Annotated in this window: 51 protein-coding genes and 2 tRNA genes (1 of these 53 running past the window's edge); 28 read left to right on the top strand and 25 right to left on the bottom strand. The window is 36.5% G+C overall.

All coding sequences use genetic code 11. From position 1 onward, the window contains the following. Positions 1 to 474 carry the 3' portion of a DUF4126 domain-containing protein gene (locus tag FW781_RS19255; protein WP_149388908.1) on the top strand. Its footprint begins 132 nt before the window's first position, so the window shows 474 of its 606 coding nt (coding positions 133-606); its start codon lies beyond the left edge, outside the window; the stop codon is at positions 472 to 474. Positions 475 to 513: 39 nt separating this feature from the next. Here the strand turns inward: FW781_RS19255 and FW781_RS19250 are convergent, their stop codons facing one another. From FW781_RS19250 to FW781_RS19195, 13 genes are all read right to left on the bottom strand, one after another. Beyond that, positions 514 to 2652, bottom strand: coding sequence for a hypothetical protein (locus tag FW781_RS19250; protein WP_149388907.1), 2139 nt, complete (start codon positions 2650 to 2652; stop codon positions 514 to 516). A 1-nt stretch (position 2653) separates the two neighbouring features. Continuing rightward, entirely contained in the window at positions 2654 to 3205 is a 552-nt protein-coding gene (locus FW781_RS19245) for an LptE family protein (protein WP_149388906.1), read from the bottom strand. Then, entirely contained in the window at positions 3195 to 3899 is a 705-nt protein-coding gene (locus FW781_RS19240) for a hypothetical protein (protein WP_149388905.1), read from the bottom strand. Before FW781_RS19240 ends, FW781_RS19245 begins: the two co-directional genes overlap by 11 nt. A 13-nt stretch (positions 3900 to 3912) precedes the next feature. Further along, positions 3913 to 5202: a sigma-54 interaction domain-containing protein gene (locus tag FW781_RS19235; RefSeq protein WP_149388904.1), complete on the bottom strand. Its 1290-nt coding sequence runs from the start codon at positions 5200 to 5202 to the stop codon at positions 3913 to 3915. A gap of 36 nt (positions 5203 to 5238) precedes the next feature. Beyond that, positions 5239 to 6036, bottom strand: coding sequence for a tetratricopeptide repeat protein (locus FW781_RS19230; RefSeq protein ID WP_149388903.1), 798 nt, complete (start codon positions 6034 to 6036; stop codon positions 5239 to 5241). Beyond that, entirely contained in the window at positions 6008 to 6184 is a 177-nt protein-coding gene (locus FW781_RS22545) for a hypothetical protein (RefSeq protein WP_172625767.1), read from the bottom strand. Before FW781_RS22545 ends, FW781_RS19230 begins: the two co-directional genes overlap by 29 nt. A gap of 97 nt (positions 6185 to 6281) precedes the next feature. Next, the gene (gene miaB, locus FW781_RS19225) at positions 6282 to 7718 is read right to left on the bottom strand and encodes a tRNA (N6-isopentenyl adenosine(37)-C2)-methylthiotransferase MiaB (protein WP_149388902.1); all 1437 of its coding nucleotides are present in this window, start codon (positions 7716 to 7718) and stop codon (positions 6282 to 6284) included. Positions 7719 to 7818: 100 nt separating this feature from the next. After that, positions 7819 to 8514: a hypothetical protein gene (locus tag FW781_RS19220; protein WP_149388901.1), complete on the bottom strand. Its 696-nt coding sequence runs from the start codon at positions 8512 to 8514 to the stop codon at positions 7819 to 7821. Between the two features lie 70 nt (positions 8515 to 8584). Continuing rightward, positions 8585 to 9067 (bottom strand): hypothetical protein, encoded by a 483-nt coding sequence (locus FW781_RS19215; protein WP_149388900.1) that lies wholly within the window; start codon positions 9065 to 9067, stop codon positions 8585 to 8587. Positions 9068 to 9189: 122 nt separating this feature from the next. After that, a complete protein-coding gene (locus FW781_RS19210; RefSeq protein ID WP_149388899.1) occupies positions 9190 to 10923 on the bottom strand; it encodes a thiamine pyrophosphate-dependent enzyme in 1734 nt (577 codons plus the stop codon). 277 nt (positions 10924 to 11200) lie between these two features. Beyond that, positions 11201 to 12403 (bottom strand): diaminopimelate decarboxylase, encoded by a 1203-nt coding sequence (gene lysA / locus FW781_RS19205; protein ID WP_172625766.1) that lies wholly within the window; start codon positions 12401 to 12403, stop codon positions 11201 to 11203. 260 nt (positions 12404 to 12663) lie between these two features. Then, the gene (locus FW781_RS19200) at positions 12664 to 13887 is read right to left on the bottom strand and encodes a 3'-5' exonuclease (RefSeq protein WP_047381861.1); all 1224 of its coding nucleotides are present in this window, start codon (positions 13885 to 13887) and stop codon (positions 12664 to 12666) included. Positions 13888 to 14036: 149 nt separating this feature from the next. After that, positions 14037 to 15563 carry a helicase HerA-like domain-containing protein gene (locus FW781_RS19195; protein ID WP_149388897.1) on the bottom strand — a complete coding sequence of 509 codons (1527 nt, stop codon included), beginning with the start codon at positions 15561 to 15563 and terminating at the stop codon, positions 14037 to 14039. Positions 15564 to 15905: 342 nt separating this feature from the next. On the opposite strand from FW781_RS19195, the gene FW781_RS19190 reads away from it, so the two are divergent. The 3 genes from FW781_RS19190 to FW781_RS19180 are packed head-to-tail and all read left to right on the top strand — an operon-like array spanning position 15906 to position 18010. Continuing rightward, the gene (locus FW781_RS19190; RefSeq protein ID WP_149388896.1) at positions 15906 to 17315 is read left to right on the top strand and encodes an MBL fold metallo-hydrolase; all 1410 of its coding nucleotides are present in this window, start codon (positions 15906 to 15908) and stop codon (positions 17313 to 17315) included. Positions 17316 to 17319: 4 nt separating this feature from the next. Then, entirely contained in the window at positions 17320 to 17697 is a 378-nt protein-coding gene (locus FW781_RS19185) for a rhodanese-like domain-containing protein (RefSeq protein WP_149388895.1), read from the top strand. Positions 17698 to 17710: 13 nt separating this feature from the next. After that, positions 17711 to 18010: a thioredoxin family protein gene (locus FW781_RS19180; protein ID WP_034692844.1), complete on the top strand. Its 300-nt coding sequence runs from the start codon at positions 17711 to 17713 to the stop codon at positions 18008 to 18010. Positions 18011 to 18144: 134 nt separating this feature from the next. On the opposite strand, the gene FW781_RS19175 is transcribed toward FW781_RS19180, so the two are convergent. Beyond that, complete coding sequence (locus FW781_RS19175) at positions 18145 to 18897, bottom strand: nitrilase family protein (protein WP_149388894.1); 753 nt, start codon at positions 18895 to 18897, stop codon at positions 18145 to 18147. 219 nt (positions 18898 to 19116) lie between these two features. On the opposite strand from FW781_RS19175, the gene FW781_RS19170 reads away from it, so the two are divergent. The 9 genes from FW781_RS19170 to FW781_RS19130 all read left to right on the top strand — a co-directional run bounded on the left by FW781_RS19170 (position 19117) and on the right by FW781_RS19130 (position 31499). Further along, positions 19117 to 19557 carry a DUF6646 family protein gene (locus FW781_RS19170; RefSeq protein WP_149388893.1) on the top strand — a complete coding sequence of 147 codons (441 nt, stop codon included), beginning with the start codon at positions 19117 to 19119 and terminating at the stop codon, positions 19555 to 19557. Between the two features lie 106 nt (positions 19558 to 19663). After that, on the top strand, positions 19664 to 21154 hold the full coding sequence (rseP, locus tag FW781_RS19165; protein WP_149388892.1) for an RIP metalloprotease RseP: 1491 nt from the start codon (positions 19664 to 19666) through the stop codon (positions 21152 to 21154). 80 nt (positions 21155 to 21234) lie between these two features. Continuing rightward, positions 21235 to 21308: transfer RNA gene (locus tag FW781_RS19160), tRNA-Asn, on the top strand. A gap of 307 nt (positions 21309 to 21615) precedes the next feature. Further along, positions 21616 to 24792, top strand: coding sequence for a S41 family peptidase (locus FW781_RS19155; RefSeq protein ID WP_149388891.1), 3177 nt, complete (start codon positions 21616 to 21618; stop codon positions 24790 to 24792). A gap of 70 nt (positions 24793 to 24862) precedes the next feature. Then, on the top strand, positions 24863 to 25582 hold the full coding sequence (locus tag FW781_RS19150; RefSeq protein WP_149388890.1) for an AAA family ATPase: 720 nt from the start codon (positions 24863 to 24865) through the stop codon (positions 25580 to 25582). Between the two features lie 136 nt (positions 25583 to 25718). After that, positions 25719 to 25792 (top strand) — tRNA-Asn (locus FW781_RS19145). Positions 25793 to 25934: 142 nt separating this feature from the next. Beyond that, a complete protein-coding gene (locus tag FW781_RS19140; protein WP_149388889.1) occupies positions 25935 to 27512 on the top strand; it encodes an AraC family transcriptional regulator in 1578 nt (525 codons plus the stop codon). A gap of 381 nt (positions 27513 to 27893) precedes the next feature. Beyond that, positions 27894 to 28667 (top strand): hypothetical protein, encoded by a 774-nt coding sequence (locus tag FW781_RS22585; protein WP_185151031.1) that lies wholly within the window; start codon positions 27894 to 27896, stop codon positions 28665 to 28667. 300 nt (positions 28668 to 28967) lie between these two features. Next, positions 28968 to 31499, top strand: coding sequence for a DUF5686 family protein (locus FW781_RS19130; RefSeq protein ID WP_228720243.1), 2532 nt, complete (start codon positions 28968 to 28970; stop codon positions 31497 to 31499). Positions 31500 to 31572: 73 nt separating this feature from the next. Here FW781_RS19130 and FW781_RS22540 read toward each other — a convergent pair whose 3' ends face one another. The 4 genes from FW781_RS22540 to rplU form a co-directional block, all read right to left on the bottom strand. Beyond that, positions 31573 to 31740, bottom strand: a complete 168-nt coding sequence (locus FW781_RS22540) for a bacteriocin-like protein (RefSeq protein ID WP_172625765.1) — start codon at positions 31738 to 31740, stop codon at positions 31573 to 31575. A gap of 196 nt (positions 31741 to 31936) precedes the next feature. Beyond that, a complete protein-coding gene (locus tag FW781_RS22535) occupies positions 31937 to 32104 on the bottom strand; it encodes a bacteriocin-like protein (protein WP_172625764.1) in 168 nt (55 codons plus the stop codon). Between the two features lie 175 nt (positions 32105 to 32279). Beyond that, positions 32280 to 32537: a 50S ribosomal protein L27 gene (gene rpmA, locus FW781_RS19125; RefSeq protein WP_027372929.1), complete on the bottom strand. Its 258-nt coding sequence runs from the start codon at positions 32535 to 32537 to the stop codon at positions 32280 to 32282. A 12-nt stretch (positions 32538 to 32549) separates the two neighbouring features. After that, positions 32550 to 33125, bottom strand: coding sequence for a 50S ribosomal protein L21 (gene rplU, locus FW781_RS19120; protein WP_149388888.1), 576 nt, complete (start codon positions 33123 to 33125; stop codon positions 32550 to 32552). A gap of 184 nt (positions 33126 to 33309) precedes the next feature. On the opposite strand from rplU, the gene FW781_RS19115 reads away from it, so the two are divergent. The 8 genes from FW781_RS19115 (at position 33310) to FW781_RS19080 (ending at position 43296) form a co-directional block, all read left to right on the top strand. Further along, entirely contained in the window at positions 33310 to 34197 is an 888-nt protein-coding gene (locus FW781_RS19115) for a neutral zinc metallopeptidase (RefSeq protein ID WP_149388887.1), read from the top strand. Between the two features lie 147 nt (positions 34198 to 34344). Then, a complete protein-coding gene (locus FW781_RS19110; protein WP_149388886.1) occupies positions 34345 to 35433 on the top strand; it encodes an acyltransferase family protein in 1089 nt (362 codons plus the stop codon). A 74-nt stretch (positions 35434 to 35507) separates the two neighbouring features. Further along, on the top strand, positions 35508 to 36086 hold the full coding sequence (miaE, locus tag FW781_RS19105; RefSeq protein ID WP_149388885.1) for a tRNA-(ms[2]io[6]A)-hydroxylase: 579 nt from the start codon (positions 35508 to 35510) through the stop codon (positions 36084 to 36086). A 29-nt stretch (positions 36087 to 36115) separates the two neighbouring features. Continuing rightward, positions 36116 to 36733, top strand: a complete 618-nt coding sequence (locus tag FW781_RS19100; RefSeq protein WP_047377240.1) for a DUF502 domain-containing protein — start codon at positions 36116 to 36118, stop codon at positions 36731 to 36733. A gap of 94 nt (positions 36734 to 36827) precedes the next feature. Then, positions 36828 to 38204, top strand: a complete 1377-nt coding sequence (locus tag FW781_RS19095) for a tryptophanase (RefSeq protein ID WP_149388884.1) — start codon at positions 36828 to 36830, stop codon at positions 38202 to 38204. A gap of 266 nt (positions 38205 to 38470) precedes the next feature. Further along, positions 38471 to 39547: an FAD-dependent monooxygenase gene (locus FW781_RS19090; protein WP_149388883.1), complete on the top strand. Its 1077-nt coding sequence runs from the start codon at positions 38471 to 38473 to the stop codon at positions 39545 to 39547. Positions 39548 to 39549: 2 nt separating this feature from the next. Further along, positions 39550 to 40707: a pyridoxal phosphate-dependent aminotransferase gene (locus tag FW781_RS19085; RefSeq protein WP_149388882.1), complete on the top strand. Its 1158-nt coding sequence runs from the start codon at positions 39550 to 39552 to the stop codon at positions 40705 to 40707. A 162-nt stretch (positions 40708 to 40869) separates the two neighbouring features. Next, positions 40870 to 43296 carry a TonB-dependent receptor plug domain-containing protein gene (locus tag FW781_RS19080; protein WP_149388881.1) on the top strand — a complete coding sequence of 809 codons (2427 nt, stop codon included), beginning with the start codon at positions 40870 to 40872 and terminating at the stop codon, positions 43294 to 43296. Positions 43297 to 43343: 47 nt separating this feature from the next. Here the strand turns inward: FW781_RS19080 and FW781_RS19075 are convergent, their stop codons facing one another. Next, a complete protein-coding gene (locus FW781_RS19075) occupies positions 43344 to 44561 on the bottom strand; it encodes a PQQ-dependent sugar dehydrogenase (RefSeq protein ID WP_149388880.1) in 1218 nt (405 codons plus the stop codon). 105 nt (positions 44562 to 44666) lie between these two features. On the opposite strand from FW781_RS19075, the gene FW781_RS19070 reads away from it, so the two are divergent. The 3 genes from FW781_RS19070 to uvrB all read left to right on the top strand — a co-directional run bounded on the left by FW781_RS19070 (position 44667) and on the right by uvrB (position 48964). Further along, complete coding sequence (locus FW781_RS19070) at positions 44667 to 45038, top strand: BlaI/MecI/CopY family transcriptional regulator (RefSeq protein WP_149388879.1); 372 nt, start codon at positions 44667 to 44669, stop codon at positions 45036 to 45038. A gap of 2 nt (positions 45039 to 45040) precedes the next feature. Next, on the top strand, positions 45041 to 46825 hold the full coding sequence (locus FW781_RS19065; RefSeq protein WP_149388878.1) for a M56 family metallopeptidase: 1785 nt from the start codon (positions 45041 to 45043) through the stop codon (positions 46823 to 46825). A gap of 147 nt (positions 46826 to 46972) precedes the next feature. After that, positions 46973 to 48964: an excinuclease ABC subunit UvrB gene (gene uvrB / locus FW781_RS19060; protein WP_149388877.1), complete on the top strand. Its 1992-nt coding sequence runs from the start codon at positions 46973 to 46975 to the stop codon at positions 48962 to 48964. 77 nt (positions 48965 to 49041) lie between these two features. Here uvrB and FW781_RS19055 read toward each other — a convergent pair whose 3' ends face one another. From FW781_RS19055 to FW781_RS19040, 4 genes are all read right to left on the bottom strand, one after another. Beyond that, positions 49042 to 49269, bottom strand: a complete 228-nt coding sequence (locus FW781_RS19055) for a DUF3820 family protein (RefSeq protein ID WP_149389071.1) — start codon at positions 49267 to 49269, stop codon at positions 49042 to 49044. 21 nt (positions 49270 to 49290) lie between these two features. Further along, entirely contained in the window at positions 49291 to 50370 is a 1080-nt protein-coding gene (locus FW781_RS19050) for an AI-2E family transporter (RefSeq protein ID WP_149388876.1), read from the bottom strand. Positions 50371 to 50381: 11 nt separating this feature from the next. Continuing rightward, complete coding sequence (locus tag FW781_RS19045) at positions 50382 to 51110, bottom strand: beta-carotene 15,15'-monooxygenase (protein WP_149388875.1); 729 nt, start codon at positions 51108 to 51110, stop codon at positions 50382 to 50384. A gap of 73 nt (positions 51111 to 51183) precedes the next feature. Next, positions 51184 to 51909, bottom strand: a complete 726-nt coding sequence (locus FW781_RS19040) for a hypothetical protein (RefSeq protein ID WP_149388874.1) — start codon at positions 51907 to 51909, stop codon at positions 51184 to 51186. A gap of 44 nt (positions 51910 to 51953) precedes the next feature. Between FW781_RS19040 and FW781_RS19035 the strand changes: the two genes are divergently transcribed. Both FW781_RS19035 and FW781_RS19030 read left to right on the top strand, forming a co-directional pair. After that, complete coding sequence (locus FW781_RS19035) at positions 51954 to 52931, top strand: aminodeoxychorismate synthase component I (RefSeq protein ID WP_149388873.1); 978 nt, start codon at positions 51954 to 51956, stop codon at positions 52929 to 52931. After that, positions 52915 to 53541 (top strand): aminotransferase class IV, encoded by a 627-nt coding sequence (locus tag FW781_RS19030; protein ID WP_149388872.1) that lies wholly within the window; start codon positions 52915 to 52917, stop codon positions 53539 to 53541. Before FW781_RS19035 ends, FW781_RS19030 begins: the two co-directional genes overlap by 17 nt. 2 nt (positions 53542 to 53543) lie before the next feature. Here FW781_RS19030 and menD read toward each other — a convergent pair whose 3' ends face one another. Continuing rightward, complete coding sequence (gene menD, locus FW781_RS19025; protein WP_149388871.1) at positions 53544 to 55214, bottom strand: 2-succinyl-5-enolpyruvyl-6-hydroxy-3-cyclohexene-1-carboxylic-acid synthase; 1671 nt, start codon at positions 55212 to 55214, stop codon at positions 53544 to 53546. Positions 55215 to 55298: 84 nt separating this feature from the next. Here menD and FW781_RS19020 point away from each other — a divergent pair, with 84 nt between their 5' ends. Then, positions 55299 to 56249, top strand: coding sequence for an isopenicillin N synthase family dioxygenase (locus FW781_RS19020; RefSeq protein ID WP_149388870.1), 951 nt, complete (start codon positions 55299 to 55301; stop codon positions 56247 to 56249). Between the two features lie 143 nt (positions 56250 to 56392). Here the strand turns inward: FW781_RS19020 and FW781_RS19015 are convergent, their stop codons facing one another. Then, a complete protein-coding gene (locus tag FW781_RS19015; RefSeq protein WP_149388869.1) occupies positions 56393 to 56665 on the bottom strand; it encodes a bacteriocin-like protein in 273 nt (90 codons plus the stop codon). Positions 56666 to 56891: 226 nt separating this feature from the next. Between FW781_RS19015 and FW781_RS22530 the strand changes: the two genes are divergently transcribed. Continuing rightward, entirely contained in the window at positions 56892 to 57053 is a 162-nt protein-coding gene (locus FW781_RS22530; protein ID WP_172625763.1) for a bacteriocin-like protein, read from the top strand. Positions 57054 to 57671 lie beyond the last annotated feature (618 nt).

The raw sequence follows: 57671 nt of genomic DNA, 5'->3' as shown, positions 1-57671 counted from the left end.
CCTATGAATGAGCATTTTGAGTGGCTTTCAGGCCTTCCTGCGCTCATTACAACAGGAATTGCCACAGTGGCCGAAATCCTGGCCTATTACATCCCTTTTATTGATCATCTGCTGGATACGGGTTCTATTCCGATGGCAACGGTAGCGGGTTCTGTATTATTTGCCAGTCAGTTTGCTGAACTGGGAACATTTCCACAATGGGCGCTGGCGTTAATTGCCGGTGGCGGTACAGCAGCTACCATCAGCTCCGGGTTTGCAGGAATACGGGCCGCTTCTACGGCAACAACAGGAGGATTGGGAAATTCTGTGGTGGGAACTACGGAAACTGCCGGAGCAGGTCTTATGTCTGTTCTTGCTATGGCTGCACCGGTTATTGCAGCCATTCTTGCAATAATTATATTAATTCTTGTTATAGTTTTTGGGCGGAAGGTCTGGAAAAAATTACGAGGAAAAAATAATCCACAAAACTTATAAATCAAAAAAGGTACTGTTTAGAACAGTACCTTTTTTGATTTAATTTTTACTTCTGAAATCCTTGATATCCTGAATCTTAGATTCAAAATATTCTTTTTTCTCAGGACTCTTTTTGATTAGTATTTCAAACGCTTTTATTGCTTTTGTGTATAGTTTCTGTTCAAAATAAAGATTCGCCAATGTCTCTGTCATCAAATGCGAAATATCGTCATTCTTTTCTTTAACAACATAGGAACTTTCTTCTTTTAACTGGCTGATTCTAGGATTATTTTCAATGAAGGTTTCAATAGCCTTTTCTTTGATTTCTGATTTCTCCTTTTCGACCTTTTCAGTTCTGTCAATCTTTAGCCAGCTTTGCCAGGTATTGATAAAACCGGGAACATTACTGTCTAATTGCGGCTGCGTTGTATTCTTCATAGTAACTTCCTGTATTTGTTCTACAGGTTCTTCTTTAGCTTCCTTCTGCTTTTCTTCAACCTTGAGGGTAGAAATATCGGTTCCAAAGAAAGAAACATTCATCACAGGAACTTCTTCTTTCACCACAGCTTTATCGGTATTTTCTTCGGTTGTTTCAGTAGATGCAGAAAGCTTTCCGGCATCTTCCGAAGTTTCTTTTATTGTAGGCAGAGTTTCTTCCTGAACAGTTTCTGTAATGGCCTCAACTGTTTCTGATGGGGCTTGAATTTCAATTACTGATTTCTGTTCTTCTGCAGGAGGTATATCTGCCACCGGAGCTTTTGCTTCAGGAACTGACGCTTCTGCTGATTTGCTGATTAATGAATCGGGCATATTGGATTCCACATTCATAGGTTTCCAGGTTGGCTGAGCTTCAGGAATATCTTCTTCTTTTTCTTCTGGAATTTCAACTTTAACCTCTTCTTCAGGCAATTGATTTTCAACAATTTTTTCCTTTACAGGTTCTTCTTCCTTTATTTCCGCAGGCTTGTCCTCATTTGTTGACCAGAAATGGAAATTTTGGGTTTCTGCGAAGCTAATTTCGTGATCCGCAGTTGTTTCAGTTTCTAATTTTTCTTCTTGAACAACTGGTTTAGCCTCCTTCATCTTTTTCTCAACTTCTTCAATCAGGCGTCTCATTTCCTCCTCATGCTTATTGACATGGGACTGGGAAACTACAGCTGTTTCAGAAACTTCTTCGTTGTTGGCCTGGATTTTAACATCCGGCATGAATGAATCTGTTCCGTGGAAGCTTACTTCAGCTTCAGATACTTCTTCTACCGGCAAAAGCTCTTCATTCGCAGTTTCTTCTTTTTCAGCAGAAATCTGATCTTCATCGATAATGGTTTCTGCCGTAAAGTTTTCTCCGGCATTCTCTTCTACTTCAGCTTGTATTTCTTGTTGGGCAGGCTCTTCTTCAGAAACAGATATAGCTTCATTATTGTCTGATTCTATATTTAAAGGCTCTTCTGCAACTTCCTCAATATTTTCCTCTGATAGTAAAGGAGATACTTCATGGAAACTGACATTTTCCTCTTCGTCGATCTTTTCTTCTTCTTTTTCTGAAGAAATCTGATCTTCATGAATAATTGTTTCCGATGTAAAGTTTTCTTCTGATTTCTCTGTTTCAGATGGAATCTCTTCTTTTTGTTCCGTGACAGGTTCTGCTACAGATTCAGTCTTTTGGGTTACCAAAGTTCCTGATTCCAAAGTAGATTCAATATCTATTGTCTCAGAATTTTGTTCATCAAGGAAGTTTTCTTCTCCTTCAAATAAAATTCTGTTTCGTTCACCATTTACATAAATGTGTTTAACCTCATGTACAGTTGGTAAAACACATGCTGCCTCCTGTTCTTCTACTGATTTTTCCACAGAACCCTCCTCTTCTCTTTTAATAGGGAAAGACTTGGTTTTCTGGATCAATTGAGAAGGCTTTTCAATTGTCTTAGAAGGCTTTTTCTCTTCAACAATCTCTGATTGGGTCTCTTGCTTGATCTTTCCGTTGATCAACTGATACAAAATCTTTTTATCAGTAGTATAGGCCGCCGTTGTAGAAAGCTCTTTCTGATAATTTTCTTTTTCGTACAGATGTACTCCATACAGGTGAAGTGCCCTGATATTTTGAATATAAGGAAAAGTATGAATCTCTTCTTTCAAAAGACCAAGGTCCTCAGACTGAATATTTTTCGGATTTTTTATTAATTCTAAAACTCTCGGATTCATCTTACCAATTCGCTACAATGTCGTTAAATATCTTATTAATAATTCTATCTGTTACCAGCTTTACCTGCTGGTCTTCGATTTGACTTAGTGATACATCACTGTTGAAAGCTGCTTCATCGGAATAAGTTCTGTCGAAACTTGCATCCGGATGAATTTTGTTTTCATAATGCACTTTTACGGTAATCGTAAGTTTATTCTGGGCCTGCTGAATCACTCCACCAGAAGGGTTTGTCTGGGTATTGGAACTGATTGTGGTAGGAGTAATGGAATAGTCCGTAATTTCTCCTTCTATCAGGATATCTGGATTTTCTTTAGTTCCCTTCAGGGTTGTTCTCTGAAGGAATCTGTTTTGTATGGCTGTAGAAAACTGTTGGGATAATGCAGGATTTACAAGGGGTGCATTATTCGGAAATTCATTGATCTGAACGGTCTTTTCATCTGTAAGAGATGATCCCGTAAAGCTGTAGCATGAATGTAAAACCCCCAGCAATGCAAAAAGCATTACGGAAAGCAGTGACTGTTTCAGGCTGATATTTTTAATTTTAAAATTCATTTTTAGATCCAATTTCAATAATTTCATCATACTCAATTTGTTGAATAGCATCTTCATAAGCAAAATAGTTTGCCGTATATAAAAATGGAAGGGTAAGAAAAATTCCTATCCCACAGGCAACAATACCAATCTGTGCTAAAATACTTACTACTAATGAGAAAAGAAAAATTGACAACAGATTTCCTTTGGTCATTACTTTTGAAATATTCCAGGCTTCTTTTACTTCTATGATCCCTTTAAGACTGATTAATGGAATGATATAAAACCCCTTCAATACGAAGTAGTATATCGCCACCATCAATAAAAAAACGTAAGGAACCATAAAAAGAGCTACCATTGGGCTGGATTCATTATTCCCAGACATCGCTCCTGATATACTCAGCACAGCAAATAAAGGAATGTAAAGTAATAAAACACTTCCAAAAACAATTAACTGCAGCATAAAGTAAGGCATGAAGTCTTTAAAATCAAAGATATCTCCGGGACTTGCCGGCTGATTTCTGCTCAGCCTTTGAAGGTATTTATATAAATTACCCATGGCTAATAACCCACAGAACGGAATAATCGACATGATAAAGCACACTAAAAATGCTACAAAAATATTCCCGAAATCTTTCTTTAAAAGTTCTACCCCCTTATTAATATATTCTCCGAGCTTAAAATTGATTGGCTTAGGTTTTAAATTTACTTTCATTATTTATGTTGTGCTAATCTTCCAGGTTATATTGTTTTATTTTTCTGTATAAAGTTCTTTGTGAGATTCCCAACTCATCTGCAGCTCTGTTTCTACGTCCTTTATGCTTCTCCAGCGCTTTGATAATCAAATCTTTCTCGTTATTCTGCAGAGAAAGTGACTCTGGTCTGTTTTCTTCTACCTCAATATCTTCTATATCTTCATAGCTGTCATCAGGAGTCGAGATAATTGTAGGAGTCTGCACTACAGGTGCATCATTATTATTTTCAAAATAGACTAAAGACCCGGAATTCACCTGCGGCTGAGTTTCAGGGGTATAAATCCTGTTGATCAGGCTTTTCTCATGGCTGCTCAGATCTGCAGTTCCTCTGTTCTTAATCAATTCCGAAGTTAAGGATTTTAAATCATTAATATCATTCCTCATATCGAACAGAATTTTATACATGATTTCTCTTTCACTTCCAAAATCGTTCTGCTTAGGAGTATTCTGAGTGTTCACTACCATTGGAAGATGCGTTTCCATCGGAATGTACTCTGCAAGTTTCTCAGCAGTGATATTTCTGTTTCTTTCCACAACGGTCATCTGCTCCACCAGGTTTCTTAATTGACGGACGTTACCCGGGAAAGAATAGCTTTCTATATAATGAACTGCACTTTGTTCAAGTTCCAGCTCCGGCATTCTGTACTTTTCTGCAAAGTCTATGGCAAACTTCCGGAACAGCAGATGAATATCACCTTTTCTTTCTCTCAAAGGCGGCATATCAATCTGAACGGTATTCAAACGGTAATATAAATCTTCACGGAATCTTCCGTCATGAATTGCTTTCATCATATTAACGTTGGTAGCCGCTACAATTCTCACATTGGTTTTCTGTACCTGTGAAGACCCTACTTTCATAAATTCACCACTTTCCAGCACTCTCAAAAGACGAACCTGCGTCTGTAATGGCAGTTCTCCTACCTCATCCAAAAAGATCGTTCCTCCGTCAGCTACTTCAAAGTACCCTTTTCTTGTAGCCGTAGCTCCTGTAAAAGCTCCTTTTTCGTGCCCGAACAGCTCAGAATCTATGGTTCCTTCCGGAATTGCTCCACAGTTTACCACGATATAAGGCTGATGTTTTCTTTTGGATTCTGAATGGATAATTTTCGGAATAAATTCTTTTCCCACACCACTTTCCCCTATCACCAGGACAGAAATGTCTGTAGGTGCTACCTGAATAGATTTTTCCAGGGCCCGGTTGAGTGCCGGAAAGTTTCCGATAATTCCGAAACGGTTTTTTATGTTTTGTAACTCGTTGCTCATAAGTAAATTTTTGATTATTGATTTAATGTTACTCTTCTACAGCGTTTCAATCTCTTTTCTGTAGACTTTGTTGAAATGATGAGTGTAGACATCTTTCATCGTCTTCCCTTCATCATACGTTTGCAGGGCTAACATCTTTAAATCTAAATAATCTTTGTTTCTGATCTTAGAAACTTTACTCTTAAAGTATATGTTCTCGGCAAAGTTGTATTCTTTGCTTTGTTTTTCAAAATTTTCCAGGGCTTTGTCATACCTTCCCAGCTCAGAATAAGTAATCCCCAGCTGGTAATGATCAAACATTCCCTTCACATAACCTCTGGTTGCCAGAAGTCTTTCTATAATCCCCGTTGTTTTTTCTTTCTGTCCTAGCACACTGTAGGACATAACTCTTACTACATCAAGATTATAATCTCCGTTTTGAGACCTTCCTAAGTCTCCGGGATAATATTTTTTTAATGCATCTAAACCCTGAATAGCGCCTTTATAATCTCTTAAAAACTGAAACTTCGTCCAGCCTCTATAGCCAAGGTGTATTTGTGGATCTAAAGCAACTGCTTTATCAATTAAAATTTTCCAGGTAACGAAATCTCCGTTTTTAAGATATGGAACTGCTTTTTCCATATAAGCACGGGAGAAATCAGGGCACAATTCAATAGCTTTATCGAAGCCCTCCTGCGATTTTGCATATCCAGGTAAATCTGAAGCCCAGTTGTATAACTCACACGCTTTTTTGCAGTTCTCACCCTCTACTGCATTACAGTTGACCTGCGCAATAGTATTGGTGTAAACGATAAGTAACAAAAAGCTAAGGTAATACCTCTGAAACTTTTCCATTTTCAATTTTATAGGTTAAATACTGATAATAATCTACTTTTAAACCTTGTATCTCTTTCTGCATCCAGCCATCGAGTGATTTTGTAAACTGCAGCAATTTATTTTCCAATTCTTCATCCATAACAGTATCTTTCAGATCCGGGCTCATATGCTGTAATCTGAACAGGCCTGTCTTTCCTTCACAATTTACTAAAAATTTTACGGTAATATAACCGTTGATTTTCTTTTCAGAAGATATATTTATATTATTCCGCTGTTCTCCCTAAAAGCGTGCCTTGTGTATTATCATAGACAAAAACGTTCACAATGTCACCTATTTTCTGACCTTCAAGCTGATCGAAGACACATACTGCATTCTGAGAGTTTCTTCCTTTCCATTGGTTTTTGTTTTTCTTGGAAATTCCTTCAATCAAAATTTGGTGTGTTCTTCCCACATAAGATTTCATTCTTTGTTTTGAAAGTTCACCCTGAAGAGCAATAACCTCAGCAAGACGTCTCTGCTTCACATCGGCAGGAATATTATCTTCCATTTTCTTATGAGCCGGAGTTCCTGGTCTTTCTGAGTACGCAAACATATAACCATAATCATATTCCACTTCTCTCATCAGGCTTAAGGTATCCTGGTGATCTTCTTCTGATTCATTACAGAATCCAACGATCATATCCTGAGAAAAGGACACATCAGGAACAATTTCTTTCGCTTTTTTAATCAGCTCCAGATATTCCTCACGGGTATGCTGTCTGTTCATTGCTTCAAGCATGTTATTGCTTCCGCTTTGTACAGGAAGGTGTACGTATTTACAGATGTTGTCATGCTTTGCCATCATTTTGAACACATCCAGACTCATATCCTGTGGATTTGAAGTAGAGAATCTGATTCTCAGTTCAGGAACGGCTTTAGCTACCAAATCAAGAAGCTGAGCAAAGTCAACTGCTGTTGCTTTCTGCATTTCAGAAGCTTTGGCAAAATCTTTTTTCGGACCTCCTCCATACCAAAGGTAAGAGTCTACATTTTGTCCTAAAAGGGTAATTTCTTTATATCCGTTGTTAGCAAGGTCTTTACATTCATCTATAATTGAGTGTGGATCACGGCTTCGTTCTCTTCCTCTGGTAAAAGGAACTACACAGAATGTACACATGTTATCACAACCTCTGGTAATGGTAACAAAAGCGGTAACTCCGTTCCCTCCTAAACGAACGGGATTGATATCTGCATAGGTTTCTTCTTTGGAAAGGATTACGTTGATTGCATCTCTTCCATCATCAGTTTCTTTTAAAAGATTAGGTAAATCTCTATACGCATCCGGGCCTACAACTAGGTCAACCAGCTGTTCTTCTTCTAAGAATTTGGTTTTCAATCTTTCCGCCATACAACCCAAAACACCCACCGTCATATTCGGTTTTTCTTTTTTCAGGTTTTTGAACTGGGAAAGACGCATTCTCACGGTCTGTTCTGCTTTTTCTCGAATGGAACATGTATTTAAAAGAATCAGGTCTGCTTCTTCTACTTTCATTGTTGTATTATATCCCTGTTCATTAAGGATAGATGCAACAATTTCAGAGTCAGAGAAATTCATCTGACAGCCATAGCTTTCTAAAAACAGTTTTTTAGAATTTTCCGGTCTTTCAGCAATGGCAAAAGCTTCGCCCTGTTTCGTTTCGTCTATATATTTTTCCTGCACGATAATCAATTTAAGGCCCGCAATTTTAAATTACGAACAAATAAGTTTGCAAAGATACAAAATATTGTGACAGATTGTCAGCGCTATTATTTTAACAAAATCATAAAGTTACACGCATAGTGTAAGTGGATGTTATCGGAACACTGCGAAAAGATTCCGGCTGCCATTTTTCGGTAATCTGTCCTACAGCTTTCATTATCTTGTTTTTAATATCATCCTGTAAATCCTCAGGTTGTATTATAATATCTTGTAAAACACCTTCCTGATTAACTTTAAATCGTATTTCAGCTGTTACTCCATCAGCATTTCTGATATTCTGGTTTTTCAGATTAATGAGCAGACGGTTTCTGAATTCTCCCATTCCTCCTGGAAATTCAGCAGATTTTTTTAATCCCTTTGTAGTATAATTTTCTTTAAAGTTGTCAAAATAATCGATCGGATAGAATATGATGGAAACATATTTCTGTACATCCGCACCTTTTTTCCATTTTTTAAGTTTATTTATTTCATTGAGAGCCTTTACAAATACAGCGGTAGGGCAATTATCAGAAAGAGTTTTATTAATAATTTTAGCCTGTCCCTTTTCGATTTCAAGTTCAGCCAGAAACATTTCAGACCTCCTGTTATTGCAATGCTCTGAATGACTTTCAATCAGAACTGTATTCAAATCTTTATAAAACTGGACAGCACCTCCTTTATAAGGGTTCATATCTCCCTGAAGCAGATCAAATGTCTGCGCTTTTCCTAAAGCACAAACCAAAATCAGACCCAGTACCTGTAGAATTTTTCTAATCATAATCATAGACATTATTATCAAATTTGATTTTCAGTATTGTTTTTGTAATCAAAAGTTACTTTCTCATCTGTTAATCAATATCTGCTGACATTGAAGAGAAGTTCATTTTAATTTTAATCTGTGAAGCTACAGACTGTCCGTTACAAGACGCCGGAGTCCAGTTTTTCTTTATTCTTCTTACGACATACTGCATATCGTCAAAAAAAACTTCACTATTCTGAACTTTAGGCATTCCCTTTACATCAACAACTTTTCCTTTTTCATCAAGAACCAGGGTAAATGTAAAGTCACCGGTAAGCGCATAGAAATCCGAATTGAGATAAGCATACATATATTTGTTCAGAATATCTTTATAGGCAGCAACGCCTCCTTCATAGGCTGCAGATTTAAAATCATTGCATTTTACAGCAACCTGCATAAAAGGTTCTTGGATATCTATTTTTAAAAGGGTTTTATTACTATCTCTTATGAAGGAATCATCCCGTTCTTCCTGATCCTGTGCAAATGAAAAAGTCCCTGCACACAAAGCCAAAAATAAAAGTACTGTTCTCATGATCTTGTTTCCTAATAATAAGCAAAGGTAGATATTTAGCTCATTTATAAAAAAGAAAAACTTCACACAAAGTATGAAGTTTAAAATACGAATGTGGTAAATACAAGATTTACTTTGAAGCTTTACAGGAGACCTTTAATGTGTTTATAATTGCTTTTCACTGTTTCAAAAACCTCGTCCATTTTACCTCCAAGCATCAATTGAGCCATAGATTTGGTCATTCCCATGATCTGATCAAATTCAATTTTAGGAGGAATAGCCAATGCATTGGGATTGGTAAAGATGTTCAGAAGATAAGGCCCGCTGTGATCTAAACATTCTTTGACCGCGCTTTCCACTTCCTCGGGAAGGTGTACATTTTTCCCTGGATATCCCATTGCATGAGCTACCATGGCAAAATCAGGATTGATCATATCTGTTTCGTTATCGGGCATTCCGCCGACTTCCATTTCCAGTTTTACCATTCCAAGGGTCCTGTTGTTGAAAACGATTAGTTTTACGGGTAGTTTATACTGAAAAATAGTTGCCATATCTCCTAATAGCATCGATAGGCCTCCATCTCCACACATTGCTATAACCTGCTTTTCCGGATGGGCTAAAGCTGCTCCGATTGCCATTGGCATTGCATTAGCCATTGATCCATGATTAAATGAGCCAAGCATTTTTCTTTCCCCGGTTCCTGTAATAAACCGGGCGCCCCAAACACAGCACATTCCGGTGTCTACGGTAAAAATAGCATCATTTTTAGCCAGTTTATCTAAAGTATGGGCCACATATTCCGGCTGGATAGCATTCTCTTTTCCAAAATCTTTTACATATTCTAACTGACCTTCTTTTACTTTGTCATAAAATGCCAGCTGCTCATTCAGAAAGTGAACATCCGATTTTTCTTCCAGCAAAGGAAGTAATGCTTTAATCGTTTCTTTGATATCTCCTGCAAGCCCCAGCTCCAGTTTCGCTCTTCTTCCTAATCTTTCGGGACTTTCATCGATCTGTACTATTTTATTTTTTACAGGCATGAATTTCTGGTATGGAAAATCGGTTCCTAAAAGAAGAACCAGATCTGCTTCGTGCATTGCATGGTATGCTGAAGGAAATCCCAACAGTCCGGTAAGCCCTACTTCATTAGGATTATTTGGCTGAATGGCCATTTTCCCCCGGAACGAGTATCCTACAGGCGCTTTTAAAAGTTTAGATAATTCTATAACTTCCGCACTTGCTTCACCTGCTCCTACTCCGCAGTACAGGGTTATTTTTTTACTGTTATTTACCAATGCTGCCAGCTGTTTCAATTCATCATCAGAAGGCCTCACAACAGGATTGGTTTTAAAGATTTGAGTAGAAGTAGAGCCTTCTTCTGCATCCAGCTCAGAAACATCTCCCGGAAGGCCTATTACAGCAACTCCTTTTTTGGAAATGGCATGCTGAATAGCCGTCTGCACAGTTCTCTGCACCTGCTCCGGACGGGTAATCATCTGATTGTAGTAACTGCAATCATCAAAAAGTTTTATAGTATTGGTTTCCTGAAAGTAATCCATTCCCATTTCATCACTGGGAATCGTGGAAGCAATGACCAGCATAGGGACATGAGAGCGGTGTGCTTCGTACACTCCATTGATCAGGTGAACGTGTCCCGGACCGCAACTTCCTGCACATACCGCCAGGCCATCCAGTTCGGCCTCTGCAGCCGCTGCATAAGCTCCTACTTCTTCGTGCCTTACATGAATCCATTGGATACTGCTTTTTTTAACAGCAATATTCAAATGATTGAGGCTGTCACCGGTTACTGCATAAATTCTTTTCACATTGGCATTTTCGAGCATTTCAACAATCTGCTCTGCTATATTTTTGGCCATAATTACTCTGTTTTGGTGGTTATTTTTGGTGAAAAATAGTATTAGACAGGAATAATAATACCCTATCTCTATCAAATTTAGCCAATAAAATTGGAACTCTCACCCGGTTTCAATGTTAAAACTTTGTAATTTTTATAGTAAAAATTTATTCTTCTAATATTTTTTTAAACCCCATAAGTTTAAAAACCTATGAGGTTTAGTAACCATGGCCAGGCATATAACTTTAAAACAAAACAGCCACCCAAAAAGGCGGCTGTTTATATCGTATAACTTAAATTTACATTACTATTTCGATCTGATTTCTCAATAGGTCTTCAAACTCATCTCTTTTACGGATAAGGTGGGCCTTTCCATCCAGAAATAACACCTCTGCAGGCTTTAATCTTGAGTTGAAGTTTGAACTCATTTCAAATCCATAAGCTCCTGCATTATGGAAAGCAAGGATATCCCCTTCTCTCACTTCGTTCAACTTTCTATCCCAGGCAAAAGTATCGGTTTCACAAATGTTTCCTACTACAGTATAAATTCTTTCTGCACCTTTTGGATTAGATAAGTTCTCTATCATGTGGTAAGAATCATAGAACATTGGACGGATAAGGTGGTTGAATCCGGAATTCACCCCCACAAAAACAGTAGCTGTCGTCTGCTTGATCACATTAGCTTTTACCAATAAATATCCGCTTTTCCCAACTAAGAATTTTCCAGGTTCAAACCATAATTCAAATTTTTTCCCTGTAGATTTTGAAAACTCAGAAATTACTTTTTCTACTTTTTTACCTAACGTTTTCACATCAGTTTCTTCTTCACTATCCTGATAAGGAATTTTGAAACCACTTCCCATATCCAGATATTTCAGATTCGGGAAATGTTCAGAAAGCTCCAGCATAATCTCCAAAGCCTGCAGGAATACATCCGGATCTTTAATCTCACTTCCTGTATGCATGTGAAGACCTTCCACATTCAGGTTTGTGCTTTTCATCACTCTTTCGATGTGACGAACCTGGTGAATAGAAATACCGAATTTACTGTCGATATGCCCCGTTGAAATTTTGTAGTTTCCTCCGGCAAAAATATGCGGGTTGATTCTTACCAGAATAGGATATGAATTTCCGTATTTATTACCGAACTGCTCAAGAATAGAAATGTTATCAATGTTTATATGAACTCCGAAAGTCATTGCTTCCTCTATTTCAGCAAGATCAACACAGTTGGGCGTAAACAATATCTTTTCTTTTGAAAATCCTGCCTTTAACCCAAGTTTTACTTCATTAATGGATACACAGTCCAAGGAAGCACCCAGATTCTTGACATACTTAAGGATATTGATGTTTGTCAATGCCTTTGCTGCATAGAAGAACTTTGTGTGTTTTAAAAAAGAAGATGTAAGTTTTTCGTATTGAACTTTGATGGATTCTGCATCATAAACATACACCGGGGTGCCAAACTCATTGGCAATCTTTAATAATTCTTTTGAATTCATAATTTCATTTTAACATAAAAAAAGGCAGATTCTTATAAAAAGAGCCTGCCGCATTGATTATTTTTTATGCAAGACAACTCTTTTAAATATTCCAAACCTTAGAGAACCTTACAGCTCCCTTTTTTCCAGTTTTAATTTGTTTAAAATTTTGCATTGCTTCTATTTATTTTTTGCAAAAATACTATTTATTTTTTACTTTCCGAAAATTGATTTTAAAAGCGCCCTCCTTCAGATCAACTTATAAAGTGCTAATTCCTATATCATTTCGGCAAAGGCAGTGTTTCAAAATCGCTGCGAAGGAGCGCCAGCTGCAGTTCATTATTCAGATCCGTGGAAGATAGCGGAAGGTCAATTTTTAATTTAGCCAGCTTACTTAAAGTCTGAATTTGTGTAAACAGTTCATAGAAACCAAAGGAAATCACTTTTCCATTTTCTATGATTAAAAATAATTTTTCACCCAGTTTTCTTCCTTGCCCCAGCCATAATTCGTTTCTTTTTCTGAATTCAATTTTCTGTTTCAGTACTGAAAAATCTTTAAATTCTTCCTGAGAACCAATAAACTGAACGGCTTTTGTCCCTTGCGTAAATGATCTGAATTTTAAAACCGGTTTTTCGGTTTTATTGAGTGTATTTTTCTCAACTATATATTTATTGTTCCTGAAATACAGTCCGAAAGGCAGTACTTCTTTCTTTTTAATATTCTTGGAGTTCAGGATCAGCTTGGCAATAATGTCTGTTCCGGTAAGCTCAAAATTAATCTGCTCAACATCTTTCTGAATCTGTTCCCATTTTTTTGATTTGGAATTGAAAACTTTTTTCGAAAACTTGTTGATGTCCTGAACATAATCTGAGAACATAATCCTTCCCGCTTCATCCTGAAAATAGACAAAGCCTTTATCATTGGGAAGATCCTGAGTAAGCTCTTTGATCTTGTTGATATAGGTTTTTGCATTAGATTCATCATGCTGTTTCTGGATGATCTCATTTTCAGTGTCTTTTGAAATCAGAAGTTTGAAAAGTTCTAATGTAGCTCTTGCATCACCTTCAGCCCTGTGATGATTGGTCAAAGGAATTCCCAGAGATTTCACCAGTTTTCCCAGCGAATAACTTACCTCATCAGGAATCAGTTTCTTAGCCAATGGAATAGTATCTAAAGTATTGGTTTTAAAGTCATATCCAAGCCTTTTGAATGACTGACGAAGCATTCTGTAATCAAAATCAATATTGTGACCTACCAATGTTGTATTTTGAGTTATTTCGATAACTCTTTTGGCAATTTCATGAAATTTCGGAGCAGTTTTGACCATTTTAGGGGTAATACTGGTCAGTTTCTGTACAAAAGGGGTAATATCGCCTTCAGGGTTTACCAAAGAAATAAACTGGTCAGTAATTTTCTGACCATCATATCTGTAGATGGCAATATCGATAATGCATTCATTTCTATAACCTGCACCATTACTTTCTATATCTATAATTGAATACATTGAATGTGTGTTAACTGCTTTTTTGTCATTTATATTTAAAACCTAAGCTTATTCCCCGATAAATCTGGTTCTATTTTTTACTGTTATGTAAAGATAACCTGCCAAAATAACAAAAAATATAGCAAAATATAGCAGGTTAGCCTTCAAAATTATCTCCTTCTGCCTCCCAGACCAAACATTCCGAGAATAGCTTTTGCTCCTTCTCTCATTAATGTAGAGGTAAAAGTACGGCCTGCTTTACTCTGCAATACCTGTTCAAACATTCCAGGTTCTTCTTTTACCGGTTTTGTTTTTTGGGTTGGAGCCGGATTTTGAGCTGCCTGTTCCATTCTGTTGGTCAGCATTTCGTAAGCAGATTCTCTATCAACTGGCTGCTCATATTTTGCAACAAGTGCTGATTTTGAAGTCAGATCAGAGATTTCCGCTTCACTTAAAACGTCCATTCTTGATTCCGGAGAGATCAGATACGTGTGTACTAATGGTGTAGGTATTCCTTTTTCGTCAAGAGCCGTGACAAATGCTTCTCCAATTCCCAAATTCTGGATCAGGCTGGAAGCATTGTAATATTCTGTGGTAGGGTAATTTTCAACGGCCTTGGAAATTTCTTTTTTATCTTTTGCGGTAAATCCTCTTAATGCATGCTGAATCTTCAATCCTAATTGAGAAAGCACATTTTCAGGGACATCACCAGGAATCTGGGTAATAAAATAGATCCCTACTCCTTTGGAACGGATCAGTTTTACCATTGTTTCAATCTGTGAAAGAAGAGCTTTGGAAGCTTCGTCAAAAATCAGGTGTGCTTCATCTATAAATAATACCAGCTTTGGCTTGCCGCTATCTCCTTCTTCAGGAAACGTCATATAAATTTCTGCAAAAAGTGAAAGCATGAACGTAGAGAAAAGCTGTGGCTTATTCTGAATGTCTGATACCCTTAAAATATTGACCACTCCTTTTCCATCTCTCGTTTCCAGTAAGTCCTGAACATCAAAGCTTAGCTCACCGAAGAATCCCGCTGCTCCCTGCTGTTCTAATGCCACAATAGATCTTAAAATTGTTCCGAGAGATGCTGATGCAATGGATCCGTAATTCGCTGCAAGCTCAGCTTTTCCTTGTGCATTATCTGTAACATACTGCAAAACTTTCTTCAAATCATTAAGATCAATCAACGGAAGTCCTTTATCATCACAGTATTTGAAGACAATAGACATGATGCTTTGCTGAGTATCATTAAGCTCAAGGATTTTGCTTAATAAAACAGGTCCGAATTCTGTAACGGTAGCTCTCAATTTTACTCCTTCACCACCGGAAATACTCATTAATTCTACCGGAAAACTCTGTGGATTGTAAGGAAGCTGTGTTTTAGCATATCTTTCTTCAATGATGGGATTCATCTCACCTGCTTCTGCAATTCCCGAGAAATCTCCTTTTATATCAAGAACCAATGAGGGAATTCCTGCATGAGAAAGTTGTTCTGCAAACACCTGTAATGTTTTTGTCTTACCGGTTCCCGTAGCTCCGGCGATAAGACCATGACGGTTGATCGTTTTCAGGGGAATGGTTACGTTTACTTCTGTCACCACTTCTCCGTTCAACATTCCTTTTCCTAATATAATATGTTCTCCTTTTGGAGTGTATCTCGTGTTTAGTTCTTCAATAAATTGTGTTTTGTCTGCCATCTGATCGCTTTTTTAACTTATAAATATAAAATTTTTGGAGAATATGTAAAGATATTTTCCAATGAACTTATCTTTATTTCTTTGAAAAATAAATTTGTATCTGCATAAACAAATTTTAAACCATATGTATTACCCTGCGAACAATATATGATTTCTAAAGAGAACATGATAAAAAACAGCATTTGTAAATTCAGAGGTTGTAAGGCATTCTTTTTGCTGAAAAAAACAACGTATTAAACATCCGTTTAACAAAGTATTGAAAGAAACTATCAATGGGATTTAACATTTCATTTAGAATTTATCTAATACTTTGTATCTTTAACTCATTAAAAAAAGACCCCAATGAAAATTGAACAAATATATACGGGCTGTCTGGCTCAGGGTGCCTATTATATTGTATCAGAGAATGAAGCAGTCATTATAGATCCTTTAAGAGAAGTAAAACCTTATCTGGATCGTCTGGAAAAAGACAATGTCACTTTAAAATATATTTTTGAAACTCACTTCCATGCTGATTTCGTATCGGGACATTTGGATTTAAGCAAGAAAACAGGTGCTCCAATTGTATACGGGCCTACTGCTGCTCCGGAATTTGAAGCCATTATTGCTGAAGACAATCAGATTTTTGAGATTGGAAAAGTAAAAATAAAGGTGATGCACACCCCGGGACACACCATGGAAAGCAGCACTTATCTTTTAATAGACGAAAATGGTATTGAAACTGCCATTTTTACAGGTGATACCCTGTTTTTAGGAGATGTAGGAAGACCGGATCTTGCACAGAAGGCCACTAATCTTACACAGGAAGATCTTGCAGGGATTCTTTATGACAGTCTTCAGAACAAAATTATGCCATTGGATGACAGCATAACGGTTTATCCTGCTCATGGTGCCGGATCTGCCTGTGGAAAAAATATGCAGAAAGAAACGGTAGATATTTTAGGAAACCAGAAGAAGACGAATTATGCGCTTAATCAACCGGATAAAGCATCTTTTATCAGAGAAGTTCTTGATGGGTTAACAGCCCCGCCAAAATACTTCGGGATGAATGTGGCTTTGAATAAAGGAGGATATGAAAGCCTGGACGTGGTGATGAACAAAGGATTACAGCCTGTAGCACCGGAAGATTTTGAAGCTCTGGCAGAGGAAACAGGAGCATTAATTTTAGATACAAGAGGAGCCGCGGACTTCCATAAAGGATTTGTTCCCAATTCTATCAATATAGGACTAAAAGGAGATTTTGCCCCATGGGTAGGAACTCTTATTGTGGATGTGAAACATCCTTTATTACTGGTTACTGACGAAGGCACCGAAGAGGAAGTCATTACCAGATTAAGCAGAGTCGGCTTTGATAATGTGATCGGATATTTGAAAGGAAGTTTTGAAGCATGGAAAAATGCAGGTATGGAAACTGATGAGATCAAAAGAATCACTCCGGCTGAATTTGCAGAACAATTTACAAAAGAAGCTACAGTAGTTGATGTAAGAAAACTGACTGAATATTCCGCAGAACATATTGATAATGCTTACAACAAACCATTGGATACCATCAGCGACTGGGCTCGTACGATTGATGATTCTGAACACTTCTTTCTTCACTGTGCAGGCGGATACAGAAGCATGATTGCTGCAAGCATCCTTAACTCGCACGGAATCAGGAATTTTACTGAAATAGAAGGAGGTTTTAACGGCATTAAAAAAACCGAAAAATTACCCACTACGGATTTTGTATGCCAATCCAAAACATTGTAAGGGCATGAAAATACCGTTTTTTGGACTTGTTTTAGCAATAGCTTTTACGCTAACTGCCTGTAAAACATCTCATACAGCTGTCACCCCTAAAGCCAACATCAGAGAAATTGTCAACAGTTCTGATGTAACATTGGTGGACGTCAGAATTCCGGAACAATATGCTGCAGGAACAGCAAAAAACGCTATCAACCTACCATTGGCAGAGCTTCAAAACAATATAGAAACCCTAAAGGGCAAAAAAGTTGTTGTGTTCTGTAATAAAGGAGTTCAGGCAGATCAGGCCATGGAAATTCTGAAGAAAAACAGAGTGGAAGCCTATGATGGTACAAGCTGGAAAAATGTAAAAGCGATCCAGGACGAAACAAACAAAAAAGCAAACTAATAAAACCAAAACTATGTCACAAAAATTTCAGGAAATCATAGATTCCGAGAGGCCGGTGTTGATCGATTTTTTCGCAACATGGTGCCAGCCCTGTAAAGTACAGTCTTCAGTATTAAATACGGTAAAGGAAAATATTGGAGAAGGAGCCCGAATCATAAAGGTAGATGTAGACCAATACCCTGCGCTGGCAGCTCAATATGGAGTGCGTGGAGTTCCTACTCTTGCGATTTTCAAAAAAGGAGAAATGCTATGGAAGGAAAGTGGTGTTCATGATGTGAATACCCTCACACAACTATTACAAGAATATGCTTAAAACTGTGATTTTTCACAGTTTTTTGTTTTTTATAATTCCCGCAGATCGCACAGATTTTCACAGATGATTATGCTTATTTTTCTTTATACAGAAATTAAAAATCTGAGAAGATCTGAGAAATCTGTGGGAAAATCCTAAAATTCAATAGAAAAAGAATCTCTATCATTCAAAAACTGGAAATGGCTTCTAAAATCTTTCAATTCATCCATGTTCAATTCCGTGGTTACGAGATTATCTTGTTTCTGAGAAATTTCTTTTCCATCCGCAAAAAAACAGTGGGAGCTTTCCTGATAAAAGAGATCATTTCCATCGGTTCCTATTCTGTTTAAGCCAAATACAAAAGATAAATTCTCAATAGCCCGGGCTTTTAATAAATGTTCCCATGCTCCTACTCTTTTCTCTGGCCAGTTCGCCACGTATAAAATAGCATCGTAATCATCATTGTTTCTGGCAAAAACAGGAAAACGAAGATCATAACATACCTGAAGCAAAAATCGTATTCCCTGATACTCAACAACCACTCTCTCTTTACCCGGTGTATAGACTTTATCTTCTCCCGAAAAGGAGAACAGATGCCGTTTATCATAAAAAGAAACTTCACCATCCGGCTGTACAAAATACATTCTGTTGTAAAAGTTTCCGTTTTGTTCTACGGGAGCACTTCCACAGAAGGCAGCATTTTTTTCTTTTGAAAGTTTTTTCAAAAACTCCAGTGATTCATTATTTCTGTCTGATACTTCGGAAGCATCCATACAAAAGCCTGTTGAAAACATTTCGGGAAGAAGAAACAGATCCGCTTCCACATTTTGAAGTTCATTTTCTATGAGTTTAAAATTCTCAGCTTTATTTTTCCAGATGATATCTAAATTAAGCCCTACAACTTTCATCTTTTATTCTTTTAAATTATTCCAAATATGATGTATAAAAATACAGCTTTATCATATAAAAGAAGAATTAAACAGTTGAAAAAGCAGTTTTACCCGCAAAAACGGAGTTATATTTCATAATAATTTATTAAAGTCCCTCATTTTTATAACACAGACGTTCTTTCGGTTTCATTTTTGATAGAGATATTTTTTATTATTATCCTTAAAAATTTGAAATTTATGAAGAAATTGTTTTTTATGGTAACGATCTTCTTTTTTGGTGCTATGGCTAATGCTCAGGCCTGGACAGGAAAGGGAGATCAGAAAATACAACTGGGGCTGAGTGCCTGGGGATACGGAACCGGAATAACGGGAACGTATGACTATGGGCTCAACAAACTTATTTCAGTAGGAGCCGGAATCAATGGTTATTTTGACAATTATAAAAACAACGATAAGGATAATCGTGTTTTTGTTTTCGGAAGACTGAACTTTCATTTACAGGAAGCTCTGAATCTTCCCTCAAAATGGGACATCTATCCGGGTGTAGATCTTGGAGTCCTTGGAAGAGACTTCGGAGTTGGTGCTCACATTGGAGCCCGTTATTTCTTCACGGAGAAAATAGGAGTATTTGCGGAAGTAGGTAATAATGGCAGTCTGGGTGTTTCTTTCAATTTATAATCAAATCGTCTTTAAATATGACAAAGCTTCTCGTTTCGGGGAGCTTTTTTATTTGGCATAGTTTTGATAATTGTTACCTTTGCAAATTAAAATCTAAAATTTATTAATGGAAATAGCAATCAAACTTTTTCAGTTCATTCTGAGCATCTCTATACTAGTGCTTCTTCATGAGCTTGGGCATTTTTTACCCGCAATATGGTTCAAGACCAGAGCAGAGAAGTTTTTCCTGTTTTTTGATCCTTACTTCTCCATATTCTCCATGAAGAAAATCAACGGAAAATGGCAGTATAAATTTTTATCAAAGAACCTGCCGGATTCTGAAGTAATAGAGGTAAACGGAAAGAAGGAGGAAGTTCCTATCGATATATCAAAACTACCGGAAAACGATTGGAGAAAACATCCTGAACAAACCAAATACGGAATCGGATGGCTTCCTTTCGGAGGATATGTAAAAATTGCCGGAATGGTGGACGAAAGTATGGATACTGCCCAAATGAAAAAACCGGCAGAACCATGGGAATTCAGATCAAAACCGGCCTGGCAGAGGCTTATCATTATGTTGGGAGGAGTTACAGTTAACTTTTTCCTTGCGTGGCTGATCTACAGCTCTTTATCATTCTTCAACGGAGAAACCTTCACAGATATTACGAAATTTGACAACGGTATTGAAGCGACTTCAGCAGGAAAGAAAATGGGATTCCAGAATGGTGACAAAATCATCAGTGTAGACGGAAAGCCAGCAGAAAGACTTGAAAATACTTCAATCAATATTCTTTTAGGAGACAATGTTACTGTAAACAGAAACGGACAGGACGTTACTTTCCCCATAAATGCTGATGGTGTTGCAGATGTTCTTAAACAGAGAGAAGCTAAACTTTACATTACACCAAGGGTTTCTATGGTTATTGATTCATTAGCGACTCCTTCCTCTCAGGCCTCTGGTCTTGCGAAAGGAGATAAAATTGTAGGAATTAATGGTAAGAAAGCAGTATTCTTTGATGAAGTAAGCACTCTTTTAAGTGAAAATAAAGGAAAAACGATTACTGTAGATGTTGAAAGAAACGGAGCTTTGCAGACATTACCGGCAGTTTCTGTTGATAAAAACGGGAAACTGGGGGTAGCTATTGATACAAAGAGCATAGCGAAAGATATCGTAACGAATAAAAAATACTCTTTCGGAGAAGCTATTCCAAGAGGGTTTACAAGAACTATTGAAGCATTAACCACTCAGGTTAAGCAGTTCAAAATTATGTTCAACTCTAAAGTTCAGGGGTATAAAAATGTAGGAGGTCCTATCGCTATTGTAAAAAATATGCCTATAGATAAAGATGCAGACGGAAGCTTTAAGATCAACTGGGTTGCTTTCTGGAGCTTTACAGCAATGTTCTCCGTATGGTTGGCGTTCCTGAATCTTATTCCTATTCCGGGACTTGACGGCGGGCACGTTTTATTTACATTATATGAAATTGTTGTAGGTAAACCGGTTCCTCAGAAAGTGTTGGAAAACGCTCAGATGATTGGAGTTATCTTCCTGTTAGGATTGATGTTACTGATCTTCGGAAGCGACATATTCAAGGTATTTACTGGGAAATTATAATTTTTTTAAAATTTTTCTTAAAAATATTTGTAGGGTATAAATATTCGTCCTATATTTGCACCACTTAAAACAAAGGACATTCCTCCTTAGCTCAGTTGGTTAGAGCATCTGACTGTTAATCAGAGGGTCGCTGGTTCGAGCCCAGCAGGAGGAGCAAAAAGACTTACAGAAATGTAAGTCTTTTTTTGTGCTTTACTCTGATCAATTGCACAGCTGCAACTTAAAAAGACAGATATTTGTAACTTATTTTAAGTTTTTTTGAGTTATTTATCTATTTTACAGAATATCACCCATCCTTTCAGGCATTTTCATGTAACGATTCTCCCAATAATCCGACTATTCTTATTAAGGAATTATAGAATGGAAAAAATCAACATCTTATAAATAGTTCTCTAATAACTTACAACTAAAAAAATAACAAAACCAACCTTATTGTATTTTTATAAATACCTTATTATACCATGAAGAAAACTATTATTTCGTTATTAACAGTATTTTCTATTATAGGGATTTCAGCACAGGAAAAGTCTTATTTTTTATCAAGCCCTTCATTGGGCCCGGATGGAAAGACAGCCTATTTCTCTTATGACGGCGACATCTGGAAGGTAGATTCCAATGGCGGAAATGCTTCAAGAATTACGGCCCTGGACGGAGAAGAAATCAACCCACGCCTTTCACCGGACGGAAAATGGCTTGCATTCAGCTCTAACCAATATGGAAATTATGATATATATGTGATGCCTGCTGAAGGGGGAACGATCAAACAGTTAACTTTCCATACCGGAAGAGACGAGATGGAAAGCTGGGCATGGGACAGCAAAACCATTTATTTTACTTCCAGCAGAAATAATAATTTCGGCAGTTTTAAAACTACAATTGAAGGAAAAACACCCCAAAAGCTTTTCAATAATTATTTTAACAATACCAATGGACTTGTAGAAACCCCGGCAGGAGAATATCTTTTCACCAGTTCTTCAGAAAGTGCCCATCAGGTACAGCGCAAGCGCTATAAAGGAGAAAATAATCCTGATATTTTAGGGTATAATCCCAAAAGCAATTCTTTCAAACAGTACACCAACTATGAAGGAAAAGATTTCAACCCAAGTGTTGATAAAAACGGTATTATTTACTTTATTTCTGATGAAAATAACGGAGAATACAATCTTTATAAACTGGAAAATGGCAAGAAGACTTCTTTAACCCAATTTGACACTTCTATTAAAAAACCTTTCGTTTCAGCAGACGGATCTAAAGTTATTTTTGAAAAGGATTATCAACTTTATATTTACGATATCGCTTCAAAAAATACAAAACCTCTGAATGTAAGCCTGAATACGAATAAAACGCTGGAAAAAGAGCAAAACTTCAACGTGGAAAATAATATTTCCTATTATGATGTATCTCCGGACGGTAAAAAAATGGCTTTTATAAGCCGTGGTGTTTTATTTGTATCCGATATTGAAGGAAAATTTGCACAACAGGTTTCTGACGGAAAAGAACGTGCCATGGAAGTAAAATGGCTGAAAGATAACCGTACCCTGCTTTACAGTCAAACTTACAATGGATACCAAAACTGGTTTACTATTCCAGCAGACGGAAAAGGCCAGCTCAAACAATTAACCGAAGATTTACGTAATAACCGAAGTATTACGCTTAATAGCGACCTTTCAAAAGCAGTTTATTTAAGCGGCCGTGATGAAGTAAGATTGCTGGATTTAAAAAATTTCAAGTCTACAACGATCGTAAAAGACGAAATATGGGCTTTCCAAAACTCAAGACCTTCTTTTTCGCCAAACAATGAATACGTTCTGTTCTCTGCAAAAAGAAACTTTGAACTGGATATTTTCATCTATAACATCAAAAAAGGACAAACCTTAAATCTCACCAATACAGGTGTTTCAGAGGAAGATCCTGTATGGTCTCCAAACGGCAAATACATTTATTTTGCCAGCGACAGGACCAATCCGTCCTATCCTTTAGGCATGCAGAAGTCTAATATTTACCGTATGGCTTTAGACTGGTTTGATGAACCTTTTAAATCTGAAAAATTCGAGACTCTCTTTACAGAAGAAAAGAAAGAAACAAAATCTACTGATAAAGCGAAAGATAAAGACAAGAAGGACAAAAAAGAGGACGATAAGGAGAAAAAGGAAGAAAAAGAACCGGTAATCAAAGAACTGAAAGTAAATCCTGAAGATACTCTGGACAGAATCGAACTGGTTACCGACCGATATGGATATCAGGACGATCCTACAGTTTTTGCTGATGACAAAAAGGAAATTCTATTATTCAACTCTAATCAGGATAATGGAAAAAGACAGCTGTACAAAAAAGTGTTCACAGATTTTGAGCCTGCCAAATCCGAAAAAGTTTTCGATAAAGCAGCGTATTACCTTACAAAAAATGAGAAAAACCTGTTTGCTCTGATAGAAGGTAATATTTATAAAACAACTGTTGCCGCATTAAAACCTGAGAAAATAAACATTCAATATAATTTTGACAAAGACCTGGCATCAGAATTTACTCAGATGTATGCTGAAGCATGGACGGGTGTGGAGGAAAACTTCTATGACGAAAAATTCCACGGGATTGACTGGAAAGCAAAAAAGGAACAATATGCCAAATATCTTCCGTACGTAAATAACAGAAATGATCTGAGAATTTTATTAAATGATCTTTTAGGAGAACTTAATTCTTCACACACGGGATTTTCTTCAACCGGAAAAGAAGAAGCAATGTACCTGAACTATTTCACCAACGAAACAGGAATTATCTTCAAAAAAGATCAGCCTTATACGGTGGAAAGTATTGTAAGAAAATCTCCGGCTTTCCGCTCTGGTGTTGATATTAAACCTGGAGATCAATTGATTTCCGTAAATGGGAAAAAGGTGGATCTAAACGAAAATATCGAAACATATTTTACGAGTCCTAAAAAACAGGACGAACTTGTTCTTACTTTCAGCCGTGATGGTAAAAATGTAACCACCAAAGTACATCCGATTTCTAACGGAGAATTAAAAGCATTGCTTTATGATGATTGGATCTACAACAATCATCAGCGTGTTGATAAGCTCAGCAACAACCGTATTGCCTACTCCTGCATGAAAAATATGTCTACGGATGAGTTAGACCGCTTCCTTTTGGATATGGTAGAACAGGAAAACAGAAAAGACGCTGTAATTCTTGATCTTCGTTACAACACAGGAGGAAATGTTCATGATAAGGTGTTAAATTTCCTTTCCCAGAAACCTTATTTACAATGGAAGTATCGTGAAGGAAAAATGACGACACAGCCTAACTTTGCTCCCTCCGGAAAACCTATTGTCCTTCTGATTAACGAGGCTTCACTAAGTGATGCCGAGATGACTGCAGCCGGGTTTAAAGCACTGAAACTGGGTAAAATTATCGGTCAGGATACCTATCGCTGGATTATTTTCACTTCAGCCAAAGGGTTGGTAGACGGATCTTCATACAGACTGCCTTCATGGGGAACATATACTTTGGACGGGCAAAATCTCGAAAAAACAGGTGTGAAACCTGACATCTATGTTAAAAACACTTTTATGGACCGTCTTCAGAACAATGATCCACAACTGGAACGTGCTGTTCAGGAAATACTTAAGGATTTAAAGAAATAAGAATTAAGAATATTGCTCTTATTTTTTGCACATATTTTGCTTGATAGGATGAATAACTCTATCAAGCAAAATGCCTTACTTATCAAAGATTTATTTAAAAGATAGTCATCCGCAAGACTTCCCTTTCAACCTGCCTTTTCTACGCAATGGTCTAGATATAAGGCTAAAAAGCAATGTTACCTTTTTCATTGGTGAAAATGGAATTGGAAAATCTACCCTGCTTGAAGCCATTGCAGATCAATGTAATTTCAATGTGGCCGGTGGAAACCGCAATCACAATTATAACTTTCATAAAACAGAATCTGCACTGTCAGAATATCTTACTCTTTCCTGGCGTAATAAAACTTCTCAAGGCTTTTTTATGAGGGCGGAAAGCTTTTTCAATTTTGCTACCTATATTGATGAAGTGGCGGAAGAAGATCAAAGAGTTCTTGAAGCCTATGGAGGAAAATCTTTACACCAGCAGTCTCATGGAGAAGCCTTTTTGTCGTTATTTCATAATCATTTCCAACACGGCATCTATATTCTTGATGAACCGGAAGCTGCCTTATCACCACAGAGACAGCTTTCTTTGCTATCTATTATTCATAAATTAGAAAAAACAGGAAAAGCTCAGTTTATAATTTCAAGCCATTCACCCATATTAATGAGTTATCCATCTGCTGAAATTTATGTACTTGATGACAAAATTCAAAAAATCCACTATAAAGAAACAGAGCATTATCAGTTAACAAAGAATTTTTTGGAATCACCGGAGCGGTATTTTCGGCACTTATTTGAAGACCTCTAGATTTAAACAGAAATATTCAGAAAATATTTCTTATTGAAATTCAATACATTTAGTTAAAAACCATTCAGAATCCGCGATAAAACTTGCTTTGTACTGATATTCATATTATATTTGCACCACTTAAAACAAAGAACATTCCTCCTTAGCTCAGTTGGTTAGAGCATCTGACTGTTAATCAGAGGGTCGCTGGTTCGAGCCCAGCAGGAGGAGCAAAAAGACTTACAGAAATGTAAGTCTTTTTTATTTTTCAATACAATTTAATTTCCATCCCATTTATTTCAAAGTAAGATATTTTAATTTTTTATAATTAAATTAGAGCACTTTTTAAAATTCAACAACAATTTAAACTGCTATGATCAATAATTCGATAAGAACACGTTCTTTCATTTTGTTTTGTACAGTAAAAATTGTTTTCGCTTTTTCCCAACATAGCCTGAAAGAACAAAATGCTTCCTTTGATAGATTTTGTCAAGCCATCAAAAAAAATGAAAAAAAGCGACCTTCGGATCAGATAATCCGTATTGGAGACTCTCTTTATAAAGCATCTTCAGATAATTGGCAACAGATCAGTTCTTCATTTGTGACCATTCAAGGTTATGAAATGCAGAACAACTGGAACAAGGCTTTGAAAGTAGCTTTAAAAGCAGATTCTATAGCACAAAAGAAAAACCTTATTTTATTGAAGCCCAGAACTACGGCTGTTTTAGGTTCTTTATATGGTAATTTGAGATTATACAGTAAGAGTATTGGCTATCTGTCTAAAGCTGAACAATTAGCTAACCATTTGAATAAAGAAGAAGCTCTTGTCAATAAATCATTAATTTATCAGCGTATATCAGCTGTTTACCAAAAGCAAAAGAATTACGATAAGGCACTAGCTTTTAATTTAAAAGCGCTCAACATTATTGACAATTTAAAAAAAGAATTTCCATCCAATGATTATGCAACGACTCAAATACCGGTTTTGCTTAATCTGGGGGTAAATTATCATAACCTTGGACAATATGAGCTGTCAAACAGGTTCTATCGCAAAGGATTCAAATCAATTATAGGTTCTGAAAACAATTTTTATCTGTCTTACTTTTATATTAAATATGCGGCTAATGAGATCAAATTAAAAAATACAGATTCAGCCTTATTTTATATTGAAAAATCAAAGGTTTTAGCAAGTAAGTTTGAAGATAAAACACTTCAATTTGAGATTGATTCAAGGCTTTCTGAATATTACTTTCTTAAGAATGACCTAAAAAAATCGGACAGTATTAAAAATAAGCTTTTAGAAGGCTATAAAGACAGGACTCAATCCGAGATGCTGGCCATACAGGATATCATTCACACAAATGAAAAAAAAATTATCGGAGAAAGTAGAAATACATCTATTTTTATCGTCATTTCAGTGATATTGGCAATTACATCTTTGTTGCTTTATTTCTTTCATCAATTCCAAAGAAGAAAGATCAAAATTCATTTTGAAAATATTATACAGGATTTTCAAAATGGAAAATTGCTTGAAGCTAAAACCTCTCAAAAGAAAGAAGATAATACAGCCAGTAAAAAAACTCAGCTGCCGGAAAAAAAGATTGAAGAACTGCTTCAAAGACTTGATACTTTTGAAAAGAAAAACGAATTCACCACAAAGAATCTTACCATTTCAAATATGGCTTCTTTGTTTAAGACCAATACAAAGTATATCAGTTACATTCTGCAAGAGTACAGAGGAATGAATTTTAATGATTATTTGAATCATGTAAGGATTAAATATATTATCCAAAAAATAATTAATAACCCGGAATATCTTAACTACAAAATAGACTATCTTGCCGAAGTTTCAGGCTACTCTTCACACAGCCGTTTTGCTCAAATGTTTAAAAAAGAGATCAAATTGTCTCCATCTGAGTTCATTTCTCAGCTAAGCAAAAAAAACAAATAAAACACTAACAGTCAAAGCTTTAATCCCATTTAACACTTGTTACTTTTCTGAATAGTAACAGGCTTTTTCTTGTTCTGTTATCCTTCTGTTTCTAAATTTGCAAATATAAATCACGGAACAATCATATGTGATTTCCCTCCACAGGTGAGAAGAAAATTTCTTCAGGTTCCATAATAAATTCTATGATGAAATTGACAATCTTTTATTTCGCAAGTTTTCCCCGTTCGTGTATTCTGTACTCCCACCGATAATGATTCTAAAAACAAATTGATGAAAAACATTAAAAACACATTTAATTAGCAATTCAAAATTTCTCTGATTACTTATATAAAAGGCTTTATAGCTGAACAATATTTTCTTTAATTCAAAAACATATACAACATGAAAAAGAGCTTTTACATTGTATTTATTATCCTTTCGAAAGTTTTTCATTCCCAGGTAGGGATCAATACACCTAATCCTCAGGGTATCTTTAACGTGGATGGAGCCAAAGATAATGCTACAACAGGCTTGCCAACAGCAGTTCAACAAGCTAATGATTTTGTTGTAACTTCTAGCGGAAGTGTAGGAATAGGAACTACTATACCGAACAGCTCATCCATAGTAGATATCTCTGCTGCAGATAAAGGATTATTACCTCCCAGGCTAGAGCTTTTTGCATCCGATCTTTCTTTACCCTTAGCTTCTCATGTTCAAGGTATGGTAGTTTACAATACAGCAACATCCGGAACGCAGCCCAATAACGTCTCACCGGGATTATATATTAATGATGGAACAAAATGGAACAAGATGTCTACTTCTATACAAACCTATTCTTCATTTTATGGTTCAATTAATTATGGAGATATAAATGGTTTTTCAGGTACTGTTAACTTGTCTACCACCGGATTTATTGTCTCGTCATCTAAAACGGATGTATCAGGAGGTGATGATTTACTGGTAACCCATAATCTGAATTTATCTGGGTCACAAAATATCACGGTTACTATACTCTCCAATGTGCCAGGAAATAGCTATACGCAGTACAACAGAGACAACGATTGGTATCAACCTGTTATTCATGACATTACCCCTGATTCTTTCAGAGTTTATGTTGAAGAAAATTCAAGTACAGCACAAAATGTGAGCATGATGATTCAGTTAACGAATTATTAATGCCACACTTAGCCCAGCAACACAAGCGGAAAGACTTACAGTAATGTAGGTCTTTTTTTGTTTATAATTTATTCCGTAACAACAATCGCAGACCGTTAACATAGTATCTCTCAGACTCTATTAATACCCTGATTATTATTCTTTAAGCATTAAATTTTCTCATTTAATTTTAATAATCACATATATAATTTTCCCTACATTTGCCGTTTTATAGGGTATACTAAAAATATTTTATTTTTTTACCTATTTTTTTTAATAAACTGCACACTTTTTGTTTATGCTAATTGCCTGAAGAAACGAATGATGTTAAACAATAACTCCCAAAAACACTATCTTTTATTTTTTTTCCTGATACTCTCTAGTTCCGTATGTGCTCAAAACCGGGTCAGCGGCAAGATAGTTGACGAAAAAAGCAATAAAGAACTCAATAAAGTTGATATTTTTATTAACAATGATAAGACTCCATCCCTGACGACAACTTCAGGCAGTTTCACTGTTCAGTCAGACAGTATTATTCATCAGTTAAAGTTTTCCAGAAAAAGTTATACTACAGAAACGCTTGATATTACCCCTGAAAATGCTGAAAATATTTTCGTGCAGCTTTCTCAGGCTAAAGTAAGTGACATTCAGGAGATTGTTCTTCAAAGCGGCAAGACTAAATATAAGAGTAAAAAAGAAAATCCTGCTTACGCCATAATGCAAAAAGTCTGGGCACAAAAAAGAAACAATGGATTAGAAAAGTTTGATACATATTCATATAAAGAATATGAAAAAACCCAATTTGACCTTAACAACCTGGACAGTGCCTTCATGAAGAAAAAGATTTTCAATAAACTGGATTTCATTTTCGACTATGCTGATTCTACAGCAAGCGGAAGACTGGGACTTCCTATCTTTTTGAATGAAGCCGTATATGAAAATTTTGGTAAAAACAAGCCAGACAAAGACAGCAAAAGAACATTGATTGCTCAAAAAACTTCAGGTTTCCAGGACAATCAGGTAATTACCGTTTCAGCTAAAAACCTGTATCGTGATATCAATATCTATGACAATACCCTAAATTATTTCGATATTGGATTCCAAAGCCCTGTGGGAACAGATGGTTTCAGCACTTATGACTACAGTCTTATGGATACCATTACTATTCGTGGTGAGAAAGCCTTTCAGATAAGATACCAGCCTAAAAGAAAAGATATCCTGGCTTTTCAGGGAAACCTTTATATAGATACAGACACGTATGCTGTTTTAGGAGCAACGTTAAAGTCAACCCAAAAAATCAATGTAAATTTCGTCAACAGTGTTTATACTCAGGTAGAGTATGACAATCCTGATGAAACAACTTTTCTTCCTAAAAAACTGGTTACAGAATTTGAAATGAGCCCCTTTTCAAAAAAGAAAGGAGCTAAAAGTATCATAGCCAAAAGATCAGTAGACTATTCTGAATATGAGTTTAATAAGCCTATTGATCCAAAGATGTTCAAACGCACGGAAGAGGAATATGAAGACAAATTCACCAATAAAGATGATGCCTATTGGACCAAAGCCAGACCTGACACTTTATCTAAATCAGAACAGGGCGTTTACAACATGCTTGATCAGCTTCAGCAGACACCAAAATTCAACCGAATGGTAAAACTGTTTGAAACGCTTGGCTCACGGTATTACAATGCCTTTAAAGGAATAGATATTGGCCCTATTTTCTCTATTTACGGAAGGAATGAAGTGGAAGGGGACAGAATACGACTAGGAGCAAGAACCTATTTCGGATTGAATGATACCTGGAGAGCTCAGTTTTATACAGCCTATGGTTTCAAAGATCAACAGTTTAAATATGGAGTGGAAGCAAGATATATGTTCAATAAGCTTAACCGCTTTATGATTGGAGCAGGAACCAGCAGAGATATCGTTCAGCTTGGAGGGCAGCTTACATCCGGTGATGGTGTTACCCCACAATCATCATCTTCCAGTACCTTTTTTGCAAGAGGAGAAAATATTTCTTTAAGCTCTGTAAACAAAACAAGTGTTTTTGCAGCTATTGAACCCTGGAAAAACTTTCAGATAAGGGTAGATGGAGTGATGCAGAGTATTAAATCTGCTATTCCTGAGAAATTCAATCTGATGTATTATAAAGATGGCCAGTTAAGACAAACAGTGAATGACTCACATGTTACCATCAGTTTAATTGCAAAACCTGGAGCCAAGTTTTCACAAACCGGAATTGACCGCTACCAGGCCAGAAACCTGGCACCAACCATTGTTTTAAGATACACCAGAGGTATTGAAGGTTTATTTAATGCTGACTTCAATTATGATAAGCTGCAATTCATGCTTTATAAGCCGTTTTTGATTGGAAGTATGGGAAAACTGGTAGTAAATTTTGAGGCAGGAAAGAATTTTAATACCGTTCCTTTAGCGTTACAGAATATCATTCCGGCCAACCTTTCATATGGTTTGGTACCGAACACATTCTCTCAGCTTAATTATTATGAATTTGTAACTGATGCTTATACCACGCTTCAACTTGAACATCATTTTAACGGCAAGATCCTTTCTTACATTCCATTGATTAAAAAACTGAAACTCAGAGAAGTTGCATTCATCAGAGGAGCCTACGGGACGCTAAGTGATGCTTCTAAGGCAATTAATGTAGAAGGTTTCAGATACTCCGCACCTAGCGAACATATTTATTTTGAATATGGATTCGGAATTGAAAATATAGGAATCGGGAATCTTAGAATTTTCAGGGTAGATTTCAACTGGAGAGGAAATTATCTTGACAGACCGGATATTTCAAAATTCGGAGTCAAAGCAGGGTTTCAGTTAGGATTCTAGACACAAAACAAAAATACGTTCGGCGGCTTCTTTGAAGCCGCCGAACTTTTATTTTCCAACTGTATATAAAGTCTTAAAAGCATTCACAAGGCTCTTCTACATCAAGCAGACAACGCATTTTCTGCTCCTTAGTCAGTCCACACCATGTACTACATGATGTAATAGGCTTTGGCGGGCACCATACAGCACCTCCGTTAATACCCTTCAGGTCTTTTTTTGCTAATTTTCTTAAATTTTTCATGATTATATTTAGTTTTATTTTGTTGCCTACTCTCTCTGCTTTTCGGCTTCCGCAATGATATTTATTTGTGATAAACAAATATATAATTATTTCACTATTATAGGATATTATTTCAGCTTCTTTTACCTTAATATAAAAGCTGAACCTCATTTAAAGATTCAACTCCAAAAGATCTCAAAGGAAATTTTATTTAATATTATTCAAAACATTCGGTACATGGCTGAGAAAGCATACAGTGAGATTTTTGCCATGGCGACCATCTGCACCATTCATCACATGATTGAAACATAGAAGGACAGACTGCCGCTACTCCACCGGTTAATTTTTTTAAACTCTCTCTGTTTAATTTTTTTACATTTTTCATAGATATTTTGTTTTAATATGTTGCCTACTCTTTATGCTTTTCGGCATTCGCAACTGTTTCAAAACTGGACAGTTAACAAATATAAAAATATTTCACAAAGAAATGAATACTATAAAGAATGTACAAAAAAGCCTCAGCAAATGCTGAGGCTTTAATTTTTATAAAACGCTTAAAATTATGCGTTTGGTTCTACAGATACAAAAGATCTGTTGTTTGCTTTCTTTCTGAAAACTACTTTACCATCTACTAATGCAAACAAAGTGTGATCTTTACCGATTCCCACGTTATCACCTGGGTGGTGCTGAGTACCTCTTTGTCTAACAATAATATTTCCGGCAATAGCTGCTTGTCCTCCGAAAATCTTCACACCTAATCTTTTAGAGTGAGACTCTCTACCGTTCTTGGAACTACCGACTCCTTTCTTGTGTGCCATTTTATTACTGGATTATTTATTAAGTGCTTTAAATTGATCGATATTCTTAATGATAGCAGCATCTACTTCTTCATGAGTAAGAATATTCTTTTCTAATTCCACTTTAACTGCTTTACCTAAAGTAATTAAAGTTTCTCTGTTCTCTTTAGACTGAGACAAGTTGTTTTTCTTCAAGTGATAGTTCAATTCGTGATCTTCACCAAAGTTAACAGTTGCGTTGTCAGAAAGAACTTCACCTTTCACAGTTTCTTTTTTAGCAGCTTTTTTAGCTCCACCTTCAAAACCAGTAATACCAGTGATTACGATTTGAGTTAAAGATTGTCTGTGACCGTTTTTCACTTTGTAACCTTTTCTTCTTTTCTTTTTGAAAACGATTACTTTATCAGCTTTTACGTGGTCAAGGATCTCTGCTTCCACAGTGATTCCGTTTACAGCTGGGGCGCCTACAGTGATTGCACCGTTTACAGTAAGAAGAACTTTATCGAAAGAAACTTTTCCTCCTTTATCTCCTTTTAAACGGTTTACAAACAACTTCTGGTCTTGCTCAACTTTGTATTGAAGCCCTGCTATTTCTACAATTGCAAACATTGTTTATAAATTTTTAGTTATTTCGAGGTGCAAATATACATATAATTTTCTAATTAGCTTACAATCAAAGTTATATTTTTTTAATATAAATCCTATTCACTATGTTTTGAATAATTTTTTTAAATAAAGTACTCACACTTAAGAGATAATTTCATACCTTCGTTTTACCAAATTGAATTTATATATGAAAAGAAACTTTAATCTCTGCTTACTAGCAGGTGCCATTGCTGTCACTTCACTGACAGCATGTAGTGATGACCCAATGGACAACAATGTCCAGCCTCAGCAAGAAGCACTTAGTGCTAAAATTGATCAGCCCGGAGATCTTGAAAAAATCTGCTCTTATGTAGATAATAACTGGAGTAATAATTCAGTTTTAGTAACAGGACTTCAAAACTCCACAGACACCAATTTTATGAATGCACAAATGACTAAAATTGCCAGTATGTGGGGAAGAAGCAATCCTACGTTGCGATTTGTAAATGACCCTACAAATTTTAATTCTACGTACAATGCTATATCCTATGGAAACGGAAGAATTTATTATGGTTATGCTATTTATTATGATGCAAAAGCAAAAGGCGGTGATATTGTGAATGCAATGATCCTTGCTCACGAGTATGGGCACCAGCTGCAGTACATCTTCAATCTTCCTTCCGTATCAGAGTCAACATACAGACCAAACGAATTGGAAGCAGATGGCTTTGCAGGATACTATTTGAGAAGACCAAACGGTTATAATAAAACCAACTTCTCGGAAATTGCAGCAGCTTATGAATTTGCACAAAGTATAGGTGACTATCAAACGACTAACGTCAACCATCACGGAACTCCTGCTCAAAGAAGATCAGCAGTTCGTTTAGGATTCCTTTTAGGACAGTATGATCTTAATGCATCAAATTTCGATTATAACTTCTTCTATTATTATCAGGGAGTATTAAACGGAACTTACAAGATGGCTAAGAATACGGTAAATCCAGAAATTGATGCATACATGAGTCAATATATAGATGAGCTGAGAAAAATTCAGTCCGGAGAAATTTCTGCAGAAGAATTTAAACATCTTCAATAAAACGAGAACATTCATTTTTAGCATATTTAAGAAAGGAGGTGGGCATTATGTTCCGCCCCTTTTTTTGTTTTTAAAAGCTTTTTACGTTCTATAAAATCAATTTGTTTGTATTTTTGAAAAAATAAAAGAACTTCCAAGTAATCTATAATGAACAGAGATCTCTATATTGATTTCGCCAAAGGACTGGCTACACTTTCTATCATATTTATCCATACCGCTTTCTGGTCCGGACAGTTTTATATTCCTGCAGAAGTAAGAGTATTCTCGCTTGTTTTTGACGTAGCTCTTTTTTATGCCCTAAGCGGAATTACTTCCGGAGCCAATATTGAAAAAACATTATACCGGCTATTGAAACTGCAGATTACCTATATGATCTTTGTGACTTTCCTGTTCTTTTTAGACTACTTCTTTAAAGTTTTCGGACTGAGTTTCTTTTCGATGGAATGGCTTCAAAGCTTTTATTCCACATTTGGATCCAAATATTCTGCCACCAGTATTTCAGCAACTCCTCAATGGGAAAATCTGGGCAACTGGTATCTTCATCAATATACCAATGCTGACACTTTCCCTGTAGTAATGGGCAGCTTCTGGTATCTTAAAGTATATTATGTTCTCACTGTTTTTGGTGTCCTTATCTTAAGGTTCTTCCCGAAACACATCAACTGGTTCATCGGGCTTTGTATCGGCTTAACTTTATTATTCAATATTTTTCCGGAATATTATCCGGCGGGACAGGTGGGGTACGTCGCTTTTTATCTTGCCGTATTTTTAATTGGCCACAGGATGCGTGGAAAAAAGATTCCCGCCAAAGCAATTCCTTTACTATATGCGCTTGTAGGAGTCGCTCTTGCATGGATGTTCTGGTACTATGGAGGAGAAATTTTCTATAAAATCAATAAAAACAAATTTCCTCCAAAAATCCCTTATATCATATGGACATTATTCTCTCTCGTAACACTGTTTGTCCTTTATAACCGATTGAAAATTACAAAAGAAAATTTTATAACCTACATCGGAAAGAATGCCATTTTCTTTTATTTTGCACAGGGTATCAGTTCTTCACTGGTGTATTTCCTGGTTGTCCCATTAAAAGAAAATATGCCGTGGTGGATTTTAATGATCATTATTTATGGGATTAATATCATTTTAGCCTTCATGATCTCTGCCGGATTGAAAAAAGTGGATATGTGGGGTTGGAATATTTTGGAATTCCTAAGAAGAAAGACAGCCTCTTAAGACTTTAACGATCAAATTGAAATAAACTCACATTTCTTATCTCAATTTGTTTAAATTTACAAAAATTTTACAACATGTTTAAGTTGAAACTACCTACCGATCCAAGGTGGGCAAATATTGCAGAAGGAAACATCGGAGAAATTTTGACGGATCATGCCTGGTGCGAGCAAAAAGCAGCTACCAATGCCATAGGCCTGATTACAATGCTTCCGGAATATCCTGAGATTGTGACAGAACTCCTTGCCATTGCACAGGAAGAACTGGATCATTTCAATCAGGTTCATGAGATCATTAAGAAAAGAGGATATAGCTTTGGGAGAGCAAGAAAAGATGATTACGTGAATGAACTGGCGAAATTTATCGTTCAGGGAACAAGAGAAAACCTCATCGTAGACAAAATGCTTTTTGCTGCTATGATTGAAGCCAGAAGCTGTGAAAGATTCAAGGTTCTTACCGAAAACATCAAAGATGAAGAACTTAAAGTTTTTTACAAAGAGCTGATGATTTCTGAAGCGAATCATTATACTACATTCATTGGATTTGCAAGAAAGCTTGGAGATCCGGAGAAAGTAAACAAACGTTGGGAAGAATGGCTGGAATATGAAGCCAGCATCATTAAATCTTACGGAAACAAAGAAACTATTCACGGTTAAAACAGAAATAAAACAGTAAAGAATACACATTGAAGAAGCCAAGCTTTGAAAATATTGCCAATCTATTCCTGAAAAACTTTTTTCAGGGACTGGTTATCATTGGTCCTATCGGACTTACCATTTTTGTGATCTGGTATATTGTAAGCGCGATAGACAATCTTGTACCTTCGCTGGCCAAGCAGATTCCAGGGCTTGTATTCGTATCCATTATTCTGTTTACGGCTATTTTAGGGTACTTAGGAAATAAATTCGTGGTCGGAAGATTCTTTTTCGATACGATGGACAGCTTACTGGAGAAAACTCCGGGAGTAAAACACATTTATACCCCTACGAAAGACGTGATGTCTTCATTTGTAGGTGATAAGAAAAAATTCAACGATCCTGTATGGGTAAAAACCAATGAGAATCCGGAAATCTGGAGAATCGGTTTTTTAACTCAAAAAGAAATGTCGGACGTTGACAAGCATAATTACGTTGCGGTATATCTTCCCCACTCGTACGCCATCTCGGGCTGGGTAATTGTTACTGAAGAAAAAAACATCAAACCTGTAGTGGGAATGACAGCGGCTTCTGCAATGAAGTTTGCAGTGAGCGGTGGTGTAGCCGGATTCCATTCTGATGAAAATATATTTAAGGCACCGGAATAATCACCTTTTCCGTCTTATTTATACATTGATGAATTTTGAAAAATTATTTTCAAGCACATTTTCTTTACAAACAATTTAAAACATAATTTAACTCATGAATTTACCGTACGCGGAACCTTTCCGTATTAAAATGGTGGAGGAAATCTATCAGTCCACAAGAGAAGAAAGAGAGCAATGGCTTAAAGAAGCTAATTATAACCTTTTCAATTTAAGATCTTCACATGTCTATATTGACCTGCTTACCGATTCAGGAACCGGAGCAATGTCTGATAGACAATGGTCTGCTTTGATGACCGGAGATGAAAGCTATGCAGGCTCCCGTTCTTTTGAACAATTACAGAAAACTGTTGAAAAAATTACAGGATTCAAATATTTATTACCAACACACCAGGGAAGAGCCGCTGAAAACGTTCTTTTTTCAGTATTGGTAAAAGAAGGCGATGTGGTTCCGGGGAACTCTCATTTTGACACTACAAAAGGACATATCGAGATCAGAAAGGCACATGCCATCGACTGTACAATTGATGAAGCTTTTGACATTAATGACCTTCATCCTTTCAAAGGAAATATCAACCTTGAAAAGCTGGAAGAAGTTTATAAAAGCCATCCTAAAGAAAACATCCCTTTCTGTTTAATTACAATTACGTGCAACTCTTCAGGAGGGCAGCCTGTATCATTAGAAAATATGAAGGCTGTAAAAGAACTTTCTGACCAATATGGAATCCCTGTATTCTTTGATTCGGCGAGATTTGCTGAGAATGCTTATTTCATCAAAAAAAGAGAAGCAGGACAGGAAAACAGAAGCATCAAAGAAATCTGTAAGGAAATTTTTTCTTACGGAGACGGGATGACCATGAGTTCTAAAAAAGACGGCTTAGTAAATATCGGAGGATTTATTGCTTTGAATAATGAAGAAGTTTTCAGAAAAGCATCCAACTTTACGATTATTTATGAAGGTTTTATTACCTATGGTGGAATGGCCGGAAGAGACATGGCTGCATTGGCTGTAGGTCTAGATGAAGCTACTGAGTTTGCTTATCTTGAAAGCAGAATTTCTCAGGTAGAATATCTGGGGAATAAGCTGATCGAATACGGAATCCCGGTTCAAAAACCAATCGGAGGGCATGCTGTATTCATTGATTCTCTAAATTTCCTTCCCAATGTTTCCCGTGAAGAATATCCGGCTCAGACATTAGGTCTTGAAATTTATAAAGAGGCAGGGATCAGAACTGTAGAAATAGGAACACTTTTGGCAGACAGAGATCCTGCAACAAGAGAAAACCGTTATCCGAAGTTAGAATTGGTACGTCTGGCAATTCCTAGAAGAACCTATACCAATAACCATATGGACTATATTGCTGCTGCTATCAAGAATGTTTATGAAAGACGTGACGAAATAGCAAAAGGGTATAAGATCACCTGGGAACCGGAAATCTTAAGACACTTTACTGTTCAGCTTGAAAAAGCTTAATCATAAAACCGGAATTTTTTCCGGTTTTTTTATGCATTAAATTCAAAATCAACCAGATATGCATTTCAAAAATAAATATAAGACAAGCATATCTCTTTATCATAAATAACACATTATCTTTTTCATTCTATTTTTAACAAAACACAATCAAATTAATCCATTTTTTGAAATAGTGAATGTTTTTAATTTTAATTTTGTATCCATCTGATGAAACAGATGTAAAAAATACTTGAGAACCAACCTGAAAAATCCGTTATTCCGAAAAAATGAAGAAAATTGCTGTCGTGGGTGCCGGTATTTCCGGTTTAAGCATGGCGAATTATTTAGAAAAACACAACATTGATTATCACATTTACGAAAGAAGAAAAAAGAAAGATCTGGCAGGTCATGGCTTTCTCATTCCACAGGAAGGGATGGAATACCTTTACCAGATTCTTGATCCTGATCTTCTTCTCCAGCGTGGCAATTTTCTAAAAAAATACGTACAGCACTCCCATACAGGAAAAATACTGGCAGAAAAGGAACTGAACCATGTTTTTGCCATTTCAAGACATTCATTAATTGATCTGCTTACTAAAAACATCCCTCCTGAAAAGATAACCTACGGACAAACCATAATCCCCGATGAACAGCAGAACGGAAAATTACAGCTTTCTGACGGAACTGTTATTGATGCAGAAATAGCTGTTATATCTGATGGTTCCAGGAGCCGTATCAGAAGCAGTCTTTTTAAAGATGAAACCATGAAGGTGGTAAGGGAAAGCGAAGTCGTCAATATCATTCAGAACAAGGAAATCGCGGATTCTATTGAAAATGACTTTATAAAATTCCATCATGAAGAAGGTGGCCTGACGTTCGGAATCCTTAAATTTTCCGCTGATACCATTCTTTGGTATTCACAGTTTGATAATGAGAAATACACGATCAATGAATGCTCGGCAGAGAATCTGAAGAAATATATGCTTGAAGTATTTGAAAGCTGGCATCCTTTAATTCCATCAATTCTACAAAAATCAGACTATAAAACTGTACATTTATGGCGTGTTTATGAACTGGAAAAACTGAATCCGTTTTACAAGGGTAACACTGTATTCATCGGAGATGCAGCCCATCCATTGATTCCGTTTACGAGCCAGGGAGTAACTTCTGCATTGAAAGACTCTTTCACACTAACGAAACGTTTAGTTGAAGAACAAAATATAACAGAAGCCTTCAGTAAGTATGAAGCAGACAGAAAATCTGAAATTGAGGTTCATATCAATAACGGAAGAATATTGCTCAATCAGTTCCTGCTGCCACTCAGTCAACAATCAGAAAATATTTTACCCATATCTTATAAATAACTATGTTCAGCAATAACGATATCAACTTTGAAGCCCTGAAAAGAAAAGCCTACAACGGAAGATGGGCAACCTTAGAAGAAGGAATTATTCCCCTTACTGCCGCAGATCCGGACTTCAGAACAGCTCCTGAAATAGAACAGGGCATTATTGAATACCTGAAAGACGGCTATCTAAGCTACGGACCGTTTTCTGGTCTTCCGGAATTCAAAAAAAGTGTTGCAGATCATTTTAATAAAGAGAAACATGGAAGCTTTTTTCCTGAAAACATTCTGGCAGTCAATAGCGCTGCTCAGGGAATGTTCCTGATTGCTTCTTATGTTCTGAAGCCAGGAGATGAAGCTATTATTCTGGATCCTGTGGATTTTCTTTTCAAAAAATCAGTAGAAACAGCAGGTGGAAAAGTGATGCTTTGTCCCGTAAATACAGTAACCGGAGATATTGATTTTGAAAAACTGATTTCTTTAATTGGTCCTAAAACCAGACTTATCAGCATCTGCAACCCGCACAATCCCTTGGGAAAAATATATTCTAAAGAAGTATTAATAAAAATAGCAGAGATCGCTTCAGCTCATGACCTTTGGGTAATGAGCGATGAAATCTGGAGTGATATTATTTATGATAACAAAGATTTTCATACCTATTCTTCCGTTTCTGAAAAAGCAAAGAGAAAAAGTTTTACTGTGTATGGGTTTTCAAAATCATTTGGAATTGCAGGACTGAGAATCGGGGCGGTATTGTGTAATGATCAGGAGATTCTCGAAGATTTTACAGAGAAATCCAATTTCAATTCAACCATAGAAGGAGTTTCTACGCTGTCACAGATTGCCGGAAGTGTAGCTTTGGAGAAAGCAAAACCCTGGTATAAGGAATTTTTAGCTCATTTACAGCGCAACAGGAATCTTGCGTTTACATTATTAAGCCGCTCAGAAATTTTAAACCCTAATCTACCCGAGGCTACTTTTGTACTATTTCCAAAGATTGAAAACGGAATGTCCAGTGATCAATTTGCCCAGCATGTCTTAAAACAGGGAAAAGTTGCCATTGTTCCGGGATCAGAAAGATGGTTCGGCAAAGGAGCGGAAGGACATATCAGAATTTGCTTTTCTACCTCACAGGAAATTTTGGAAGAAGGAATTAACAGAATCATTACCAGCTTTTAACGTTAATTTTTTTCATTAAATTTGAATATTAAGTTATTATTTTTCTTAGATTAACACAAATCAATTGCAAATTAAGATATCCATACTAAATATTTAATTTTAATATGGATTTAAAAATAAATATTGATAATTTTGATTAAATCACCACCCAAAATTATCTATATGAAAATAAAATACATCAGCGTTATTTTTCTTGGAGTTTCCACTCTATCCTATGCCCAGCAAATAAAGGATACCGTGAAAGAATCTAAGATAGATGAAGTCGCAATCACCGGAAGCAGGAATAAAAAAAGAACAGTAGTGAATACGCCTGTTCCTATTGACATCATTGATATCAAACAGGTAAGCCAGTCAACAGGGCAGGTAGAGATCAACCAGCTTTTACAGTTTGCCGCACCTTCTTTCAATTCCAACAAACAATCAGGGTCTGACGGTGCTGATGCAGTAGATCCTGCCACTTTAAGGGGGTTGGGGCCTGATCAAACCCTGCTTTTGCTAAATGGAAAAAGATATCACCAGTCTTCACTGATCAACCTTTTTGGAACTAAAGGAAGAGGAAATACCGGATATGATATGAATACCATTCCGATTGGTGCTATAAAAAGAGTAGAAGTCCTTCGTGACGGAGCTTCAGCACAATATGGGTCTGATGCTATTGCAGGGGTAATCAATGTTATTCTGAATGACCGTGACAAAGGTTTTGAGGGAAATCTATTCACAGGAATGAATCTTTTTAAAAGTCCCGGAAACAATGATGTGGTTTCTGATCGCAAAGTAGATGGAACCACCTTTGATTTCAGTGGAAATTTAGGAACTAAAATAGGTTCAAAAGGAGGTTTTGGAAACTTTACGGTAGAATTTATCAACAAAGATTATGCGATACGAAATGCAAATCCTGATATATACACCGCACCAAGACAGCGTTTTGGAGATGCTAAAGCTCAGAATATTTACTTTTTCGGAAACATAGAGCTCCCTTTATCTGATGGGCTGAAATTCTATTCCCGACAGGGCTTTTCCCATAGAAATACCAAAGCCTATGCATGGACCCGATCAGCAGATGCAGACGGAAATATTCCCGAAATTTACCCTACAGGATTCAATCCGATTGAAAACACCAGCATTACAGATTTCACGTTTGACAACGGCTTAAAATTCAAAGTTGCAGACTGGGATATAGATGTTTACAATGCTTTTGGGAGCAACAGATTCACCTATCAGATTGATAATACGATTAATGCCACTTTAGGAGTCAAATCTCCTACAAGCTTTAATGCCGGAGGACATTCATTATTACAGAATACGACTGGTTTTAATGCTGTGAAACAGTTCAAAGTGCTGGAAGGGCTGAATATCGCTTTCGGGTCGGAATTCAGGTATGAAAAATTTGATATCATCAAAGGAGAAGAAGCATCTTATGCCATGTATGATGTCAATGGAAATCCTGTAACTGCCAGCACTCCCCAAAACCTTCTTGTCACCAACCCTTTAAGCGGTAATGTAAGACCAGGCGGTTCCCAGGGTTTCCCGGGATACTCTACAGATATTGGTAAAAGCAGAAATAACTTTGCTGCTTATGTAGATACAGAATTGGATGTTACCAAAAACTGGATGATAAGTATTGCCGGAAGGTTTGAAAATTATAATGATTTCGGAAGTACTTTAAATGGAAAATTTGCTACAAGATATGCAATCACTCCGCAGTTTGCCTTCCGTGGCTCCGTTTCCACCGGGTTCAGAGCACCTTCTCTGGCTCAGAAATACTACAGCCAGCAGTTTACCAACTTCCAGGGCGGTCAATTGGTTACTATTCAGCTGGCCTCTAACGATAGTAAAATTGCAGGCAGCCTTGGAATTCCTCAATTGAAACAGGAAACCTCTGTGAACGGAAGTGCAGGATTTACTTTCAACACAGGAAAATTTACGGCGACAGTGGATGGATATTATATTCAGGTAAAAAACAGGATTGTTCTTACCGGATATTTTGCACAGGCAGACCTGCCGGCAGAAGTTCAGGCAGAGAACCCATTTATTGACCAGGTACAGTTCTTTTCCAATGCGATCGATACCCGCACAAAAGGGGTTGACCTTATCTTAAGCTATAGTGAAAACCTTGGTTCCGGAAAACTGACTGCTACCTTAGCCGGAAACTATAACGATATGGAGATCACCAAAGTGAATACTTCAGAACAGCTGGCTGGGAAAGAAGATATTTACCTGAGTGAGAGAGAAAAGGCTTTTATCCTCGCTTCTGCTCCAAAAACAAAAGTCAATTTAAATCTCAATTATAAGATCAGCAAATTTAATGCGAATGTGCAATTGGTAAGGTTTGACAAAGCAACACTGATTGGTTATGATGGTACAGAACAGGTTTATAATCCCAAAGTAACCACCGACATTTCTTTTGGTTATGAGTTTTGCAAAAACCTGAATCTGACCTTGGGTAGTAAAAATTTATTCAACAGATATCCTACGCTGCAAACCACTCAGGTTAGCGATGGAAATACAGAAGGCGGAGGTATTTTTGACCCTGTTCAGATGGGATTTTCCGGAAGACAGGTTTTTGCCAGACTTAACTTTAAGTTTTAACTGAAAATAGAAACTCCTGAAAATTTTCAGGAGTTTTTTATTTTATTTTATTTTTTTGAAATCTTATACAATTTGCCGCTGTCGGTTACCGCATAAAGATTTCCATCCATTCCGTTTAATACATCCCGGAAACGTTCTTTCTGATCTGCAAGAAGACGTTCTTCACCCACTACTTTATTATCTTTCATTACAATTCTGTCAATATGCTCGCCGCTTAAACATCCGATCATCAGATTTCCTTTCCATTCTTCGATATTTCCTGTATAAAAAGTAATTCCGCTTGGTGAAATTACAGGATCCCAGTAGTAAACGGGTTGTTCAGTTCCTTCTCTTTGGGTGATTCCCTGTCCTACCTTATCACCTGAATATTCAATTCCATACGTTACATCTCCCCATCCATAATTTTTTCCGGGTTGGATCAGATTGATCTCATCTCCACCTCTCGGTCCCATCTCCACATCCCAAAGATTTCCATTAGGATCAATGGCCATTCCTTGAGGGTTACGCACACCATAAGCATAAATTTCAGGTTTATAGCCTTGTTTTCCGATAAAAGGATTTCCCGGAGCCGGCTTGCCGTCTTTTGTAATTTTTAGAATTTTCCCAAGATAATTATCCGTTTTCTGAGCATACACACGGGTTACCTTATCTGATCTTTCTCCTGTACTTACAAATAAGTTTCCGTCTTTATCAAAAGCCAAACGGCTTCCATAGTGCTTATCTCCATCATAAGAAGGTTCAGCACGGAAAATAACTTTTACTTCTGAGATATTTTTAAGATCTGCAGACAGCTTACCTTTCGCTACAGAGGTTAAATTTCCTTTTCCAAACGGTTCCGAAAAACTGAAATAAATAATATTGTTAGTCGTAAAATCAGGATCAAGAGCTACATCAAGCATTCCTCCCTGCCCTTTTGCATCCACTTTGGGAAAACCTTCTATTTTTGATACCTGCTTTCCATCCGCTGAAACAACATTCATGTGACCATTCTTATCTGTGATCAGAAACTTTCCATCAGGTAAATTGATAATCCCCCACGGTCTTCCCAAATCTTTATTCAGAATCTCTACATTATAAGCTGTTTCGCTCTTTACGGCCTTAATTCTTGTCTGTCCTTTGAATGCCGGCTTGTAGTCAGAATTAGGCTTCTCTGTCTCTACACTTCCATCGTTTCCGGCCTTCTGAGCATTCGCATGATTTTCTTTACACGATGAAAAAATAAGAAAAAGGCTCAATGCCGGGATATAAAATTGATTGATTTTCATAATATTACGATTGGTGATTGTACAATGAATGGAAAAATAATGCCACAAAATTTGTTAGTTTCATTTTTTATTCTACATTTGTAGAACAAATTATAATATTGTAGAATGAAAGAAGTTAAATTAACAGATTCTGAAAAAATTCTCATGGAAATCCTTTGGGAGAAGAAAAAAATTTTCATGAAGGATATTCTGGAAGCCTACCCGGATCCTAAGCCTGCTGCAACGACGATTGCTACCTTGCTTAAAAGAATGCAGAACAAAGAACTTGTAGGCTATAAATTGTATGGAAATTCCCGTGAATACTATCCAAAAATAGAAAAAGGGGAATATTTCAAGGAAGAAATGTCTTCCATGATCGATCGTTTTTTCAACAGCTCAGTAACGCAGTTCGCCTCCTTTTTTACATCCAATGCCAAACTAAGCCAAAAGCAGCTGAAAGAACTCCGAGATATTATAGATGAACAGATAAAAGAATAGATATGGCAGCCATCATTCTTAAAATAATTCTATGCTCTTCAATTTTCATTGCCGTTTATTATCTCTTCCTGGAAAAAGAAAGAATGTACAAATTCAACAGATGGTATTTACTAGGTGCTATACTGCTTTCTTATATAATCCCATTTATCAGTATCCCTATCGAAAGACCTGAAGCAGAGATCAAACCTCAAATGATAATTGAAGAAACGGCTCAGCAAATGGTTTTTATTCAGTCGGAACAGGAAAGTTTCAACTGGATGAATATTGTATGGGGCATTTACATTGTTATAACACTTATACTTCTCATGAAAAGCCTGTTCGCTCTTTTTGCTGTCAGAAAAATACGGGGAGAAAAACGTATTTATGATCGTTACAATATCGTATTAACAAGTGAAAGCCTTTCTCCTTTCAGCTTCTGGAATACAATATATATGGGAAAAGATTACATGGAAAATAATATAATTGACCAAAGGATTTTTGTGCATGAAAAGGCTCATATTGATCAGAAACACAGTGTAGATTTAATAGTACTGGAACTTTTAAAGATTTTTACCTGGTTCAATCCTGTCCTGTTCTTATATAAAAAAGCAGTGATCACGAATCACGAATTTCTAGCTGACGAAGCGGTACTGAAAAGGAATTACAATATTCAAGAATACCAAAACTTTATTCTTGAAGAAATTATTAGCCGCCAAAATCCTCCTTTGACTCATTCATTTAATTTTAATAACACCAAAAAAAGATTTATTATGATGAAAACAAAAAAATCGAAATTCAGTCTGTTAAGGAAAACTGCCGGAATCATAACATTGATTGCCGCAGCAGCATTACTTTCTGAAAGAACTTATGCGGGTAATACGGCCAATATTCAGATTTCTGAAAAAATAGCGGAAACTTCTGCTCAGACTAATGGCCAGGATTCTTATCAGGAATTCAAGGACATACTGGCTAAGTATGCCAATTTGCTGAATAATGGAAAATATGCTGAATTTTCAAAAAGGGTCTCCGAAAGTGATAAAAAAAGGCTGGAAGAACTTTATCCTTTACTGAATGAAACCCAGAAAAATGAACAGAAGATCACATTCTTTGCTCTGCCTGAATTGAAAAAACGAATTCCAACAGAGAATGAGCTGAAATCATTTTTAAATAAAAATGACTACGCAGTCTGGATTGATTCAAAAAAAATTGAAAACAGCACTTTGAAAAATTATAAAAAAACAGATTTTTCAAATGTTTATATCAGCAAAATTTATCCGAATGCAAGAACAGCAAAAAATCCCCAGCCTTATCAAGTTACTTTAATGACTCCGGCTTATTTTGAAAAGACGAGACAAGAAGGAAAATCTTCTGTCATAATGGGATTCAAAAGACAAGATTTAAAAGCCGTTTCAGATACAATCGTTCCAAGAATAAATAGCTTAAACGAAAATAATCAGGGTAAAAACACAAATACAGCCATCAATACTCCACAGAATACTAATGAGCTGCCGGCACAATACGTTGATGGGGATAAAAATTTTAGAATGCAAATAAATAAGGGCATTGATACCAGTAACTTTGAACCTAAATATGGTACTATAACATCAACTGCCTATATTCATATCGATGAGACAGGAAAAACAACACAGGTAACCACTTCGGGAGATAATGAAATACTAAACCGTGAACTTCTTAAGACTGTCACTGAAATAAGTAATAACACCGTTTGGAAACCTGCTACGAAAGACGGTAAACCCATTGCTTCTGTACTAAAAGTCCCCGCAACAATGACTTTTGCAAGACCTTAATATTGAAAGTGCTAATTTTTTAGCGCTTTTTATTTTTTCAATTATTCTTATTCAGACTGTTAAAATTTTATTATCAAAATATTCATCTTCAAAACATTATCCTGTCTAATAATTTCTTTCGTATTTTTGTTGTATACATTCTTTTCTATGGATTTTAAGCTTCAATCAGAATATAAACCTACCGGAGATCAGCCACAAGCTATTGAAAAACTTACCGAAGGAATAGAGATCGGTGAGAAATATCAAACGCTTCTTGGAGTTACCGGCTCCGGAAAAACCTTTACTGTTGCGAATGTTGTAAAAAATGTTCAGCGCCCAACCTTAGTACTGGCACACAATAAGACTCTTGCGGCACAGCTCTTCATGGAGTTTAAAGAGTTTTTCCCGGAAAATGCAGTGGAATACTTTGTCAGTTATTATGATTATTACCAACCTGAGGCTTATATTGCCACAACAGGAACTTATATTGAAAAAGACCTGAGCATCAATGAAGAGGTTGAAAAACTCCGTCTTTCTGCAACAGCCAGCCTTCTTTCAGGAAGAAGGGATGTTTTGATTGTGGCATCGGTTTCGTGTATTTATGGTATCGGAAACCCAACAGAATTTCATAAATCATTAATTTCCATTGCTATTGGTGAAAAAGTGACAAGAACAGCACTTCTCCATTCTTTAGTTAACGCATTATATGCCAGAACATTAAACGAGTTTCAACGAGGAACATTCCGTGTAAAGGGGGATGTAATTGATGTTTTCCCTGCTTATACTGATAATGCCATCAGAATTCAGTTTTTTGGGGATGAAATTGAAAAAATTCAAAGCTTTGATCCTGTTACAGGAAATGTAGAAGACAATTTTGATCAAATACAAATTTATCCTGCCAATCTCTTTGTAACATCAAAAGAAACCTTAAACGGTGCTATTAAAGATATTCAGGATGATATGGTAAAACAGGTTGATTTCTTTAGCTCTATCGGAAAACCCTTAGAAGCGAAACGGCTTCAGGAAAGAACCGAATTGGATCTTGAAATGATTAAAGAACTAGGCTACTGTTCAGGAATTGAAAACTATTCAAGATATCTGGACGGCCGTCTTCCGGGAACAAGACCTTTCTGCCTGATTGATTATTTTCCTAAAGACTTTTTAATGGTTATTGATGAAAGCCATGTAACGGTTCCACAGGTTCATGCCATGTATGGTGGTGACCGAAGCAGAAAAGAGGCATTGGTGGAATACGGTTTCAGACTTCCGGCCGCCATGGACAACAGACCTTTAAAGTTTGAAGAATTTGAAGCCATTCAGAATCAGGTCATCTATGTATCTGCGACTCCTGCAGATTATGAACTTGAGAGAACCGGAGGAGCTTATATAGAGCAGATCATCCGCCCAACAGGACTTCTTGATCCGATTATTGAGGTGAGGCCTACCATCAACCAGATTGATGATTTAATGGAGGAAATCCATAAAAGATCTGACGCCGATGAAAGGGTGCTAGTAACCACTTTAACGAAGAAAATGGCGGAAGAACTTACGAAATACTTTACCAAATTCGGAATCAGAACAAGATATATTCACTCTGATGTTGAAACGCTGGAACGTATTCAGATCATGCAGGATCTTCGTCTGGGGCTTTTTGATGTGCTTATCGGAGTTAACTTATTACGAGAGGGATTAGATTTACCTGAAGTTTCATTAGTTGCTATTCTGGATGCTGATAAAGAGGGAATGCTGAGAAGCAGAAGATCGATGATTCAAACCGTGGGACGTGCCGCAAGGAATGTGAACGGAAAAGCAATCATGTATGCTGACAAAATCACTAAATCTATGCAGGCTACCCTGGATGAAACTGAATACCGCCGTGCTAAACAAATGCAGTATAATGACGATCACGGCATGAAGCCCAAAGCATTAAATAAAAAGATTTCTGAAAATCTTGTCGGAAGAAGCAAAGACTTCCCTGATGAAAAGTATACCCAAAAAGAAATCCTTCAGAAAGTTGCTGAAACAAAAGCAACCTATGCAAGTGAAGATATAGAGAAAATGATTACGCAGAAGCAGAAAGAAATGGAAGCGGCAGCGAAAAACCTTGATTTTATAAAAGCGGCCAAACTGAGAGATGAAATTGCAGCTTTGAAAGCATAATAAAACTGTTATATAAAAAGTTTCGGCGGCATCTTTGATGCCGCCGAAGCTATATACTGAGATTGGATGTTTTATTTTTACAATCCGTTTCTTACTGCTGCCCTGATGGGAGTCAAAAGATCCATCAGCCCGTTTAATTTGATCTCGTACACTGTAGAAAGCTGCATTCCCAGTTTTCCCTTTGGCATTCCGTTTCTGTTGAACCATTCGAGGTAGCTTACCGGAAGATCTACCAGAACCGTTCCTTCGTACTTACCGAAAGGCATTTTCAAGACACAGATTTCTTTTAATATTTCGGGATTGATTCCTTCCACTTTTTTATATAATTAAATTAATTTTTCTTCAAGATCATTCTTATTGGGTAATTCGAGGTCTGGAGGTGTATCTTCATCAGAAAATTCATTCCTGTACACCTGAACCAGAAGAAGGGTCAGTGAGATCAGAATAGGTCCGAAAATAAGCCCCATGAAGCCAAAAAGATTCATTCCCATGATAATTCCAAATACCGTATTCAAAGGGTGGATGTTTTCCAGTTTCTTTAAAAGGGTAAAACGAAGAAGATTATCTGTAAGGCCCACCACTACAAGGCAGTAGATCGCTAAGCCTACACCCTGGCCTGTATTTCCTTCAGCAATCATAAAGACACACACCGGAACATAAATAATAGCAGTTCCTACAACAGGAATCACTGAAGCGGCAGCAGTTAATGCAAAAAGAAGTATGGCTCCCGGCGCCCCAAAAATAAGATATCCTATAAGCGCTACGATCCCCTGCCCTACTGCTACAACCGGAATTCCGATAGCATTAGCCATAATCAGTTTTCTCATTTTATCGCCAATCAAAGAGATGTTGGATCTTTTCAAGGGTGCTGAATTACTTAAAATCCTTTCAAATAATCTCGGTTTTTCCAGCATAAAATAGAGAATGAAATACATGGACATCACTACGGTAAGGGTGTTGAATGTACCACTGAGTGCTGACGTAGAAACTTTTCCTACATTATCTTTCAGTTTAGCCATATTTTCTTTGCTCAGAATATCAAATCCCGTTTTGGAAAATATGTAAGAATGTATTTTATCCAGGAAAATATTGAACTTGGCCATATAAGCCTGAGCATTTCCAAGTTTATCAATAATCAGATCAGCAATAAAATAGATGGGAAGAATAAGAACAATAAGACTCGCAAACATTAATGCAAACGCGGCAAGTGAAGGTTTCCATTTTTTTTCTTCCTGCAGGTAAAAGTTATACTTTCTACAGACTACATAAATGGTGATTGCCCCCAAAACAGAGGGAATAAACAATGCCAGATTAAAACAGATCAACCCTGCCAACACCACAATAATGGCCAGCAACGACATCTGCTTTATCGCAACACTGCTTATTTGTTTGTCCTTATTCATCATGCATTTTATATTTATTTACTGTACATAATTTGTCTTGGTTTTCCTAGGAAAGCACAATATGTAGAGTACATTACTATCATAATAAACGGAGCGGTTAAGATAACCCCAATTCCACAAAGAATAACCCCTGCAATAGAGATCAGGAATCCTAAGAATCCGGTTAGTAAGAAAATTCCATAGTTTTCTTTAGCAATATTAAAAGATTTACCTAAAGCATCTGTAGCTGAAGCATTTTCAAATAACAGAATCGGATATCCTAGTAAAAGGAAAGGATATACAAAGATAATAGGCAGCACACACAATGCAAGAGCAATTGAAGAAATAATTCCAGATAAAAGACTGTAAATTAATATGTTTACAAAATTCTGTCGGTATCCGATGAACAGATCAGAAAACTCAATAGGAGTTTTAGTATTATATTTATTCACCATGTAGATCAATCCTACATACAAAGGAGATAATAAAAGACCAAAAAGACTGGAAGCCCCCATATACAGAGGAAGACCCGGAGCACTCCAATAATTGTAGTCACCCCCTGAAGATTTCATCTCTTCTACGATGGAAGCAGAGTCAAATCCGGTAAGCATCTGAATTACAGACCCTCCCACCAGATAAATAATCATGGCTACGATTCCGTAACCGAAAACACCTTTATACATTTCAAAGGCATGAGAAATAATCGACCCCGTATCTCTGTTAGGTACAGAGCCTTGCTGATCAAATTCGTTAAATTCAGACATAGTTTAAATATTTAATGATTTTACCAAATTTAGTTTTTTTTAGTAAAAAATCATATGAAACACGAATGAATTTTTAACTTTTCTCTGAAAAAACGGTTTTATAAAGAGAATATATCATAGCATTCCAAAAAGGAAATGTGAAAAGTCCTCCTATCAAAAACAAAGCAAAACCTAAATACTTAAAAAGAAAAGCAACGATTACACAAACCATTATTTCCACGAAATACACTTTAAGGGCTTTAAAGTTCAGAGAAATTGCCTCAAATATCCTTTTATTCGTAAAAAACATAAGTGGGGCTACAAATAACGTGACAGCAACCCAAATCACCGCCAGTACTATGGTAGGAATCGTAAATCGGTAAATAAAGAACCAGAAAAGAAAATACCCTACATATTTAAAAAAGTTGAGCCCATTGTATCCTGCGAACAGATCCCCGATTACAATATTTTCTTTAAGATCAATTTTCCTGAAGATCTGGAACATCCCGAGATTCAATGGATACAAAAACGCTGTAGTTCCCCAGATGGCCAGTGTAAACATCTGATAATTTTCGGTAGCCGTTATTTCTTCCATTTTTTTCAGATACATCTTAGTGCCTTGCAAAAAGGCTTCCTCCAATTCTTTATTGTAAGAGAAAACGTCATATTTCGCTCCAAAAAGCATAACAGCGGTAAGCAATATTGCAAAAAAGATGATGGAAAACATCAACTGAAAGACCAGTGTTTTATTCCAATAAAAAAAAGCCTGCTTCAATATAAAATCTAGTCCCGGTTTCTGAGGATATTTGTTCTGCATCATAAAAAATTTATGCAAAAGTAAACATCAATAATTATTTTTGCAGAATGTTTTCAGTGAATCATCAAAAATTTATGGAAATGGACGAGCTTTCTCTTCAGAAGGTTCCCTATTTTTTCGTAATCGACTTTCTCTCGGAGAATGTCGAAATATACAAAGAACATGAAATTGAAAAATCAGGTTTAATCATTGATTTTCAGGAGTTTTCAAATACAAAAGAAACACACGCACTAGATAAAAAAGTAGTCTGGAAATCGTTTCCCGAAACATTAGAAAGCTTTAAAATCGGTTTTGATAAAGTTCAGAAAAATATTCGTTTGGGAAACTCTTATTTAGTAAACTATACTAGAAAAACGAAGATAGAGACAAATTTAACCTTAAAAGAAATTTTTTATCATTCAAATGCGAAGTATAAAGTTTTTTATAAAGATTTTTTTGTATTTTTTTCTCCTGAAACTTTTGTAAAGATCATTAACAGTAAAATTTTAACCTATCCCATGAAAGGCACTATTGATGCCTCTATTGAAAATGCTGCGGAAATACTGAAGAGTGATAAAAAAGAAAAAGCAGAACATTATACCGTAGTAGACCTTCTGCGGAATGATCTGAGCATGGTGGCGGATGATGTAAAGGTGGACCAGTTCCAGCATATTGATTTCATCAAAACCCAGCAAAAGGATCTGTATGCAATGAGTTCTGAAATTTCAGGAATGATAAAACCTGAATTTGATGGAAAAGTAGGAAGTATCATGCAAAAACTTCTTCCTGCAGGCTCTATTTTAGGAGCTCCCAAGCCTAAAACGCTGGAAATAATCCTGGATGCGGAAGGGTATGAAAGAGGATATTACACGGGCGTTTGCGGCTGGTTTGACGGTCAGAATGTTGACAGCTGTGTAATGATCCGTTTTATAGAAAAAGAAGGAAACCAACTTTATTTCAAAAGCGGAGGCGGTATAACCCACATGAGTAAATTAGAAGACGAATATCAGGAAATGAAAAATAAAATCTATGTCCCAATTCATTGAAAGCATTAAAGTAGAAGATCAGGAGATTTTTCTATTGGATCTACACCAGAAACGTGTCAATCAAACATTTTCTCATTTCGGGAAAGAAGACTCTATTGATCTGGCCAAGATCTATAAAAATCTGCAGCATGATGAAGATGGTCTTTTCAAACTAAGGATTTCTTATGATCTCGACAAAAGAGTCAGAACACAGATGATTCCTTATGCCATTCCTGAGATTCAGGATTTCAAGCTGGTAGAAAATAACAGTTTTGATTATTCATTCAAGTTTGAAGACCGTAAAGAATTGGATAAAATGAAGATGAAATCCAAAACAGAAGAAATTATCATCGTTAAAAATAATCACATAACAGATACCTCTTTTTCAAACCTTTTATTTTTAAAAGGAAAAGACTGGTTTACTCCCGCTACTTATCTGTTGAACGGAGTACAAAGGCAACATCTTTTAAAGCATAAGAAGATCAAAGAAACGGAGATCACTTTACAGAATATAAAGCAATTCACCCATTTCCAGATCATTAATGCATTGAATGATTTTGATGATATGTTCATCTATCCTATCGACAGAATTATCAATCTGCCGGGGAATGAAGAATATCTTGATCTTTAAGATTATTTCATAAATTCAAAGTACGACTTCAGCACATCTGCACTATTTTTCCCGTGAGTATTTACTTCCAGGATTTTTGGTTTTGCGTCAGGTTTGAAGAAATTCTCAAGAACTCTGTCAAGCGTAATTTCATCCTCTACTTTTACATAGGAGAATCCAAAGTGCTTGGCAAGAGATTCTGCATTCTTACGGTGTTTTGTAGCAATAAACTCGTCTAATGTATTGGGGTTTGCATTTCCAGGCCCCGGAATAATTTTAAAGATATTTCCTTCCCCGTTATTGAAGATCATAATTCTTACAAACGGTGGTATATATTGATTCCACAGTCCATTGATATCGTAAAAGAAACTTAAATCTCCTGTAATCAGTAACGTAGGATTTTCATTTTTAATTGCAAATCCCATGGCAGTAGAAGTAGACCCATCAATACCGCTGGTTCCTCTGTTACAGTACATTTTTCGCTTTCCAAAATCAAACAGCTGTGCATATCTGATTCCGGAGGAATTACTGAAATGGATGTTGTAATTTTCAGGAATCGTCTGTGAAGCTTTATTGAAGAAATAAAAATCCGAGAAATCAATCGTATTTAAAAACTGCTCGTGTTTAGCATCTTTTTTATCCCTTAAAACGTCCCAAAGGTTAAAATAAGGTCTAGGTTCCAGATTGATAAATTTCAACAATTTTGAGAAGAAAACTTCAGGCTTAACTTCAATTTTTTCTGTCAGTGAGAAATAAGTATCCGGCTGCCATATTTCATCCAGGTGCCAATGCTGCTTTGGACGGGCACTTCTCAGGAACTGTTTTACTTTTTTGGAAACCACGTTCTGTCCCACTGTAATCAACAGATCGGGAGCATAAGTTTTATAGTCTTCCTCAGTAAAATTAAAGATATAACGGTCTATATGTTTGAAAAACTTCTCATGATGCAGGTTAGAATTGGCTTCACTTAAAACAATAACAGAATGGTTTTTCACCAATTGTGTCAATTGATTTTCCAGTTCGGGGCTGTAATCTCTTGTTCCTACCAACAGCATAATCCTCTGTGAAGTATGCCATTCTGCAACCAGATTGGATGGAATTTCATATTCTTTATGCTTGATCGTTTTCTCTACCGTTGGAAAAGTAGGAAGTTCTGATACAAGCTCATACAAAGGCTCCTCCAAAGGAATATTAATATGCACCGGTCCTTGCTTTTCAAAACAAAGTTCAATGGCTTTTTTAATGATATCAAAATTAATATCTTCCGCATGTTCCTTGCTGTCTTCCAAAAGCTGAAAGTCACCATAGGAATGCTGATGAAAAACATCCTTCTGTCTTATCGTCTGCCCATCAAACAGATCAACATAATCAGTCGGTCGGTCAGCAGTAAGTACCAAAAGTGGAATATTCTGATAAAAAGCTTCAGTAACGGCAGGATAATAGTTTACAACGGCAGATCCGCTGGTACAGGTAACTGCTACCGGTTTCTTTTCGCTTTTCGCCATTCCCATTGCCACAAAAGCAGCACTTCTTTCGTCTACAATACTATAACAGTTAAAACTATCTACCTCTGAAAAATGAATGGCCAAAGGAGCATTTCTTGACCCCGGAGAAATTACGATATCAGCAATTCCGTACTGTTGAAGAAGATGTGCAAGTATTTGGATACTTCTCTTAGAAGAATATTTTTTCATACAGCAAATTTAACTTATAAATAATGATTTTAAAATCATTTAATTTAAAAAAAATGTAATTTTGCTATTCGTAAATTTCTAAAAATGGATAAAATACCTAGTGTAGACCTGCGTGATTTCCTTTCGGACAACCCGGAACGCAAACAGAAATTTGTAAATGAAATCGGAAAAGCTTATGAAGAAATTGGTTTTGTAGCCTTAAAAGGCCACTTTCTTGATGACAACCTAGTGGATGATTTGTATGGAGAGGTAAAAAACTTTTTTGAACAGCCAGTGGAAACGAAAAAGAAATATGAAATTCCAGGTATTGGCGGCCAGAGAGGTTATGTAGGATTCGGTAAAGAAACTGCAAAAGGTTTCAAAAAAGGAGACTTAAAAGAATTTTGGCACTTTGGACAGTATCTGTCTGATGATTCAAAATACAAAACTGAGTATCCGGACAACGTCATTGTTGATGAACTGCCAAAGTTCAATGAAGTAGGTAAAGAAGCCTTCCAAATGCTTGAAAAAACAGGACAGTATGTTCTGAGAGCTTTAGCATTACACCTTGGTTTAAATGAATTTTATTTTGATGACAAGATCGCAGAAGGAAATTCTATTCTAAGACCAATTCACTATCCGCCAATCACTGAAGAACCGGATGATGCTGTAAGAGCAGCGGCTCATGGGGACATCAACCTTATTACTCTTTTAATGGGAGCACAGGGGAAAGGTCTTCAGGTTCAGAATCACAACGGAGAATGGATTGATGCTATTGCAGAACCGGATGAATTGATGATCAATGTTGGAGATATGCTTTCAAGACATACCAACAACAAGTTGAAATCTACAATCCACAGAGTGGTAAACCCGCCAAGAGAGTTGTGGAGTACTTCAAGATATTCAATTCCTTTCTTTATGCATCCTATCAGTGCAATGTCATTAAATGCACTTGAAAATTGTGTAGACGAAAACAATCCAAAACTATACGAAGATACAACTGCCGGAGAATTCCTGCATGAAAGATTGATCGAATTAGGATTGATTAAAAAATAAAAAGAAAACGGCTGTCTCAGAAGAGGCAGCCGTTTTTATTATTCCTTCCTACTATCTTTTGAATAACGAGTAGTACTTACTTCTAATATTACTGATCTGCATTTAATATTCATGATAATAGCAGCTAGATTAACTATTTTACTTTATCCTGTTATACAATAAAATTCCGGACACGGAGTCGGTTGTGTGAAAGTTCCCCACGGACAGATACAGGTATAGCTATCACCACCACCGCCAGGATTTCCTCCTCCTCCCGGATTTCCTCCGTAAGGCACACATTTTCCACCTGAACAGATTTCCCCTGCAGAGCATCCTCCTTCTCCTGGTCCTCCGCCTTCAAAACAATATGCCGGGAAATCTACCCCAGCAACAATACTTCTCTTGTCATCTCTTGAAAGTTTTTTTAGATTTTTCATAGTTTTTGATTTTTAGTATTTCCTACTCTATAAGCTTTTCGGATAACGCTTGCTTAAAAATAATATTTATTTCATTAATAATCAAATATTTAAATTAAACCGAGCCTCTAACAAAGTCAAAAGACAATATTTTTATTAAACTTTATTTTTTTACATACCATGTCTTGTTTAATTAAAAATATTTTAACTATTTTTACTTTACATACAAATTTTTAATTAAAACAATATGAAAAATTTAAAAAAACTACAAAAAGGCCAATTAAAACACATTTCCGGAGGTGCTACTCTTCCTGAAACAGATTTCTGTATGTATTACTGCAATGGAGTAATTGTTTGTGCCACCTGCAGTAACGATTTCAAATGCCCGGATACAAACAGTGATATGTAAGATTGAAATCAAAATGCCATAAATGGAAACCGTTTCTTTACTGAAGCGGTTTTTTGTTTCTATATGAATATAATAAGACAGATTCCGGCTGCTTTTATCTTATGATCGTAGGTAGACTATATTTTATATAAGATAGGCGGTGTATGAGCTTAAGAATAATAATATTTCAGGAGCCTTTTCCCGCTATCCATTCATACTCCTCACACTAAAGCTCTCCAACCCTGCAACCCTGCAGCTCTCCTACGCAAGCTGCGGGGTAACCATTACTATCGGGGCTAGGAGGCAAGACGGATTATGAATGATACGTTATGAATTATGAGTGGTGGGATCCAAGGTTCGGGTTGCGTGTTGCGAGTTCCGGGGGTTTGCATTACGTTTTCTTGAATTCTGCTTAATACAGATTCATTATGTTCAATAGAAATGATTTATCCTTTTTTCATCAAAAGCTCTCCATGATCATCTGCGAAAATGCGTGTCCTCTGCGGTTAAACCAATATTTATTCAATAGGAGCGGGCTTTAGCCCGTTCTCATGTAAAAGCAATATTTCCATATGGCTTCAGCCCAAACTTAGAGTTGATGCATCTTTATAAAATTTAAAAGGTATTGTTGAGACTCCT

It is taken from the genome of Chryseobacterium panacisoli (assembly GCF_008274625.1).
GTDB lineage: Bacteria > Bacteroidota > Bacteroidia > Flavobacteriales > Weeksellaceae > Chryseobacterium > Chryseobacterium panacisoli.
Note: the sequence above shows the minus strand (reverse complement) of the source record. Positions and strands in the feature narration are given on the sequence as shown.

Excerpts from the sequence above, each read along its gene's own strand:
- FW781_RS19250 (WP_149388907.1), bottom strand. The coding sequence starts at position 2,652 with ATGAATCCGAGAGTTTTAGAATTAATAAAAAATCCGAAAAATATTCAG.
- FW781_RS19245 (WP_149388906.1), bottom strand. The coding sequence starts at position 3,205 with ATGAATTTTAAAATTAAAAATATCAGCCTGAAACAGTCACTGCTTTCC.
- FW781_RS19240 (WP_149388905.1), bottom strand. The coding sequence starts at position 3,899 with ATGAAAGTAAATTTAAAACCTAAGCCAATCAATTTTAAGCTCGGAGAA.
- FW781_RS19235 (WP_149388904.1), bottom strand. The coding sequence starts at position 5,202 with ATGAGCAACGAGTTACAAAACATAAAAAACCGTTTCGGAATTATCGGA.
- FW781_RS19230 (WP_149388903.1), bottom strand. The coding sequence starts at position 6,036 with ATGGAAAAGTTTCAGAGGTATTACCTTAGCTTTTTGTTACTTATCGTT.
- FW781_RS22545 (WP_172625767.1), bottom strand. The coding sequence starts at position 6,184 with ATGAGCCCGGATCTGAAAGATACTGTTATGGATGAAGAATTGGAAAAT.
- FW781_RS19220 (WP_149388901.1), bottom strand. The coding sequence starts at position 8,514 with ATGATTAGAAAAATTCTACAGGTACTGGGTCTGATTTTGGTTTGTGCT.
- FW781_RS19215 (WP_149388900.1), bottom strand. The coding sequence starts at position 9,067 with ATGAGAACAGTACTTTTATTTTTGGCTTTGTGTGCAGGGACTTTTTCA.
- FW781_RS19210 (WP_149388899.1), bottom strand. The coding sequence starts at position 10,923 with ATGGCCAAAAATATAGCAGAGCAGATTGTTGAAATGCTCGAAAATGCC.
- lysA (WP_172625766.1), bottom strand. The coding sequence starts at position 12,403 with ATGAATTCAAAAGAATTATTAAAGATTGCCAATGAGTTTGGCACCCCG.
- FW781_RS19200 (WP_047381861.1), bottom strand. The coding sequence starts at position 13,887 with ATGTATTCAATTATAGATATAGAAAGTAATGGTGCAGGTTATAGAAAT.
- FW781_RS19195 (WP_149388897.1), bottom strand. The coding sequence starts at position 15,563 with ATGGCAGACAAAACACAATTTATTGAAGAACTAAACACGAGATACACT.
- FW781_RS19190 (WP_149388896.1), top strand. The coding sequence starts at position 15,906 with ATGAAAATTGAACAAATATATACGGGCTGTCTGGCTCAGGGTGCCTAT.
- FW781_RS19185 (WP_149388895.1), top strand. The coding sequence starts at position 17,320 with ATGAAAATACCGTTTTTTGGACTTGTTTTAGCAATAGCTTTTACGCTA.
- FW781_RS19180 (WP_034692844.1), top strand. The coding sequence starts at position 17,711 with ATGTCACAAAAATTTCAGGAAATCATAGATTCCGAGAGGCCGGTGTTG.
- FW781_RS19175 (WP_149388894.1), bottom strand. The coding sequence starts at position 18,897 with ATGAAAGTTGTAGGGCTTAATTTAGATATCATCTGGAAAAATAAAGCT.
- FW781_RS19170 (WP_149388893.1), top strand. The coding sequence starts at position 19,117 with ATGAAGAAATTGTTTTTTATGGTAACGATCTTCTTTTTTGGTGCTATG.
- rseP (WP_149388892.1), top strand. The coding sequence starts at position 19,664 with ATGGAAATAGCAATCAAACTTTTTCAGTTCATTCTGAGCATCTCTATA.
- FW781_RS19155 (WP_149388891.1), top strand. The coding sequence starts at position 21,616 with ATGAAGAAAACTATTATTTCGTTATTAACAGTATTTTCTATTATAGGG.
- FW781_RS19150 (WP_149388890.1), top strand. The coding sequence starts at position 24,863 with ATGCCTTACTTATCAAAGATTTATTTAAAAGATAGTCATCCGCAAGAC.
- FW781_RS19140 (WP_149388889.1), top strand. The coding sequence starts at position 25,935 with ATGATCAATAATTCGATAAGAACACGTTCTTTCATTTTGTTTTGTACA.
- FW781_RS22585 (WP_185151031.1), top strand. The coding sequence starts at position 27,894 with ATGAAAAAGAGCTTTTACATTGTATTTATTATCCTTTCGAAAGTTTTT.
- FW781_RS19130 (WP_228720243.1), top strand. The coding sequence starts at position 28,968 with ATGATGTTAAACAATAACTCCCAAAAACACTATCTTTTATTTTTTTTC.
- FW781_RS22540 (WP_172625765.1), bottom strand. The coding sequence starts at position 31,740 with ATGAAAAATTTAAGAAAATTAGCAAAAAAAGACCTGAAGGGTATTAAC.
- FW781_RS22535 (WP_172625764.1), bottom strand. The coding sequence starts at position 32,104 with ATGAAAAATGTAAAAAAATTAAACAGAGAGAGTTTAAAAAAATTAACC.
- rpmA (WP_027372929.1), bottom strand. The coding sequence starts at position 32,537 with ATGGCACACAAGAAAGGAGTCGGTAGTTCCAAGAACGGTAGAGAGTCT.
- rplU (WP_149388888.1), bottom strand. The coding sequence starts at position 33,125 with ATGTTTGCAATTGTAGAAATAGCAGGGCTTCAATACAAAGTTGAGCAA.
- FW781_RS19115 (WP_149388887.1), top strand. The coding sequence starts at position 33,310 with ATGAAAAGAAACTTTAATCTCTGCTTACTAGCAGGTGCCATTGCTGTC.
- FW781_RS19110 (WP_149388886.1), top strand. The coding sequence starts at position 34,345 with ATGAACAGAGATCTCTATATTGATTTCGCCAAAGGACTGGCTACACTT.
- miaE (WP_149388885.1), top strand. The coding sequence starts at position 35,508 with ATGTTTAAGTTGAAACTACCTACCGATCCAAGGTGGGCAAATATTGCA.
- FW781_RS19095 (WP_149388884.1), top strand. The coding sequence starts at position 36,828 with ATGAATTTACCGTACGCGGAACCTTTCCGTATTAAAATGGTGGAGGAA.
- FW781_RS19090 (WP_149388883.1), top strand. The coding sequence starts at position 38,471 with ATGAAGAAAATTGCTGTCGTGGGTGCCGGTATTTCCGGTTTAAGCATG.
- FW781_RS19085 (WP_149388882.1), top strand. The coding sequence starts at position 39,550 with ATGTTCAGCAATAACGATATCAACTTTGAAGCCCTGAAAAGAAAAGCC.
- FW781_RS19080 (WP_149388881.1), top strand. The coding sequence starts at position 40,870 with ATGAAAATAAAATACATCAGCGTTATTTTTCTTGGAGTTTCCACTCTA.
- FW781_RS19075 (WP_149388880.1), bottom strand. The coding sequence starts at position 44,561 with ATGAAAATCAATCAATTTTATATCCCGGCATTGAGCCTTTTTCTTATT.
- FW781_RS19070 (WP_149388879.1), top strand. The coding sequence starts at position 44,667 with ATGAAAGAAGTTAAATTAACAGATTCTGAAAAAATTCTCATGGAAATC.
- FW781_RS19065 (WP_149388878.1), top strand. The coding sequence starts at position 45,041 with ATGGCAGCCATCATTCTTAAAATAATTCTATGCTCTTCAATTTTCATT.
- uvrB (WP_149388877.1), top strand. The coding sequence starts at position 46,973 with ATGGATTTTAAGCTTCAATCAGAATATAAACCTACCGGAGATCAGCCA.
- FW781_RS19050 (WP_149388876.1), bottom strand. The coding sequence starts at position 50,370 with ATGATGAATAAGGACAAACAAATAAGCAGTGTTGCGATAAAGCAGATG.
- FW781_RS19045 (WP_149388875.1), bottom strand. The coding sequence starts at position 51,110 with ATGTCTGAATTTAACGAATTTGATCAGCAAGGCTCTGTACCTAACAGA.
- FW781_RS19040 (WP_149388874.1), bottom strand. The coding sequence starts at position 51,909 with ATGATGCAGAACAAATATCCTCAGAAACCGGGACTAGATTTTATATTG.
- FW781_RS19035 (WP_149388873.1), top strand. The coding sequence starts at position 51,954 with ATGTTTTCAGTGAATCATCAAAAATTTATGGAAATGGACGAGCTTTCT.
- FW781_RS19030 (WP_149388872.1), top strand. The coding sequence starts at position 52,915 with ATGTCCCAATTCATTGAAAGCATTAAAGTAGAAGATCAGGAGATTTTT.
- menD (WP_149388871.1), bottom strand. The coding sequence starts at position 55,214 with ATGAAAAAATATTCTTCTAAGAGAAGTATCCAAATACTTGCACATCTT.
- FW781_RS19020 (WP_149388870.1), top strand. The coding sequence starts at position 55,299 with ATGGATAAAATACCTAGTGTAGACCTGCGTGATTTCCTTTCGGACAAC.
- FW781_RS19015 (WP_149388869.1), bottom strand. The coding sequence starts at position 56,665 with ATGAAAAATCTAAAAAAACTTTCAAGAGATGACAAGAGAAGTATTGTT.
- FW781_RS22530 (WP_172625763.1), top strand. The coding sequence starts at position 56,892 with ATGAAAAATTTAAAAAAACTACAAAAAGGCCAATTAAAACACATTTCC.